At 49.1% G+C, this 54,347-nt stretch carries 50 protein-coding genes; 20 read left to right on the top strand and 30 right to left on the bottom strand.

Going from position 1 to position 54,347, the window contains the following annotated elements; all coding sequences use genetic code 11:
• Nucleotides 1-233: 233 nt before the first annotated feature.
• The 4 genes from ACTHMC_RS16665 to ACTHMC_RS16680 are packed head-to-tail and all read right to left on the bottom strand — an operon-like array spanning nt 234 to nt 3,107.
• Nucleotides 234-1,133: a glycerophosphodiester phosphodiesterase gene (locus ACTHMC_RS16665; RefSeq protein WP_440414725.1), complete on the bottom strand. Its 900-nt coding sequence runs from the start codon at nt 1,131-1,133 to the stop codon at nt 234-236.
• A gap of 26 nt (nt 1,134-1,159) precedes the next feature.
• On the bottom strand, nt 1,160-1,798 hold the full coding sequence (locus ACTHMC_RS16670; protein WP_440414726.1) for an FMN-binding negative transcriptional regulator: 639 nt from the start codon (nt 1,796-1,798) through the stop codon (nt 1,160-1,162).
• Between the two features lie 5 nt (nt 1,799-1,803).
• The gene (locus ACTHMC_RS16675) at nt 1,804-1,983 is read right to left on the bottom strand and encodes a hypothetical protein (RefSeq protein ID WP_440414727.1); all 180 of its coding nucleotides are present in this window, start codon (nt 1,981-1,983) and stop codon (nt 1,804-1,806) included.
• Nucleotides 1,984-2,006: 23 nt separating this feature from the next.
• Nucleotides 2,007-3,107 carry an Mrp/NBP35 family ATP-binding protein gene (locus ACTHMC_RS16680; RefSeq protein ID WP_440414729.1) on the bottom strand — a complete coding sequence of 367 codons (1,101 nt, stop codon included), beginning with the start codon at nt 3,105-3,107 and terminating at the stop codon, nt 2,007-2,009.
• A gap of 105 nt (nt 3,108-3,212) precedes the next feature.
• On the opposite strand from ACTHMC_RS16680, the gene ACTHMC_RS16685 reads away from it, so the two are divergent.
• From ACTHMC_RS16685 to ACTHMC_RS16700, 4 genes are all read left to right on the top strand, one after another.
• The gene (locus ACTHMC_RS16685) at nt 3,213-3,851 is read left to right on the top strand and encodes a carboxypeptidase-like regulatory domain-containing protein (RefSeq protein ID WP_440414730.1); all 639 of its coding nucleotides are present in this window, start codon (nt 3,213-3,215) and stop codon (nt 3,849-3,851) included.
• A gap of 61 nt (nt 3,852-3,912) precedes the next feature.
• Entirely contained in the window at nt 3,913-4,809 is an 897-nt protein-coding gene (locus ACTHMC_RS16690) for a 3-hydroxybutyryl-CoA dehydrogenase (protein WP_440414732.1), read from the top strand.
• A gap of 201 nt (nt 4,810-5,010) precedes the next feature.
• A complete protein-coding gene (locus ACTHMC_RS16695) occupies nt 5,011-5,388 on the top strand; it encodes a diacylglycerol kinase family protein (protein WP_440414733.1) in 378 nt (125 codons plus the stop codon).
• Nucleotides 5,385-6,068 carry a DUF1361 domain-containing protein gene (locus ACTHMC_RS16700; RefSeq protein WP_440414734.1) on the top strand — a complete coding sequence of 228 codons (684 nt, stop codon included), beginning with the start codon at nt 5,385-5,387 and terminating at the stop codon, nt 6,066-6,068. The genes ACTHMC_RS16695 and ACTHMC_RS16700 overlap by 4 nt, the downstream gene beginning before the upstream one ends.
• Here ACTHMC_RS16700 and ACTHMC_RS16705 read toward each other — a convergent pair whose 3' ends face one another.
• Both ACTHMC_RS16705 and ribD read right to left on the bottom strand, forming a co-directional pair.
• Nucleotides 6,069-6,677, bottom strand: coding sequence for an IMPACT family protein (locus ACTHMC_RS16705; RefSeq protein ID WP_440414735.1), 609 nt, complete (start codon nt 6,675-6,677; stop codon nt 6,069-6,071). It abuts the gene before it with no gap.
• A gap of 5 nt (nt 6,678-6,682) precedes the next feature.
• On the bottom strand, nt 6,683-7,759 hold the full coding sequence (gene ribD / locus ACTHMC_RS16710) for a bifunctional diaminohydroxyphosphoribosylaminopyrimidine deaminase/5-amino-6-(5-phosphoribosylamino)uracil reductase RibD (RefSeq protein ID WP_440414801.1): 1,077 nt from the start codon (nt 7,757-7,759) through the stop codon (nt 6,683-6,685).
• 163 nt (nt 7,760-7,922) lie between these two features.
• On the opposite strand from ribD, the gene prmC reads away from it, so the two are divergent.
• Nucleotides 7,923-8,786, top strand: coding sequence for a peptide chain release factor N(5)-glutamine methyltransferase (prmC, locus tag ACTHMC_RS16715; RefSeq protein ID WP_440414737.1), 864 nt, complete (start codon nt 7,923-7,925; stop codon nt 8,784-8,786).
• On the opposite strand, the gene ACTHMC_RS16720 is transcribed toward prmC, so the two are convergent.
• From ACTHMC_RS16720 to ACTHMC_RS16730, 3 genes are all read right to left on the bottom strand, one after another.
• Nucleotides 8,773-9,171: an ExbD/TolR family protein gene (locus ACTHMC_RS16720; RefSeq protein WP_440414738.1), complete on the bottom strand. Its 399-nt coding sequence runs from the start codon at nt 9,169-9,171 to the stop codon at nt 8,773-8,775. The genes prmC and ACTHMC_RS16720 overlap by 14 nt on opposite strands.
• A 24-nt stretch (nt 9,172-9,195) precedes the next feature.
• Nucleotides 9,196-9,894 carry a MotA/TolQ/ExbB proton channel family protein gene (locus ACTHMC_RS16725; protein ID WP_440414739.1) on the bottom strand — a complete coding sequence of 233 codons (699 nt, stop codon included), beginning with the start codon at nt 9,892-9,894 and terminating at the stop codon, nt 9,196-9,198.
• Nucleotides 9,895-9,981: 87 nt separating this feature from the next.
• Complete coding sequence (locus ACTHMC_RS16730) at nt 9,982-10,917, bottom strand: SPFH domain-containing protein (protein WP_440414741.1); 936 nt, start codon at nt 10,915-10,917, stop codon at nt 9,982-9,984.
• An 80-nt stretch (nt 10,918-10,997) separates the two neighbouring features.
• Between ACTHMC_RS16730 and ACTHMC_RS16735 the strand changes: the two genes are divergently transcribed.
• Complete coding sequence (locus ACTHMC_RS16735) at nt 10,998-11,978, top strand: YpdA family putative bacillithiol disulfide reductase (protein ID WP_440414743.1); 981 nt, start codon at nt 10,998-11,000, stop codon at nt 11,976-11,978.
• On the opposite strand, the gene pepT is transcribed toward ACTHMC_RS16735, so the two are convergent.
• The gene (gene pepT / locus ACTHMC_RS16740; protein WP_440414745.1) at nt 11,956-13,203 is read right to left on the bottom strand and encodes a peptidase T; all 1,248 of its coding nucleotides are present in this window, start codon (nt 13,201-13,203) and stop codon (nt 11,956-11,958) included. The genes ACTHMC_RS16735 and pepT overlap by 23 nt on opposite strands.
• 38 nt (nt 13,204-13,241) lie before the next feature.
• Between pepT and ACTHMC_RS16745 the strand changes: the two genes are divergently transcribed.
• Nucleotides 13,242-14,087 carry a lysostaphin resistance A-like protein gene (locus ACTHMC_RS16745; RefSeq protein ID WP_440414747.1) on the top strand — a complete coding sequence of 282 codons (846 nt, stop codon included), beginning with the start codon at nt 13,242-13,244 and terminating at the stop codon, nt 14,085-14,087.
• A gap of 9 nt (nt 14,088-14,096) precedes the next feature.
• On the opposite strand, the gene ACTHMC_RS16750 is transcribed toward ACTHMC_RS16745, so the two are convergent.
• Together ACTHMC_RS16750 and ACTHMC_RS16755 are read right to left on the bottom strand one after the other, a co-directional pair.
• Nucleotides 14,097-14,717: a hypothetical protein gene (locus ACTHMC_RS16750; protein ID WP_440414749.1), complete on the bottom strand. Its 621-nt coding sequence runs from the start codon at nt 14,715-14,717 to the stop codon at nt 14,097-14,099.
• 95 nt (nt 14,718-14,812) lie between these two features.
• Complete coding sequence (locus tag ACTHMC_RS16755; RefSeq protein WP_440414751.1) at nt 14,813-15,268, bottom strand: FKBP-type peptidyl-prolyl cis-trans isomerase; 456 nt, start codon at nt 15,266-15,268, stop codon at nt 14,813-14,815.
• Nucleotides 15,269-15,417: 149 nt separating this feature from the next.
• On the opposite strand from ACTHMC_RS16755, the gene ACTHMC_RS16760 reads away from it, so the two are divergent.
• Together ACTHMC_RS16760 and fmt are read left to right on the top strand one after the other, a co-directional pair.
• Nucleotides 15,418-16,734, top strand: coding sequence for an exo-beta-N-acetylmuramidase NamZ family protein (locus ACTHMC_RS16760; RefSeq protein ID WP_440414753.1), 1,317 nt, complete (start codon nt 15,418-15,420; stop codon nt 16,732-16,734).
• Nucleotides 16,735-16,749: 15 nt separating this feature from the next.
• On the top strand, nt 16,750-17,688 hold the full coding sequence (gene fmt, locus ACTHMC_RS16765; RefSeq protein WP_440414754.1) for a methionyl-tRNA formyltransferase: 939 nt from the start codon (nt 16,750-16,752) through the stop codon (nt 17,686-17,688).
• Here the strand turns inward: fmt and ACTHMC_RS16770 are convergent, their stop codons facing one another.
• The 8 genes from ACTHMC_RS16770 to ACTHMC_RS16805 all read right to left on the bottom strand — a co-directional run bounded on the left by ACTHMC_RS16770 (nt 17,689) and on the right by ACTHMC_RS16805 (nt 25,501).
• The gene (locus tag ACTHMC_RS16770; RefSeq protein WP_440414756.1) at nt 17,689-18,717 is read right to left on the bottom strand and encodes a LysM peptidoglycan-binding domain-containing protein; all 1,029 of its coding nucleotides are present in this window, start codon (nt 18,715-18,717) and stop codon (nt 17,689-17,691) included.
• A 38-nt stretch (nt 18,718-18,755) separates the two neighbouring features.
• On the bottom strand, nt 18,756-20,165 hold the full coding sequence (locus ACTHMC_RS16775) for a methyltransferase RsmF C-terminal domain-like protein (protein ID WP_440414758.1): 1,410 nt from the start codon (nt 20,163-20,165) through the stop codon (nt 18,756-18,758).
• A complete protein-coding gene (locus ACTHMC_RS16780; RefSeq protein WP_440414760.1) occupies nt 20,165-21,700 on the bottom strand; it encodes an NAD(P)(+) transhydrogenase (Re/Si-specific) subunit beta in 1,536 nt (511 codons plus the stop codon). Before ACTHMC_RS16780 ends, ACTHMC_RS16775 begins: the two co-directional genes overlap by 1 nt.
• 26 nt (nt 21,701-21,726) lie before the next feature.
• Nucleotides 21,727-22,044: an NAD(P) transhydrogenase subunit alpha gene (locus ACTHMC_RS16785; protein ID WP_440414761.1), complete on the bottom strand. Its 318-nt coding sequence runs from the start codon at nt 22,042-22,044 to the stop codon at nt 21,727-21,729.
• Between the two features lie 15 nt (nt 22,045-22,059).
• Nucleotides 22,060-23,166, bottom strand: a complete 1,107-nt coding sequence (locus tag ACTHMC_RS16790) for a Re/Si-specific NAD(P)(+) transhydrogenase subunit alpha (protein ID WP_440414763.1) — start codon at nt 23,164-23,166, stop codon at nt 22,060-22,062.
• Nucleotides 23,167-23,204: 38 nt separating this feature from the next.
• Entirely contained in the window at nt 23,205-24,002 is a 798-nt protein-coding gene (locus ACTHMC_RS16795) for an O-methyltransferase (RefSeq protein WP_440414764.1), read from the bottom strand.
• 164 nt (nt 24,003-24,166) lie between these two features.
• Nucleotides 24,167-24,667, bottom strand: a complete 501-nt coding sequence (locus tag ACTHMC_RS16800) for a dihydrofolate reductase (protein WP_440414766.1) — start codon at nt 24,665-24,667, stop codon at nt 24,167-24,169.
• A gap of 21 nt (nt 24,668-24,688) precedes the next feature.
• Nucleotides 24,689-25,501, bottom strand: coding sequence for a thymidylate synthase (locus tag ACTHMC_RS16805; RefSeq protein WP_440414768.1), 813 nt, complete (start codon nt 25,499-25,501; stop codon nt 24,689-24,691).
• A gap of 110 nt (nt 25,502-25,611) precedes the next feature.
• On the opposite strand from ACTHMC_RS16805, the gene ACTHMC_RS16810 reads away from it, so the two are divergent.
• The 3 genes from ACTHMC_RS16810 to ACTHMC_RS16820 are packed head-to-tail and all read left to right on the top strand — an operon-like array spanning nt 25,612 to nt 27,012.
• Entirely contained in the window at nt 25,612-26,139 is a 528-nt protein-coding gene (locus ACTHMC_RS16810; RefSeq protein WP_440414770.1) for an RNA polymerase sigma factor, read from the top strand.
• Entirely contained in the window at nt 26,120-26,377 is a 258-nt protein-coding gene (locus ACTHMC_RS16815; RefSeq protein ID WP_440414771.1) for a hypothetical protein, read from the top strand. The genes ACTHMC_RS16810 and ACTHMC_RS16815 overlap by 20 nt, the downstream gene beginning before the upstream one ends.
• A 2-nt stretch (nt 26,378-26,379) precedes the next feature.
• A complete protein-coding gene (locus ACTHMC_RS16820) occupies nt 26,380-27,012 on the top strand; it encodes an ATP-dependent Clp protease proteolytic subunit (RefSeq protein WP_440414772.1) in 633 nt (210 codons plus the stop codon).
• A gap of 70 nt (nt 27,013-27,082) precedes the next feature.
• Here ACTHMC_RS16820 and ACTHMC_RS16825 read toward each other — a convergent pair whose 3' ends face one another.
• The gene (locus ACTHMC_RS16825; RefSeq protein WP_440414773.1) at nt 27,083-27,478 is read right to left on the bottom strand and encodes a hypothetical protein; all 396 of its coding nucleotides are present in this window, start codon (nt 27,476-27,478) and stop codon (nt 27,083-27,085) included.
• 244 nt (nt 27,479-27,722) lie between these two features.
• On the opposite strand from ACTHMC_RS16825, the gene ACTHMC_RS16830 reads away from it, so the two are divergent.
• Nucleotides 27,723-27,890, top strand: a complete 168-nt coding sequence (locus ACTHMC_RS16830; RefSeq protein ID WP_440414774.1) for a hypothetical protein — start codon at nt 27,723-27,725, stop codon at nt 27,888-27,890.
• Between the two features lie 186 nt (nt 27,891-28,076).
• On the opposite strand, the gene ACTHMC_RS16835 is transcribed toward ACTHMC_RS16830, so the two are convergent.
• The 8 genes from ACTHMC_RS16835 to ACTHMC_RS16870 all read right to left on the bottom strand — a co-directional run bounded on the left by ACTHMC_RS16835 (nt 28,077) and on the right by ACTHMC_RS16870 (nt 37,345).
• Complete coding sequence (locus ACTHMC_RS16835) at nt 28,077-29,492, bottom strand: hypothetical protein (RefSeq protein WP_440414776.1); 1,416 nt, start codon at nt 29,490-29,492, stop codon at nt 28,077-28,079.
• A 187-nt stretch (nt 29,493-29,679) separates the two neighbouring features.
• Nucleotides 29,680-30,474 (bottom strand): SDR family NAD(P)-dependent oxidoreductase, encoded by a 795-nt coding sequence (locus ACTHMC_RS16840; RefSeq protein ID WP_440414777.1) that lies wholly within the window; start codon nt 30,472-30,474, stop codon nt 29,680-29,682.
• 55 nt (nt 30,475-30,529) lie between these two features.
• Entirely contained in the window at nt 30,530-31,168 is a 639-nt protein-coding gene (locus ACTHMC_RS16845) for a hypothetical protein (RefSeq protein WP_440414779.1), read from the bottom strand.
• A 167-nt stretch (nt 31,169-31,335) separates the two neighbouring features.
• Nucleotides 31,336-31,839, bottom strand: a complete 504-nt coding sequence (locus tag ACTHMC_RS16850; RefSeq protein ID WP_440414781.1) for a DUF1440 domain-containing protein — start codon at nt 31,837-31,839, stop codon at nt 31,336-31,338.
• A 90-nt stretch (nt 31,840-31,929) separates the two neighbouring features.
• Nucleotides 31,930-32,643, bottom strand: coding sequence for a LytR/AlgR family response regulator transcription factor (locus ACTHMC_RS16855; RefSeq protein ID WP_440414783.1), 714 nt, complete (start codon nt 32,641-32,643; stop codon nt 31,930-31,932).
• The gene (locus ACTHMC_RS16860) at nt 32,609-33,691 is read right to left on the bottom strand and encodes a sensor histidine kinase (protein WP_440414784.1); all 1,083 of its coding nucleotides are present in this window, start codon (nt 33,689-33,691) and stop codon (nt 32,609-32,611) included. The genes ACTHMC_RS16855 and ACTHMC_RS16860 overlap by 35 nt, the downstream gene beginning before the upstream one ends.
• Before the next feature lie 90 nt (nt 33,692-33,781).
• Nucleotides 33,782-34,774, bottom strand: coding sequence for an outer membrane beta-barrel protein (locus tag ACTHMC_RS16865; protein WP_440414785.1), 993 nt, complete (start codon nt 34,772-34,774; stop codon nt 33,782-33,784).
• 156 nt (nt 34,775-34,930) lie between these two features.
• Nucleotides 34,931-37,345: a mechanosensitive ion channel domain-containing protein gene (locus tag ACTHMC_RS16870; RefSeq protein ID WP_440414787.1), complete on the bottom strand. Its 2,415-nt coding sequence runs from the start codon at nt 37,343-37,345 to the stop codon at nt 34,931-34,933.
• A gap of 199 nt (nt 37,346-37,544) precedes the next feature.
• Here ACTHMC_RS16870 and ACTHMC_RS16875 point away from each other — a divergent pair, with 199 nt between their 5' ends.
• The 7 genes from ACTHMC_RS16875 (at nt 37,545) to ACTHMC_RS16905 (ending at nt 53,708) form a co-directional block, all read left to right on the top strand.
• On the top strand, nt 37,545-41,636 hold the full coding sequence (locus tag ACTHMC_RS16875) for a hybrid sensor histidine kinase/response regulator transcription factor (RefSeq protein ID WP_440414788.1): 4,092 nt from the start codon (nt 37,545-37,547) through the stop codon (nt 41,634-41,636).
• 137 nt (nt 41,637-41,773) lie between these two features.
• Nucleotides 41,774-44,635, top strand: coding sequence for a TIM-barrel domain-containing protein (locus tag ACTHMC_RS16880; RefSeq protein ID WP_440414789.1), 2,862 nt, complete (start codon nt 41,774-41,776; stop codon nt 44,633-44,635).
• Between the two features lie 44 nt (nt 44,636-44,679).
• Complete coding sequence (locus ACTHMC_RS16885) at nt 44,680-47,772, top strand: SusC/RagA family TonB-linked outer membrane protein (RefSeq protein WP_440414791.1); 3,093 nt, start codon at nt 44,680-44,682, stop codon at nt 47,770-47,772.
• Between the two features lie 17 nt (nt 47,773-47,789).
• A complete protein-coding gene (locus ACTHMC_RS16890; RefSeq protein ID WP_440414793.1) occupies nt 47,790-49,382 on the top strand; it encodes a RagB/SusD family nutrient uptake outer membrane protein in 1,593 nt (530 codons plus the stop codon).
• A gap of 33 nt (nt 49,383-49,415) precedes the next feature.
• Complete coding sequence (locus ACTHMC_RS16895) at nt 49,416-50,840, top strand: hypothetical protein (RefSeq protein ID WP_440414795.1); 1,425 nt, start codon at nt 49,416-49,418, stop codon at nt 50,838-50,840.
• Nucleotides 50,841-51,038: 198 nt separating this feature from the next.
• The gene (locus tag ACTHMC_RS16900; RefSeq protein WP_440414797.1) at nt 51,039-51,194 is read left to right on the top strand and encodes a hypothetical protein; all 156 of its coding nucleotides are present in this window, start codon (nt 51,039-51,041) and stop codon (nt 51,192-51,194) included.
• Nucleotides 51,195-51,290: 96 nt separating this feature from the next.
• On the top strand, nt 51,291-53,708 hold the full coding sequence (locus tag ACTHMC_RS16905; protein WP_440414798.1) for a glycoside hydrolase family 2 TIM barrel-domain containing protein: 2,418 nt from the start codon (nt 51,291-51,293) through the stop codon (nt 53,706-53,708).
• 63 nt (nt 53,709-53,771) lie between these two features.
• Here ACTHMC_RS16905 and ACTHMC_RS16910 read toward each other — a convergent pair.
• A partial coding sequence (locus ACTHMC_RS16910; RefSeq protein WP_440414800.1) for a zinc finger domain-containing protein occupies nt 53,772-54,347 on the bottom strand: 576 nt, incomplete at its 5' end.

Here is a 54,347-nt window from a genome sequence, read left to right on the forward strand (position 1 = left end):
GTTCAAAAACCCCCCCAAAGATTGGTTTTTAAAAAAATTGGTGTGGGGGTTTTATTTTTTTTTCCCCCCCCCCCCACTTTACTTTCGCAGTGCCCAGTCGCTCGCGTCCCCGCGAGTGACTTATATTCCGTCCCCTCCGGCCATACGGCGTTCGCCGGAGGCGAACAAATAGACGTCATTCGCCAGAGGCGAGCGACTGGGCACACTCCTTTCTGCGGGCACTGCGTAAGTAATCAGAATAAGTCGGGGTAATCGGAGATGATACCATCCACGCCCAGCGCTTTCAGCTTTTCAATTCCTTCCTTATCATTCACCGTCCAGGGAACGATCTTCATATTGCGCTGATGCGCTTCGTTCACCATTGCCTTGTTCACACTTCGGAAATGAGGGCTGTAGATAGTGGGAGTGAAGCCCAGCTCATCCAGTTGTTGCTGCATGCTGCGTTCGCTCTCGCCTTCCACCAGTGCAGCTGTCATCACTTTGGGATATCTGGCATGCATTACTTTCAGGGTACGGAAATCAAAGCTCTGGATGATCACGCGGTCCGCAATACCGGCCTTGTTGATCACGGCCATCAGCAGGTCAACAAATGCTTCGGGAGCGGGATGATAGATATTATCAGATGCTGGCTGGCATTTGGTTTCGATATTATAGAAAACCGCTTTACGGCCTTTTTGTTTTACGGCTGCTTCCACCTGTGCGATCACATCGCTGAGCAGGGGTTTGGTGGCGGCCAGTTTCTGTTGTTTGGGAAAACTCCGGTTGGGCTTGAGGCCTACATCAAAACGTTGCGTTTCAGCGTAGGTCATTTTGAAGATGTTCAGATCTTTCTCTTCTTCTTCGCTCACTGCATTTCCATCAGGTTTGGTAGTGATGGCGTGATTGAAAAATGGCTCGTGCGAGAGGATCACCTGGCTATCACTGGTGATCACTGCGTCCATTTCGAGGGTTGTAATATTTAGATCGAGGGCGTGCAGCATGGCGGGAATGGTATTCTCGGGCATGATGCCGCGGCAGCCACGATGGCCTTCAGCGTCGAATACAGGTAAATGCACGTTTGTTTTTTTCTGTGAAGCACAGCCTGCAGCCAGTACCAGGGCAACAGCGGCAAATATGTAAACGATCTTCTTCATATTCCAATGTTACAGGATAAAGCTGATCATCCATTTTTAAATAATTGTGAAGCGCGTTTCTCCATTTCTTCCGCAATGTATCGCGCACCGGCATGCCCCTGTTTCAGTTGCGCCACAATATTATGGTAGCTGGCTTCATCCCGGTTCTGGCTCAGTTTGAAGGTTCCATCCAGTTTAGTGACCTTTATTTCAAAACCGGCAATGGCTTTGGCCAGGGGTTTCACGTATTCTTCCTGTGAAAGGTTCTCGAATACGGAAGGCGAAGCAGGATCGTTCTCAAAAAGATTCTGCGTATCGCGGAGAATTTCTATGAGTGTGTCTGCGTCTGTGAATTCCATGATGCCATGGGCCTGTACCGAAATATAGTTCCAGGTGCCGCCGGAGCGTTGGTTGCTGTACCAGCTTGGGCTCACGTAGGTATGTGGGCTGGTGAAAAGCGCCAGTACACGTGGGTTCTGTTCGAATGCTTTGTGGTGATCGGTCTTGCGCATGATATGACCGAGAAGGGAAATGACATCCCCGTGCTGCCTGATCAGTAACGGTACCTGGGTTGCTACGGGCGTACCACCGGCATCGTTGCCGATCAGGGTTGCAAAGGCATGTTGTTCCATGAAGGTCCGCAGTATGGCGGGATCCTTTTCTGCATATTCGGATAGGTTGTACATCAGTTCTAATGCTTCTTACGTTGTCCGGGCGCATAGGGCTTTGCCGATTGCGAGCCGGTGATCTTCTTTGCCTGACCTGGCGGAAGAGGTTTTGATTGAACCACTACCGTTCTATGCGTTGTACAGGAAGGAGCTGCCAGCACTACGATGAACAGGCATAATAAAGAAAGAATCCATAGTTTCATAGCAGGATATTTAAGTGAGTAATCTATTCGATCACTTCCACAACCCTGGTAGCGGCGAGGTTGGCATTGCGCATCGCGATACTGCGGATGGCATTTGCTGCAAACTCCATGAAGGCCCTCTTGGTGATCTCATCATTGCTGACCATGATAGGCACTCCATTGTCGCCACCCTCGCGGATGCTTTGCACCAGCGGGATCTGGCCGAGGAAGGGAATATCATACTCCTCTGCAAGCTTCTTGCCACCCTCCTTGCCGAAGATGTAATATTTATTATCAGGCAGTTCTGCCGGGGTGAAATAGCTCATATTCTCCACCAGTCCGATGATGGGCACTTTGATCTGTGCCTGTCCGAACATGGCGATCCCTTTCTTGGCATCTGCCAGGGCCACTTCCTGCGGCGTGGTAACCACCACTACGCCGGTAACGGGCACGGTCTGCATGAGGGTGAGGTGGATATCACCGGTTCCGGGGGGCATATCGATCACCAGGTAGTCCAGTTCATCCCATTCAACATCGGTTGCAAACTGACGGATGGCGCTGCTGGCCATGGGGCCGCGCCAAACCACGGCATTCTTTTCGTCTACCAGCAGTCCGATGCTCATGAGGCGGATACCGTGTTTTTCCAGGGGAACGATCATTCCGTTTTCTCTGCCCGGTACGCTGCGCATCATGGGGCGTTGTCCTCGCACACCAAACATGATGGGAACGCTTGGGCCGTAAATATCGGCGTCCATCAGACCAACGGAGGCTCCGCTGCTGGCGATAGCAAGCGCCAGGTTGGCAGCAACAGTGCTCTTACCCACACCACCTTTTCCACTCACTACTGCGATGATATTTTTCACTTTCGGAAGTACTGCATTTGTGTCTTTGCGCGTACTGCTGGTATTGGCAGTAAAATTGACGGTAACCACTGCTTCCTTGTTCACCAGCAGTTTCACAGCATTTATGCAGGCATTACGGATGAGGTCTTTCATGGGGCAGGCCGGAGTTGTGAGCACTACGGTAAAGGAAACTTTATTCCCGTCGATTGAAATATCCTTTACCATGTTAAGTGTCACAATGTCTTTACCAAGATCAGGCTCCTGTACGTTGCTCAATGCCTGCAATATTTTCTCCGGGGTCATTACGTCTAGTTATTTTGTTAAAAGAATCAATTGGCTGCAAAATTAACCATTAACATGGGTATTTTGTTGACTCTATTTTACTCATTGTCTGTATATTTGAACCGCATGAAAAGACATTTACTAATCCTGTTGGTAGTCAGCATTATCGCTCCTTTTGCGGCAAAGGCCCAATTTGAGAAACTGAAAGATTCCGTAGTTCAGTTATATGGAATTGTGATGACGGCCGACAGTCTGAAAGGTATCCCTTCCGTGAGTATTGTAGTAAAAGGTCAGAACCGTGGTACCGTGAGTAACGACCAGGGTGTGTTTTCGATTGTGGTGATGAAAGGCGACCAGATCGAGTTTTCATCCATCGGCTATAAGGCCAAACTGGTGGATATTCCCCGTAATATCGAAGGCAACCAGTACAGCATGATCCAGTTGCTGGTGATCGATGCCGATTATCTTCCTGTAACTATTATCAAGCCCCGTCCTACCAAAGAGCAGTTTGAAAGGGACTTTGTGAATATCGATATTCCGGCAGATGCCTACGAGATAGCTCGTCAGAACAATGATGAAACAAAGCGCCGGATCCTGGCCAAGGCCCTCCCTTCGGATGGCCGTGAAGCCACTAATATGACACTCCGCAACAATGCCAGCCGTTATTATTATTACGGTCAGGCCCCACCCCAGAATATCTTCAATCCCTTTGCCTGGTCTGAATTTGTGAATGCCTGGAAAAGAGGAGATTTCAAAAACAAATAACTGTTAGTTTTTCGGTTATATTTGCCCCGCTTGTACTTAACAGCATATTAAAAAAACAGTTATGTCTCTACAACAGGTAGCCGTCATAGGCGCGGGCACTATGGGCAATGGCATTGCGCACGTATTTGCGCAAGGTGGTTTTAAAGTGAACCTCATTGATGTAAATCAGGCCCAGCTTGAAAAAGCATTACAGACAATCGGAAAGAACTTCGACCGTCAGATAGCCAAAGGCAGCGCTACTGAGGAGCAGAAGAGCGAAGCCCTGGGCAGGATCGTTACTTTCAATGACCTCTCAGCAGGTGTTGTCAAAGCCGAACTGGTAGTGGAAGCCGCTACCGAGAACGTGGATCTAAAACTTAAGATCTTCAAACAGCTGGATGAATGCGCCCACCCGGACGCGATCCTGGCCACCAATACTTCTTCCATTTCCATCACTAAGATCGCTGCGGTTACAAAAAGGCCGAAGAAAGTGATCGGCATGCACTTCATGAATCCCGTGCCGGTGATGAAGCTGGTGGAGATCATCAATGGATATGCCACTGAAGCATCCGTTACAGAGCTGATCGTAGCCCTGAGCAAGCAACTGGGCAAGGTTCCCTGCGTGGTGAACGATTATCCCGGTTTTATTGCCAACCGCATTCTGATGCCGATGATCAACGAAGCCATCTACAGCCTGTATGAAGGTGTAGCCGGTGTGGAAGAGATCGATACGGTGATGAAGCTCGGTATGGCGCATCCTATGGGACCATTGCAACTGGCGGATTTCATTGGACTGGACGTATGTTACTCCATTCTCAATGTACTGCACGATGGCTTCGGCAACCCCAAGTATGCCCCCTGCCCCCTACTCACCAATATGGTCACAGCCGGATACCTCGGCGCCAAGACAGGTGAAGGTTTCTACAAATACACGGCAGGCAGTAAAGACCTGGTGGTGAGCGACCGGTTCAAAAAATAAAAGCAATTCATACCATTAGGAACGGGCGCCCAAATGTTAAATCTGGAGCGCCCGTTTCGTTTTATGATGGAATTCCGGAAAAAGATCTTTTCTTTGTTCTGCTGAATTGATCAGCCAGGATCCGCAAGGGATCTATTTTTTAGCGCCTATACTTTGTATTACAAAGCGCTTTTCAACAAAGAAAGCATTAAAAGAAAGAATATGACCAACGAAAAGTTCTCACTCCGTGCGCGGACAGACAGTTTTGGTTATGCCTTCAAAGGGTTGCGCAATCTCCTGCGGTATGAGCACAATGCGCGGGTGCACCTGGTAGCTACGGTAGTGGTGGCCATAGCTGGTTTCCTGTTGGAGATACAGTCCTGGGAATGGGTGGTGATTTGTTTTGCCATGGGTTTTGTATGGGTGACCGAGATCCTGAATACCTGCATAGAGCGGATCATGGATTATTTATCTACGGAACAGGATCCCCGGATAGGGGTGATCAAAGACCTGGCGGCCGGGGCTGTACTGGTATCGGCTGTAACGGCGGTAGTAGCCGGCGCAATTGTTTTCATTCCTAAAATCATTGAATTATTATGAGCACCAATATAACGGCCATCAATATCCGGCCTGCAGTAAGCAACCGGGAAATTGATAAAACGCTCGTCCTGTCTGTACTGTTCAGTGTGGCGCTGATCATGGCCAGGATGGTTTATACGGGAACACTCACTTATGTATTCCTGATCTGGAATATTTTCCTGGGCGCACTCCCTTATTTTATTACACGCACCATCAGTAAGAACCCGGCGTTGACGGCCAGCCGGTTCAGGTTCATTCTTGTGTTCCTGCTCTGGTTGTTCTGGATGCCTAACTCGTTTTATATTATCACCGACCTTTTCCATCTGGGCAGTACCCCCAATATGCCACGCTGGTATGATCTGGCGCTGATCCTGAGCTGTGCCTGGAATGGATTGCTGCTGGGTGTGCTGAGTGTAAGACAGATGGAGAAGATCCTTCAGGAGCGTGCACCAAAGATCAGTGGTTGGTGGTTTATCGTGCCTGTGATGTTCCTCAATGCCTGGGGCGTATATATCGGAAGATTTCTCCGTTTCAATACCTGGGACATTGTGAGCAATCCCTTTGTATTGATGGCTGATATACTGGATATGCTGGTGCATCCTGTGGAAAACAGGTATGCCTGGGGAATGGTATTGTGTTATTCAGTGATGATGGGAATCATGTATTTGACCTTGAAGCAACTGAGCAGGGCGATCAGGTAACTAACTATTCTTCTTCACTTCCACGCCCCTGATATCCCCGAACCGGTACAATGCCTCTTCGAGCCTGGCTTTCGGCACACCGATCACCAGTTTGCAGAACAGCATGGCCTCCTGTTCTATCACGGTGCAGTTGAGTTGTTTTACGATCATCATCACGTCATTCATCATCGTATAATCAAACGTGAGCGTGTAATTGGCTTCGATGGCTTTCTGAATGAAGGGTGTTACCTGCAGCACCATGGAAGCCGCGCTTTTGTAAGCATTGATCAGGCCGGGTACGCCCAGCAAGGTTCCACCGAAGTACCGCACTACAATGATGAGCGTATCTGTGATCTGTTTGCTGTCGATCTGCCCGAGGATCGGCTTACCGGCCGTGCCGGAGGGTTCGCCGTCATCGCTGACGCGATAGGTATTTTTATCAGTGCCAAGCCGGTAGGCAAAACAATGGTGAGTGGCTTTGGGATGATCTTTCTTTACATCTTCAAGCCTTTTTTTGAAGTCATCTACCGAGGCTATCGGGAATGCATAAGCGACGAATTTACTTCCGCGGTCTTTGAATTCCGCGATGCCTGATTTCTCGATGGTGCTATAAAAATCTTGCTCAGTCATTGTTGTCATAATGAAGCCAGCGGTCTTGAAAAGACCTGAATTAAATCTGTTTGAATTTGTTCTGTTACCACTTCATCCGCCATCAGCAGCCTGGGCGCGGGTAACCCGGTACCTGCTGTGAGCGCGGTGTTGGTGATGATCCGGGCCTCGTCCCAGTACCCTGCATCGATAAAGGATTGCAGCAGTACAGCTCCACCTTCCACCAGTACGCTATTGATGCGCAGCTGGTAAAGTGATTGCAGGATCTGAGGCACCAGGTCTTGTTTCCTGTTGATCTGCACATACCTGATACCGTGTTCTTCGGCATTTTTACTGGCATTGAACACGATGGTCTTTGCCCCACCGTTGAACAGTTGCAGGGTGTCCGGCAATCGCAGGTCAAGGTCAAGTACCAGCCTGATGGGATCGGGCCCGGTCCAGAGGCGGGCATTGAGTTGAGGGTCATCCTGCAGTGCAGTATTGGTGCCAACCAGGATACCGGCTTCTTCCGAGCGCCAGCGATGTACAGAACGGTTGGTGAGCTCCGAGCTGATCAACAGTCTTTCTCCGGGAATGCCTGAAATGAAACCATCGGCTGTCTGCGCCCACTTGAGGGTCACATAAGGCCTGAAGGCGGTATGGTAAGTAAAGAATCTCTTGTTGAGGGCGCGGGCATCTTCTTCACAAACACCTACGATCACATCGATGCCGGCGGCGCGCATTTTTTCGATGCCTTTTCCATCCACTTCGGGAAAGGGATCGCGGCAGCCCACCACTACCCGCTGTATTTGGTGTTTGATGAGCAGATCGGCGCAGGGTGGGGTTTTCCCGAAATGCGCACAGGGTTCCAGGCTCACGTATATCACCGACTGGCTGATGAATGTCCTGTCTTCTTCCTTTACGGAATTGATGCAGTTCACCTCCGCATGTGGCTGCCCATATTGTTGGTGGTAACCTTCCCCGATGATGCGTCCCTGGTGCACCAGCACAGCGCCAACCATGGGATTGGGCGCAACATGCCCTGCACCCAGAACGGCCAGTTCGAGGCAGCGCCGCATGAATGGTTCATGCACCAGTATGGATGGATCGCCAAGGTTCAACATCAAAAATTAAGGGGGATGATTGGATGATGCGTGCAAATATAACGGTTTCCGCTCATGCGGGGTGCAGCGGTTCGCCTCCGGCGAACACTGTGTCGCCGGGAGGCGACGAAATAAAAGTCACTCGCCGGGAGGCGAGCGGCTGCGCACACCCTAACTTTGTTCCATGACCATACAGGAGGCCAGGCAATCACTGCAAACAAAACTCAGCACCATCTACGATCCCCGCGAAGCGGCCAATATCACTGACTGGGTACTGGAATCGCTGACCGGTCTGGGCAGGAGCGCCAGGCTGGTGAAGGCCCATGAACCTTTGAACGCAGAGCAGGAGGGCCGTTTAATGGACTATATTCCCGATCTGCTGCGCCACCGGCCTGTTCAGTATGTACTGGAGGAAGCCTGGTTCCATGGCTTACGCTTCTATGTAAACGAAAATGTGCTGATCCCCCGCCCTGAAACGGAGGAACTGGTGGAGTGGATCATTGAAGAGCACAAAGATACTGAGGCCCTCACTATCCTGGATATCGGCACGGGCAGCGGCTGTATTCCCATCTCACTGAAAAAAGCATTGCCGCAGGCCACAGTATATAGTTGTGATGTGAGCGAAGGCGCACTGGAAGTGGCGCGCAGAAACGCGAAAGACCTGGATGCGGCTATCCATTTTCTGCAGCAGGATATCCTGTACCAGGAGCTTTGGTCAACACTTCCAGGCGTTGATATCATCGTTTCCAACCCACCTTATATCCCGGAAAAAGATAAATCCACCATGCACGCCAACGTGCTGGAACATGAGCCCCATCTTGCCCTCTTTGTGAGCAACAACGATCCACTGACTTTCTACGAAGCGATCGCCAACCTGGCTTTACAGAAACTGAATGATAACGGTGCCGTATATGCGGAGATCCATGAAGACCTGGGATCCGCCACCCTGGCGCTCTTTCAGGAAAAAGGTTTCGGCAGGGCGGCGGTCAGGAAAGATATGCAGAATAAAGAGCGGATGATAAAAGCAGCAGAGCTTACTTCACGTTAGCCACTGTTTTGGCGCCTGACTTCGAGGCAAGGCGCATGATCCGGAAAACCTCCCCGAAATACGCAGAAGTATCGGCATTGATCACCACTACGGGTGTATCCACATGCGTTTTGAACTTCATGATCTCGGCCTTCACCACGGTATCGATCAGCAGGGGGTCGATCATCTTCGTGCCCAGGAAATACTGCTGGTTCTTATCGATGCTGACGGTGATATGCTGTTTTGCCTTGGTGTCTTTGGTGCCTTTGGGATTGTTTACCTTAACGATATTCGGATTGGCGATAGTAGATACGATCAGGAAGAAGAACAGCAGGATGAACAGGATATCGTTCAACGCTCCCGCATGTAATTCCTGGTGTTGTCGTAATCTTCTTCTAACATTCATGAGCTGTTGTTTTTTCAGTCAGCATTAGCGCGTAGGCTCCTGCAAAATATCGATGAACTCCGCACTGGAGGATTCCATCCTGTTCACATTTTTGTCTATCTGCGCATTCAGGAAATTGTATCCCACATACGCGAGCAGACCAATGATCAGACCGGAAGCCGAAGTGATCATCTTGGTGTAGATCCCCCCTGCGATCTGGGCAGGAGTGAAATCACCGGATGCATTGATATTGTAGAACAACTGCAACATACCGAAGATGGTTCCAAGGAACCCGAACATCGGTGCGATACCGTATACGAGTGATAAAACAGACAGGTTCTTCTCCATTTTGTACACTTCCAGTTTACCCACGTTCTCCATGCTTTTTTCGATGGCGTCGATGGGTTTACCGATGCGCTGCAATCCTTTGTCGATCATCCTGGCCACAGGGTTGGGTGTATTCTTCGCGAGTGAACGCGCAGCCTGCACGTTACCACTGAGGATATTGTCGCGGATGATGTTCATGAAATTGGGATCGATATTGCTGGCTTTGCGAATGGAAATCAGACGCTCAAAAAAGAAGAAGATGGCCAGTACGAACAATAAAGCGAGCGGGAGCATCAGCGGCCCACCCTTGGTGAGCATGTCCATCACATTCATTGATTGAGAGGCTTCGGTAACTGCGCCCACAGCCTTATTCACCGTGTCAGCAGCAGGCCCGATCTGTAAGAAGAACCAGTTCATCCAGTTTTAATTTAGCTGTAAATGTAAACAAATGCGTGCCTAAAACGATTGCACCCGTTTATATATTTCTTAAAAGATTGTTATGATCTACTGATTGGATCCGCCTTTCATCTGCAGCATGCCCATGATCTGTCCCATGGTTTTCTGCATGCCTTCGCTGCTGCCATCGAGGAAGATGATATTGCCTTTGCCTACTTCAGCAAAGTTCTTGATGGCTTCCGTCCACATACTGAAGAGGATCACATTGGTATCCAGGTTGGCCTGCTTCATCTGTTCGGCAGCCTGGCTCATACCCTTGGCCACTTCTTCACGGAACAGTGCCACACCCTGGCCACGCAGCTGTGCAGCCTGTCTTTCAGCTTCAGCAGCGATCTTGATGGCGTTACCCTCAGCCTCAGCCGATTTTGTTTTAGTGATCAGCAATGCCTGTCCTTCATTCTCAGCGGCTGCTTTCAGGTTATTACTGGCTACCACCTTGCTCATGGAATCAAGGATCACTTTATCGAATGTGATATCGTTGATCTGCAGGTCGAGCAGGTGATAACCCCATTCTTCCAGCAGGTGATCGATCTGTTCTTTTACGTATTCAACGATCTCCTTGCGCAGTCCCAGGATCTCCGCCTGGCGCTTGGTTGCAACAAAAGAACGGATAGTCCCTTCGATGGTGCGCGTGAGGGCCTGCATCAGATCGCGCTCACTGAGGAATTTGAATGCCACTTTCTTGATGGTTTCCTCATCGTCATTCTGCACGGCATACAACAGCATGCTCTTGAAATATACGTTGGCCTGATCGGCAGTCACGGCCTGGAATTCCATTTCAACGGAACGGTTCTGAACACTCACCTTACGGGTGATCTGCTCAAGGAAAGGAATCAGGAGGTTAAGACCGGGCCTGATCACGCGGCGGTATTTACCGAACATGGTGATCACACCTACATAACCCTGGTTAATGGTTTTCAGCCCGGTGAAAACGAGCAGTATAAGCAGAATTACCCACCAGTACTGCACAAGGAATAGTTGCATAAGGGAAAATTTGTGCCAAAATACAGTTTTTTGATCACAGAAAGGAGTGGGTGGGTATCTTTGGAATAACTCAAGCGGCTATGGAGAATCAGCTAGACCTCATCATTATCGGCGGAGGCCCTATCGGGCTTGCCTGTGCGTTGGAAGCGGCTAAGGCAGGGCTGGATTACTGCATTCTCGAAAAGGGATGCCTGGTGAATTCACTGTACAATTATCCCAGTAATATGACCTTCTTCTCCACTTCCGAGAAGATCGAGATCGGAGGCATTCCCTTTGTTTCCAATAATGTGAAGCCTACCAGGCCCGAAGCACTGGAGTATTACCGCCGTGTGGCCACTTCCAACCAGCTGAAGATCCGCCTCCAGGAAAAAGTAACGGCCATCACCCGGGGAGAGAACGGTTATTCCGTTACCAGCTCAAAGGGCATTTATCATTGCCGCTTCATCATCCTCGCCACCGGATTTTACGATATCCCCGTGCTGATGCATGTTCCCGGCGAATCCCTGCCCAAGGTGACACACTATTACAAGGACCCGCATTTCTACGCCATGCAGCAGGTGGCCGTGGTTGGCGCCAACAATTCTGCCGTGGATGCTGCCCTGGAAACCTATCGCAAAGGCGCAACGGTAACCATGATCATACGGGAAGATATGATCGGCAAACGCGTGAAATACTGGGTGAAACCGGATATCGAGAACCGGATCAAAGAGGGAACCATCAAAGCTTATTTCAATTCCACCCTGAAAGAAGTCAGGGAAACGGAGATCGATATACAAACCCCGGATGGAGTTGTGACCATCCCCAATGATTATGTGATCGCCATGACCGGCTACCAGCCCGACTTTCAGCTGCTGAAGCAAAGCGGCGTAACACTCTCGGAAGATGCCATGCTGCAACCGGCTTATAATGCGGATACTATGGAATCGAATATGCCGGGCCTTTACCTGGCAGGCGTTGTATGCGGCGGCATGAACACGCATGTATGGTTCATTGAAAATTCGCGTGTGCATGCCAGTAAGATCATAGCCGATATCGAAACTAAGCGTTCTCTTCCCAGATAGCAGCCAGGTGAACGGTCATTTCAACCGCCTTCTGCATGTCCTGTACACTCACATACTCGTGCTTGCCGTGAAAAGCCATTTCACCGGTGAAAAGGTTCGGACAGGGAAGCCCCATAAAGCTCAGTCTTGACCCATCTGTTCCTCCCCTTGCACTGCTGGCAATCACTTCCATGCCGGCGCGCACTACTGCCTGTTTTGCATATTCAGCCACTTCAGGATGCTGATCCAGTACTTCTTTCATATTACGGTACTGCTCACGTACCTGTACATCCACCTTTGAGCCGGGAAAACGTTGTAAGGCAGACTCAGCTTTGTCGCGCAGATAATCCGCATAAGCGGCCAGTTTATTGGTGTAGAAATCGCGCAGGATGAATTCCACCGTTACCTTTTCACCTATCCCTTCGATATGCACAGGGTGCACGAAGCCGTAACGGCCATCAGTTGTTTCGGGGCTCAGTTCATCTTTGGGGAGGCTGTCAATGAATGCTGAAGCCACTTTGATGGCATTCACCAGTTTATCTTTTCCATATCCCGGATGGGCGCTGATACCATGAAATGTAAAAGTGATGGCATCCGCGGAAAAGGTTTCATCTTCCACCACACCACGTTCACCTGCATCCAATGTATAACCGAACTTTGCGCCGAGTTTCTGAATATCCACATTATCCACTCCCCTGCCGATCTCCTCATCTGTGGTGAACAGGATGCGGATGGCACCATGCTTTACCTCAGGATGTGTTACCAGGTAATTGGCCATATCCATGATGATGGCCACACCGGCTTTATCGTCGGCTCCCAGCAGGGTGGTCCCGGAGGCGGTGATGATATCCTCTCCGATCTTTTCAGCAAGATAGGGATGCTCTGCAGTGGTGATCACCTGTGTGGGATCATCGGGCAGCACGATGTCTGCGCCGGTATAATTCTCATGAACGATGGGCTTTACATTGGCCCCTGTGCAGTCCGGTGCTGTATCCACATGGGAACAGAAACAGATCACAGGAACGTCTTTCTCCGTGTTGGAAGGAATGGTAGCGTATACATAACCGTAGGGGTCCACTGCTGCATCGGTAATGCCCATGGCCTGCAGTTCCTTTGCCAGCAGGCGGCTCAGCGTGAATTGCTTTTCCGTGCTGGGAGAAGTTTTTGAATGCGGGTCGCTCTGGGTATCGATGGTTACATAGTGCAGGAATTTTTCCCGAACGGTAAATGAATACTTATCGAACATGGAATTGTATTTTTGGCAAGATATATAATTACTGACAGATGAAGGAACGATTACCCGCTATTGGCGGTGCCTGGACCAGGGTGCTGCTTTTCCTGATCGCTTATATTGTTTGTGTGGTGGCCATGAGCATTGCCGCGGTAACGCTGATCCTTCCGGGCGTGCTGAAAATGACGCTCAATGTCAATACCATGCTGGTGCTGATCAGTTTCAGTTCATTGATCAGTGTTGCGCTGGTAGCGGTTTTCAGGCGGTATGCAGACAGGCGTTCGATCCTCAGCCTGGGCTTGCTTCCTTTTTCGAAAGACGGTTATATCGGACTGCTGCTCTCCATGGCCCTGCTCGGTTGCGGCACCCTGTTATTGTATTTTAATGGAAACCTCCACTGGCTCGATTATTCATTCGATGCCGGTCCTTTCTTTATAGCACTCCCTGTACTGATCCTGGCTGTTTTTGCAGAAGAGCTGGTATTCCGTGGTTATATACTGGGTAACCTGCTGGAAGCCGGCAACAAGTGGTATGCCTTGCTGGTATCGGCAATATTATTTGCGCTGGCGCATATCAGTAATACCGGCATCAATGGAGTATCCATGCTGAACCTGGTGCTGGCGGGCGTATTGCTTGGCTTGAATTATATCTACACAAGAAACCTGTGGTTTGGGATCTTATTCCATTTCGGATGGAATTTCTTTCAGGGACCAGTATTAGGGTATGAAGTGAGCGGACTGCGGCTGCCGCAGATCCTGGAGCTTGAAATGAGTGGCAATCCTTTGCTGACCGGTGCTGCGTTTGGGTTTGAAGGATCGCTGATAGCAACCATGTTATTACTTACAGCGATCCTCCTGATGTATCTGGCCTTCGAAAAAAGGAAGGCGGCGGCAGTGTAAATTTCTTTTTTATTTCTTCTTTTTGGTGACTGCTTTTTTAGGAGCATTGGCTTTGGCCCTGGCTTCCGCTTCAGCGCGTTCTTTGCTGGCCAGTTCTGCGGCTTCCACATCTTCATACACCACCCTGTATTCAGGAATGGCCAGGGTGCCGAAGATATCCGGGAAGATGTAAATGATATTCTTTTCTGAATTCTGACCGGCATCCACAAACTTCCAGGTTTCGCCTTCGTCTTTGGATTGTCCTACCAGGTAGGAATAAATGCGGCATTTTCTTTCTTCCATCTTTGTATACCGGACTTTTTCCAGTACGCACTGCCATTCATCGGTGCCCTTGTTCATGAGGGTTACCATGGTCACCTGCTCGGGCCTGTCTGTTTCCTTGTTGGGCTCATTGTGATAGTACAGTGTTTTGAAATGCTCCTTGTACTGGTCTTTCCCCCCGTAATACTTGATGGCTGAATAATTGGTCAGTTGAATGAAAGGTTCCCAGTTCTCGTAGAAGTAAGAACGCACCATGCTGTCTGCATAGAATTTTGCGTTGCGGGCAATAGTGACTGTGTCCTGGGAAAATGCGGCGGACGTGGTGAAGCATATGCACAAAGCGATGCTCAGCTTTTTAAGGGCTTTCATAGGGATTAATTCTTTGGTGCCAAAGTATAAAAAAACCCGGTATTTGTCAATACCGGGTTTTTACTATGATTTATTGCAGCATTCCACAAAGATGCTTAGGGCATAATGATGCGGGAAGCGCCACCACCGATCTCTACGAGTTCGATATCGAAGATGAGGTCCTGACCAGCCAGCGGATGGTTGGCATCCAGGGTAACCACGTCAGCAGCAACACCTGTAATTACAACAGGGATCACTTGTCCGGCACCGTTAGTCATATTCAGGTGCATGCCTACTTCTGGTTTCATATCAGGCGGAAAATTAGCGATCGGAAACTCAACGATCATTCCCGGATCTTTTGGACCATAAGCCTGTTCAACCGGAATATTGATAGTTTTCTTTTCACCGATGCTCATCCCTTCAACTCCCTGGTCGAACCCGGCAATCACTGATCCGGTACCTACCTCGAACTCCAATGGCTCCCTTCCTTCTGAAGAGTCGAAAGTGGTTCCATCGGTCAAACGTCCATGGTAATGCACTTTTACAGTATCGCCGCTTTTAGCTTGTTGCATAACAGTATTTTTTTAAAGGTATAGCTACAAAGTAACAGGAAATCCCGGGCCTTGCCAAATCAGAATTAGCCGGCATTTCAGGCTGTATAATGGCAGCTGCACCGGCGGTTTGGCCTATATTTGAGGCCGGAATCTGAAATCAGAATTATATGAAAAGATTAGTCTGGGCCCTGCTGGCCGGAGTTATCGCCACCAGCGGTTATGCCTGTGCCAACAGGAAAGCAGCAGGAAAATATGGTTATACCAGCTATCCTCCGCTTTCAGCCCTGAGTGAGGATACACCACAAACGGGGGCCGACAGGCTGGAGGAATTCCTGCCATTGCTGAAAGGTAAACGCATCGCTGTTTTCGCCAATCATACTTCCATGGTCGGTGGGCAGAACCTGGTGGACACCCTGCACAAACGCGGCATTACCATCTCTGTAGTGTTCGGGCCGGAACATGGCTTCCGGGGTACTGCCGATGCGGGGGAGAAAGTGAGCAATTACACAGACAGGGCCACCGGCATTCCCGTGGTATCGTTATATGGTTCCAAAAGAAGACCTTCGGCAGAAGACCTTAAGAACGTAGACCTGATGATCTTCGATATTCAGGACGTGGGTACAAGGTTCTACACTTATATCTCTTCCCTGGAAGAATATATGATCGCGGCATTTGAGAATCAAAAGCCCCTGTTGATACTTGACAGGCCCAATCCCAATGCCTTTTATGTAGATGGTCCCGTACTGGATACTGCCTTCCGTTCTTTTGTGGGCATGCAGCCTGTACCGATCGTGTACGGAATGACCATCGGAGAATATGCACTGATGCTGATTGGAGAAAAATGGCTGAAAGGGAATTTCACACTGAAAAACCTGCTTGTTTACCAACTGCTTGGTCAGGATAATATCAGACTTTTTGAGCACAATAAGAATCCGAAGAAAATGATGATCGTTCCCTGCTCCGGGTACAATCATTCCGTGAAATATGAGCTGCCGGTAAAACCCTCTCCCAACCTGCCTGATATTAATAGCATCTACTGCTATCCCAGTACCTGCTTTTTTGAAGGCACCGTACTGAGCGAGGGCCGGGGAACGGAAATGCCATTCCGTACATTCGGCCATCCTTCACTGCCCAAAACACTTTTCAGCTTTACACCACGCAGTATGCCAGGTGCCACCAGCCCCAAGTTGAAAGATCAGCTTTGTTATGGATGGAAGCTCGATGGCACAAATGAAGAGATATTGGAGAAAGTCGATAACAGGATCCAACTGCAATGGTTACTCGAAGCATACAGGCAGTTTCCGCAGAAGGATTCCTTCTTTCTGACCAATGGAAATTTCTTCAACAAACTGGCGGGCAATGCCGACCTGCAACGCCAGTTGAAAGAAGGCAAATCCGAAGCTGAGATCCGCGCCAGCTGGGAACCGGCACTTACAACATTCAAAGCCATCCGTAAAAAATACCTGTTGTACCAGGATTTCTGATCTTAAAATATTTTCATGAGCAAATCATTCAAAGACCTCCGCATCGTATTCATGGGCACCCCGGAATTTGCCGTAGCCTCACTGGATGCGCTGGTGCAGGCAGGAGGCAATATTGTGGGAGTAGTTACTGCGCCTGATAAACCAGCAGGCCGCGGTATGAAACTCACTGAAAGCGCTGTTAAAAAATATGCAGCTGAAAGAGGGCTCAATATCCTCCAGCCGGAAAAGCTCCGCGATCCGCAGTTCATAGAGGCGCTTCGGGCGTTGCAGGCAGACATACAGATCGTAGTGGCATTCCGTATGCTGCCGGAGATGGTCTGGGATATGCCGCCGATGGGCACGCTCAACCTGCACGGATCATTGCTGCCTCAGTACCGTGGGGCAGCCCCTATCAACTGGGCCGTGATCAACGGAGAAAAATATACCGGTGTTACCACTTTCCAGTTACAGCATGCTATCGATACTGGTAATATCCTGCTGCAGGAGAAATTCGCGATCAGTGAAACAGATACTGCAGGGGATGTGCATGATACCATGAAAAATATCGGAGCGGAAGTATTGGTCCGCACAGTGCAGCAACTTGCGGAAGGCAGTATCCGCCCTGTTCCACAGGCAGAAGCGGCGGGAGACGTGGAACTGAAACATGCTCCTAAAATATTTACGGAAACGCAGAAAATCGAGTGGACGTTACCGGTAGACCAGGTGTATAACCTGATCCGTGGATTAGCTCCCTACCCTGCTGCTTTTACGTACCTGCAGGATAAAACGCTGAAAATCTTCCAGGCAAAGAAAGAGCATGAAGCGCCTTCGATTGAGCCGGGATCAGTACTGACAGATCACAAGACCTTTTTGAAATTCGCGGCAAAGGATGGTTATATCCATGTGCTGGAATTGCAGCTGGAGGGGAAAAAGAGGATGATGGTGGAGGATTTCCTGAGAGGGTTCAGGTTTTGATCAATACTCCACATTCACGTAGAACTTTCCGATAGTGGCGCCCAGCTCAGATGCTGCGGCGTCGCTGATACGGATGTTCAGCCCGATATTCTCTTTCATTTCTGGCATTTGTCCCAGTACTTTGGCGTATACGGATTTATTGGTGCTGGAGAAAGTTACTTTGATGATTGTTCCTACCGGCACATTGTTCATCAGCGCATAGTATTTACCATCTTTCCATCCGCTATTGCTGCGGAAGATAGCGGCATTACCGGCAGTTCCTTTATCTGATCCTTTGAAATCCCTTTTGAAATAACCGCCTTTGAAACTGGCGGGTGAACTGGTATTGGGAGCGGGCTCGGTGGCCACGGGAGTAACAGGTTTGGGCTCTTCCTTCACTTCTGCTGGTTTGGGAGCAGGCTGTACCACAGGCTCAACAGGTTTGCTGGCCGGAGGATTGGTGACAGCCACATCTTTTGCAGGTGTTGTAGCTGGCTGGTTTGCCGGTGGAGTTGTTGTTTGAGCTACAGGAGCAGGCGCTGCGCCGGTCACCGGTTTATTGGTAGCGATGGCTGTCAGCGGGCTTTGTCCTGTTTTCACTTTCAGGTATCCCACAATCAGTTTCATACCGGCTTTGAGCTGATCATTGGTTACATTGTTCCATTTCTCCAGGTTGGGGATAGGAACTTTATTATGACCGATGGAAATACGGTACATCCATTCTTTGTCCTGCACCACATAATGCACGGGCACCAGCACTTCATCAGCAGCTTTGGACCCATCCAGGCTATAGTTCATATCAGTCAAAGGCACTTTCAGGGTCTGACCGATAGCCAGCGGTTTCTCCAGTTGCAACCCGTTGAAAGGCGCCATTTCTTTAGGGCTCTGGTTATAGATCCTGCCTACACTGTACCAGTTCTCTTTGGCAGCCACCTTATGGGTAAGGTACAGCTGCGGCGTAGCGCCCTGCACTATCAGCGGGCTCTGAGCAGACACGAATTGAACCAATAAAAGACCACAGATCAAAAGAATTCGGCTGATGCTTGTCATAGCTTGCTTGTTTCGTAACCGTGCAAATGTAGAATATTTTAATTGCTTCCGCTTTTCAGGATTCTCCAGTTGGATGGATAATAATTGTTTACCCTGTTCGGCAGGACTTTCACCCAGCCTAACGGCAGATTTTCATATTTTACCAATGCCCATCCGGTGGGAGCGTCCTGTAAAATAACTTGTTCCTTTCTCAAATATTGCAGGGCATCTTCCTTTTTTAACGATACCGCAACAGTTGAAGTCTTCAGCAGCGTGCTCAATGCCAGTGCATGGTCCGGCACCAGTTGCTGCCCCGCCAGTTTACCGATGGTAACACCAGCATGGCGGATATATAAATGATCAGCAACCACCAGCAATTCCTGTTCCAATAATGCCGGGAATGCGAGTAACTGTTCCTGCTGTTTCCAGATGCTAACGTCTGCACCGGGCTTCAGCCAGGGCATCACGGCCGCGGTCTCTGCTTTGGATGCTTTCTGTAATTTGGGTTTCTTCGACGGGCGGTAATGGAAATCGCCCCCATCCTTTTTCCGGAAAGCGGCCAGGAAAAATCCTTCGCCCTTTACCTGATCAGGAAAGAAGCGGTAACCATATCCCCTGCGTTCCGGCGATTGCACTTCAACGATCCCCCATTCTTTCTGTAACTGCAGCGGCAGGGAATCCAGTTCAAAGTTCTGCAGGAGCCAGTCGAGGATCTGCTCGTCTTCTTCTTTGGAATAAGAACAGGTTGAATAGATCAGGGTGCCTCCGTCGGCAAGAGCCGGGTAATAATCGGCCAGGATCCGCTGCTGGCGCTGGCTGCAGAGCTGCACGGAATGCGGGCTCCACTCCCCGATGGCTTCGGGTTCTCTTCTGAAGAGGCCACTTCCACTGCAGGGCGCATCTATTACCATCACATCAAAGAAATTTTCAAGCTTGCTGAAATCAGCAGGATCATTATTGGTGACCATCACATTCATTCCCCCCCATTTCACCAGGTTCTCTTCCAGAATGGATGCGCGTGTTTTGATCACTTCATTGCTCACCAGCAGGCTTTCTGCCGAAATGAGTGATTGCAGGTGGGTACTCTTACCCCCAGGAGCGGCACAGCCATCCAGCACTCGCAGCTTTACGGAAAGATCGAGCGTTTGACGCATGGCCTGTTCAACAAACATGCTGCTTGCTTCCTGCACATAATATGCGCCGGCGTGGAGCAATGGATCGAAGGTGAAGAAGGGACGCTCCGTAAGGTAGTATCCCTGCTGCGTCCATGGAATGGCCGAGCTGAACGGTAATGTTGTTTTGAAACTTTCGATCCCCCGGGCTGCTTCAGCAGCCTTGGCAGGATTGATCCTTACAGAAGTCACCTGTTCACCTGAGCGGTGAATGGCTTCAAATGCTTGCCGGTGAAAGCCGGGCACTCCTTCCAGCGATTGCAGTAACGCAACCGGTAATTCCTTTTCACTCCCCATTATAAATTTTTGATCTCACCGATCAGATCCTGCAACACTTTTTTGGCATCGCCAAACAACATGGATGTTTTAGGTTGGAAGAAAAGATCATTCTCAATTCCGGCATAGCCAGGTTTCATACTGCGCTTATTCACGATCACATTTTTGGCCAGCTCCACATCCAGGATGGGCATTCCGTAGATCGGCGAAGAAGGATCTGTTTTGGCCGCCGGGTTCACCACATCATTGGCACCGAGGATCAGCACCACATCGGTTGTGGGGAATTCTTCATTGGCCTGTTCCATTTCCTCCAGTTTATCATAACTCACATCCGCTTCTGCCAGGAGCACGTTCATATGCCCGGGCATGCGGCCGGCAACGGGGTGGATCGCGTATTTAACTGTCACTCCCTTGCTTTCGAGTAATTTTTCCAGTTCATGACAGGCATGTTGCGCCTGCGCCACGGCCAGGCCATAGCCTGGAACGATCATCACTTTATTGGCATAACTCATCAGTACTGCCGCATCACTGAGTGTAACTTCCTTGTAAGTGCCCTGGTCTTTATTGGAACCGCCGCCACCGGGTTTTGCACCGCCACCAAAGGAACCGATGAGCACGTTCTTGAGAGAACGGTTCATGGCTTTACACATGAGGATGGTCAGCAGGGTACCTGCAGCGCCTACCAGGATACCACCGGTGAGCATTACATTGTTATTGTAAAGGAAGCCGCCGCAGGCAGCTGCCACACCGGTAAATGAGTTGAGCAATGAGATCACCACGGGCATATCCGCACCGCCGATCGGCATCACGAAGAAGATACCATACACAAGTGCCAGTCCGAATGTTGCATAGAAGAGTAACAGTGGCGTAGAACCGAGCTCTTTCACGATCTGTACATCAGATTCGGGATCGGGCCTGTCTACCGCTGTAGCCACCACCACTATCAGGTAAGCGGAAAGCGCCAGTGTGAGGGTGAGCAGTAACAGGTTTACGATATGCTGTCCTTTAAAGGAAAAGTCTTTGATCTTACCATTCAGCTTGCCCCAGGCGATCATGCTTCCTGCAAAGGAAACGGTGCCGATCACCAGGCCGGCAAAGATGGTGAGCAGGGTTTCGATGGGCACGCCTCGACTCAGAACTGCTTCTTCCACTACCGCTCCTGCCTCATAGGACTGGGCGATGGTTGCTTCCACATAATTGTGATTGGCAAAATGCTGGAACTCTATCATGGAGATCAGGGCCGCACAGGCGCCGCCCATTCCATTGAAGAGGCTCACCATTTCGGGCATGGCCGTCATCTTGATCTTTTTGGCGGAGAGCGTACCAATGATACCTCCTACCAGGAGACCGCCGAAGATCCACGCGTAGTTATGAAGTTTGTTGCCTTCATCGTCGCGATATAAAAAGATAGTTCCCACGATGGCGAGTCCCATACCGAAAGCCGCTACCAGGTTGCCTTTGCGGGCAGAGGCAGGGTGACTCAGCATTTTGAGGCCCACGATGAATGTAACGGAAGCTATCAGGTAAATAAGACTGAGTATGTTTATATCCAGCATGTATTTCCAATTCGGTGTTAACTAATCTACTTCTGCGCTTTTTTATTCTTGAACATTTCCAGCATCCTGTCTGTGACCACAAACCCTCCCACTACGTTGAGTGTACCGAGTACCACGGCCAGGAAGCCGAGGATCAGTGCTATGTAGTTATCGGTTTCCGCCTTGCCCATCACAATGATGGCGCCGATGATCACCACACCATGGATGGCATTGGCGCCACTCATCAGCGGTGTATGCAATACGCTGGGAACACGGCCGATCACTTCGATGCCCACAAACACCATCAGGATCACTATGTAGATGATCTGCTGATTGATGGCGATCCAGTTAAAGACTGATTCCATATCTCGATTCGTTTATTAGTTTGAAACTTTTACTCTTTCGTGAACCACCTGTCCGCCATGCGTGATGCAGGCTCCCTTCACCAGGTCATCTTCCCAGTTGAGGTTGAGCGCCCCTTCTTTGGAGATAATCAGTTGCAGGAAGTTGAGTATATTTTTCCCGTACAGTTTGCTGGCATCGGATGGCATGGTAGCCTGGAGGTTACTGTTGCCGATGATGCTCACGCCCTTGTACTGAACGGTCTCGTTGTTTTTGGTAACGGGAGTATTACCCCCGGTGGCAGCTGCCAGGTCAATCACCACAGAACCATTGCGCATGGAGGAAAGCATTTCGGCTGTAATGAGGATGGGGGCTTTCTTTCCGGGGATCTGTGCGGTAGTGATCACGATATCTGTTTTGGCAATGCTCTGCGCAATGCGTTCGGTTTGTTTCTTTTTGTAATCATCCGACTGTTCAACGGCATATCCGCCTGCCTTGCTGGCGTCGGCTGCTCCATCCACCTCAATGAATTTGGCGCCAAGGCTCATCACTTCTTCTTTCACGGCGGGGCGGGTATCGAAAACTTCCACTACTGCCCCGAGTCTTCTGGCCGTGGCGATGGCCTGCAGGCCTGCCACACCGGCACCGAGGATCAGGATCTTTGCAGGAGCGATGCTTCCTGCAGCGGTCATGAACATAGGGAAGTAACGGCCATAGCTATTCGCAGCCAGCAGTACTGCTTTGTAGCCGGCGATATTGGCCTGGGAGCTGAGCACGTCCATGCTTTGCGCGCGGGTGGTGCGGGGCAGCATATCCAGACTGAAAGTGGTTACGCCTGCAGTTGCCCATTGCTGCATGGCGGCCTGGGTAAAGAGCGGCTGGTAAACACCGATGATCACTTTGGAGGGGATACTGTCTTGCAGGGGGTGGATGGCGAGGAGCAGATCCGAGTCGCGGATCACATCCTGGCGGGATTTCACCTGGGCGCCCGCCTGTACATAATCTTCATCCTGGCTGTATGCCTTTTCTCCGGCGCCCTGTTCTGTGAGTACCGTGATGCCCTTTTTTGTGAGTGTGGCTACCGCTTCTGGCAGCAGGGAAACACGGGTTTCAGCGGCCGGTTCTTTTAAAATTCCGATCGTCATATTCCTCAGTTATGGGTTCAAGATAGTGAAAAATCCGCCTAAAAACGTATGGTAAAATGTTGTTTCACTTTGAATTCTTCCCGGAAGAAAACGATCCCCACGAAAAACAGGTCGATGCTCATTCGCACCTGCGGATGCTGTTTGATGGTTTCCCAGGCAGCTTCCATTTCTTCGCTCCAGTGGATATCGTCCAACACAATCATGGAAAAATTATGTGTATGTGGCAGTATCTGATCAAAATAGCGGAGGGTGGGTTCCTTCCGGTGATTGCCATCGATGAATGCCATGTCAACCACGGGCATACTGTTCAGCATCTCCTTCAGCGTGGTATCAAAGTTCCCTTCCACCAGTTCTATGAATGGCAGGTTGAGCTCGTTGAAATTGAGGATGGCCTCGGCGGCAATGGCATTACTGCCCTCTCCGGTTATCACGTAGGCATGGGGGTTGGCCAGGGCCATATAGGCGGTGGAGATACCCAGTGAAGTTCCCAGCTCCATGATGGTTTCGGGCTGATAATAGTTCACCAGCCTGTACAGCAACTGGGCATACCTGGGCGGCTTGGCCGCATGCCTGGCGATGGAGGCGATACTGCGCGAGTGGGTTTTGGAAACCACGGAGCCTGCGCCCAGGTCTTCCACTTCAATCACGGCCTTTTCTGCCAGTAATTCCTGTCGCCGCGCTTCCACTTTATCGTAAGCCGGATAATGTCTGGAATCATTGAGCACATGGGTGATGAACTCGAATACGAATGGGGAATGCACACCATGCCCTTTTCCGTTCATGGCGGTGAGATAATAACGGATATATTTCTGTGCTAATTTCCAGCGGGAATACATGCAAAACTTACTAATAATTGATACAATATTGTATTAGTGGATTCTCTTAATAACCGGTAGAGCAGGCGGGGTTATTGTACAGGTGATGGATTGGCTGGTAATGGAAAGGTAAGGTTTTGCATTTTGTTCTCATAAGTAAGGTACGTAGTGGTGGTTGAAATTTTTTATCGGCCTGGCCGTCTTCGCCAGATCTGGAAACTATACGCGTATGCATGTTTTTCGTCGGCCTCGTGATCCTGGTGCCATTCCATTTCCCAGGTACCTGGATCAAGTTCGGGAAAAAAAGCATCTCCTTCAATTACGGTATGCACCCGGGTGAGCACAATTTTGGTAGTAAGCGGCAATGCCTGCCTGAAGATCTCTCCTCCCCCGATCACAAAGGCCTCATTGGCATCGGTATCTGCGGCTGCTTTGATGGCTTCTTCAAGACTGGATGTAACTATGACGTCATCTGCGGTCCAGTCATGTTGCCGGGTGATCACGATATTGGTCCTGCCTTTGAGCGGTTTGCCCAGGGAATCATAGGTTTTTCGTCCCATGATCACCGGCATGCCCCAGGTGGTGTTCTTGAAGAACTTCATATCGTTGGGCAGGCTCCAGAGCAGCTGGTTATCCTTCCCGATCACATTATTTTCTGAAGCCGCAACGGCAAATGAAATGGTCATATCCTTTCTTTAGACATTGAACTACACGGCAACGGGGGCCTTGATGCCCGGGTGGCTCTGGTAGTTTTCCAGGGTAAAGTCTTCAAATGTAAATGCATACAGGTCCTTCACCGCAGGGTTCAGCTTCATCACCGGTAATGGATAGGGTGTTCTGCTCAGTTGAAGCAGGGCCTGTTCCCGGTGGTTATTATACAGATGCACATCCCCGAAGGTATGCACAAAAATGCCTGGTTCCATATCGCAAACCTGGGCCACCATCATGGTGAGCAGGGCATAAGAGGCTGTATTGAAAGGTACTCCCAGGAATACATCGGCTGAGCGCTGGTACAGCTGGCAGCTGAGCTTCGGCTTTCCGCCTTCAGTTGCCGGCTCCACGTAAAACTGGAAGAGGGCATGGCAGGGCATGAGCGCCATTTCAGGCAGTTCCGCAACATTCCACGCGCTAACGATGATCCTTCTGCTGTCAGGATTGTTCTTCAGCTGTTTCAGTACATCCTGGATCTGGTCGAACTTCTTGCCATCGGCCCCGGCCCAGCTTCTCCACTGTTTGCCGTACACAGGTCCAAGGTCTCCGTTCTCATCAGCCCATTCGTCCCAGATGCTGACGCCATGATCTTTGAGGTATTTAATATTGGTATCTCCCTGGAGGAACCAGAGGAGCTCATAGATGATACTCTTGAGGTGCAGTTTCTTGGTGGTCACCATGGGAAAGCCCTCACTGAGGTCAAACCGCATCTGGTAACCAAAATAACTGGTAGTGCCGGTTCCCGTCCGGTCAGATTTGGACACGCCCTTATCGAGGATGAGGCGAAGTAAGTCCAGGTATTGTTGCATAGGCGCAAGTTAATAAAAAATGGTTTTGCGGGCCGGATGAAACTATTTTTTTACCTTTTGGGTGATCCTGTCTCCAATTCCGGCACAAACAGGTAAAACCCCGTTCTTTTATGGCAACAATTTCAGAACAGGAAATGTTGAGGATCTACCGGGAATCCTTTCCCCGCGTGGCTTTAGTGGTGCGCAACCTGGGGGGCGACCTGGACCTTGCCCGGGACCTTTTTCACGATGCACTGATCATCTATTTTGAGAAACGCCGTTCGGGCACGCTGGAAATTAACAGTTCTGAAACGGCGTACCTGACCGGGATCGTCCGCAATCTCTGGTACCGGCAGTTCAGAAATCAGCTCCCTGTACATTCGCTGGATGCATCCAGCGAAGAAATAATGTATTATGAAGAGGACCGGCAGTTGGAATACCTGGTCACCAACCACCTCAACGAGTTCCTGAAAACGGCCGGCAAGAAATGCATGGAACTGTTACAGGCGTTTTATTATGATCAGCAGTCCATGCAGGAGATCGCATCACAATTTCATTTTTCTTCCGCCCGGTCGGCCACCGTGCAGAAGTTCAAATGCCTGGAAAAACTCCGTGAACAACTAAAATCCTCTCCCCTGTATGCGGAAGCCTTTGCTTGATATGGAGACTACGGAGCGTTATCTGTTCAACAGGATGACGGAGACTGAGAAAGCCGGTTTCACGGTGAGGCTGCTTACGGAACCGGAGCTCTATGAACAAATGGTTTTGCAGCAATGTACCTACCGGCTGATCCGCTACCAGGCCAGACAGCAACAGAAACAGCAACTTCAACACATACATACTCACCTGATGCAGGATCCTGAATTCAGTAAGCTCCTGCATCAAATATTCCAATAGTTATGCCGCTCATACCAACGGTCATAGACACCACCACGCGTGGCGCCTATGATATCTACAGCCTTTTGCTGAAGGAAAGAATCATTTTCCTCGGCACTGCCATCGACGACTCGGTAGCCAACCTGATAGTGGCGCAGCTGCTGTATCTCGACAGTGAAAGTCATCAGCCCATCAGTTTGTACATCCACTCTCCGGGTGGTGTGATCTATGCGGGTTTTGCCATCTATGACACCATGAAGATCCTGAAGTCGCCCGTAAGCACTATTGCTGTGGGTTTCAGTGGCAGCATGGGAACGGTATTGCTGACAGCGGGCGCAAAAGGACAGCGTTATGCCCTTCCCCATGCCACAGTACACATGCATCCTGCGGGCGGCGGCGCCAAAGGATATACGGAAGATGTTCGCATTGCGTACCAGGAACAGGAAAGATTACAGGACCAGTTATTTTATGTAATAGCGAAAAATACAGGGCATGCTTATGAAGAAATTGAAGCGATGTACCGCCGTGATAAATTCATGAATGCAGAAGAAGCAAAAGAATACGGACTGGTGGATGAGATTCTGGGAGATGCTGATGATCTGGCAGCTATCAGGAATTTACAGAAGACGATAACGCCGGTTGGTTTCAGAAAATAACCGAAATAAAAAACCTGCGCCGGCCGGACCGTTTCGCAGGTGTGAACTATAGCAAAAAGAAAATCCGGAACTATTTTATACGAATATATTTCTGACCACATCCTTCTATACATCTTCCGTATAAACGCAATGTATCTTTATCAACCGTGTACATCAGATTCATTTTATCCGCCAGTCCTGGTTTTAGCAGGTAAAGCTCTTTATCATTTTCAAGATGGTACATTGTGTATTCCGCATATCCAGGATAGGTTTCAGCATTGGAAGAGAACTCACCGCCTGTGCCGAATTCTACGATCAGGTTATCAGATGGAGCAGGTGCGTACACAAGCGGGCCGGCAGGACTGTACCAGTATTCAGTCATTTTCCATTTGCCCGCGAGCCTCTCAGCTTCCGCGTCCCCATTGCGTTTATTACATTGAAATGCCATGAGCGTAAAGGCAAGGCATACATACAGCAGTTTGGTCATAAAAAATCATTTGCTCATCTGACACCCCCGCTTCTGTTTCCGTTGCTTGCAACTGCAACAATTATTATGTGTTTCAGAAGCAGGATTTATCATTCATCTTCGATGTATATGCGTTGATATATTGATACAAATCAAAGTAACTGCAGGTTGATCATCGATGTTGGTAATTCAAAAAAATCAGCCTTATTTTTAGGGTATCCCAACAACCAGAATTTCAGTTAACCCCTGAGATACTCTAAGCCGTATGTTGAAATTTTCGCTTGTAATGAGTGCCATTGTACTATTGGCCAACTGCTGTAAAAACGCAGAGCAAAGGCTCAGGCAGGAGTGTGATGATTGCGGACAGGAGTTTGTGCAGGCAGTGAAGGAAGAAGTTGTTGTTCCCGAGGAGCTGTATGAAGAAAACCAGTAAAAGAAAAACCTGCACCCTGACATAAATGACCAGGGCACAGGTTGGGCTACTATCAGGAATTTTACAAGCCTTGCTCAGGAAAAGGATAAGGTGTGAGCGGTTCCAGGATAAGCGTTTACAGTAGTCCTTCAACACCGGCGCAGCATTGAAACAGGACGAGTACAGCGGTCAAGAATATGGAAATGATCAGGCCGTTTCTTTTGAAGCTTCTGCAGAAACAGGCTCCACTTCCGCCAGTTCAAGGGGCGCCTGCCCTTGCTGCCATTGCATCCAACCGGCATTGAGCGATCTGGCCAGCTCACTGTAGATCCGCACCAGCAGGTTACTGCTGAGCTCCAGTTTGCTCTCCAGTTCTTTTGCCTTCTGCTGTTCTTTCTGCAGATCAGCTTTCAATGTTTCCATCGTCTGCTGACGGGCATCTATATCTGTGCGGAGTGTTGCATGTTCTTCCTGCATATCGCGGAGGCTGCTTTCCAGCTGATTCACCTGCAGGGTCTTCTCCTCTATCTTTTGCTGCTGTAATTGTTGTTCCTGCTGGCTGATCAGTGCAGTGGCCTGCCATTCGGTGGCCTCTTCATGGATCTTAGCCGCTTCCTGTTTCTTTTCTGCCAGCTCTTCTGAGAGGACCTGTATGCGGTATTCGAATTTTTCGCTTTTATCTTTCATCTCACGGAGATGTGTAGCTGCTTCATCAGCCTTCCTTTCCAGCTGGTGGAAAGTTTTGATCCGCTGATCAAGTTGCTGTTGCAGGAATTCCACCTGCAACTTCTTTTCTGAAGCCAGGTCCTGCAGGTATTCACCTTCATTTACCCTGTTCTTCAACTGGTTGTTTTCTTCTTCTGCCTTTGCCAGCAACTCTTCTAAAACTGCAATGCGTTGCAGATCGATGCCATTGCTTTCTGCAGCAGCTATCACGGGTTTTTCATTGTTCTTATCAGGGTTTGCAGAAGATTGCTCCAGTGCAGCAAAATGCTGCTGCAACTGTTCATGCGCTGCGCGAAGGGCTGCCAGCTCGTTCACCAGTTGCTCCTTCTCTTCCCGGTGTTGTGAGCCCATTTCTTCCACCTGTTGCGAGAAGCAGGTCTGCAATTTTTCAATCTCCGCTTTGGCATGTACTACAGCCTGTTCTGCATCACGGACCTGCTGTTGCAGTTTATCACGTTCCGCCTCAGTGAGCGGCTTCTCATTCTCAGACTGGTGCTGTTTTCCGTTGTACGCCTTGTTGCGGAGGTCTTCGTATTTGTATTCCAGATCTTTATAATCTTCTTTGAGGATGGCATAATCTTCCCGGTACTTCCTTACTTCAGCTTCATACTTTTTAAGCAGGGTGGTATTCTCCGGGTTGGAACTGGCAAGCCAGTCGGGCAGCACCTGCGGTGCAGCAGGAACGGGATCTGAAGGATCAGAACTGCCTGCCATGGCAAGCTTCCAGCCAGAGGTATCCAATGGATGGGAAACATCATTATCAGGCAACTTTTTACGGCGGCGATAATGCAGATAGATTGTCATTCCTACGGCTATAACAGTTAATGGCACAGCAATCCATAATACAATTTGCAAAAACTGTTTGAACTCGTAGAGCGATACGAGCAGTAATATCATCAGTTGAAAATTTTACGTAGAATTATTCCATCAATAGAAGTCTGCGCCGTGTCCAGCTAATTCTTTTTTTATTCAGTGTACGGTGAGGGAGTAAGAAATCTGTCGCTGAAATTTTTGCAAGAATGATACCAAAAATGAATAAAAGCCCTGTTTGGACAAGGCTTTTATTCACATTTATCGAAAAAGATCAGAAGATGGTTTTGAGCACACCGCCGTCGGCGCGCAGTGATGCGCCATTAGTGGCGGATGCTAAAGGGCTGGAAACATACACGATCATACTGGCTATTTCATCTACTGCGGTAAATCTTTGCAGCAGAGAGCTGGGACGTGCATCTTTGAAGAAGTTCTTTTCAATTTCCTGAACACTGGTCTGCTGTGCGTCAGCGAGATCCTGCATAAAACCACCCACACCTTCCGACATGGTTGGACCGGGCAGTACTGAATTCACCGTCACATTGGTGCCTTTGGTATATTCGGCCAAACCACGGCTGACAGCCAGCTGCGCCGTTTTGGTCATACCATAATGCACCATTTCTTCAGGGATATTGATGGCCGATTCACTGGAAATGAAAATGATCCTTCCCCAGTTCTTCGCCAGCATCGGTTTCACATAATGACGGCTCAGCCTCACTCCGCTCATCACATTGATCTCATAGAAGCGGAGCCAGTCTTCATCAGGGATCTCCATAAAAGGCTTAGGCTCGAAAATGGAAACATTATTGATGAGGATATCCACTTCCGGCAATTGCTTCAGCAACGCGTCTACCTCATTCACTTTTGAGAAATCCGCAGCAATGCCGCTGATCTTACCACCGGGCACCAACTCCTTCAACTGTTCTACTGCTTTGTCTACCCGCTCTTTGCTTCTTCCATTGATCACCACATCTGCACCTTCCTGCAACATCAGTTTAGCTGTGGCAAATCCGATCCCGGCTGTTGAGCCGGTGATCAGCGCCTTTTTGTTTGTCAATTTCAGGTCCATATCATTTCATTTGTACAGACAGATAACAACAGTTGCAGCTAAATAGTTTGAGCTATTATTTGCCGGGGATCACCCCCTTCTTCACCATATCACTCACTACGGTTTTGGTAAAGCCGGCAGCCAGCGTGGATGCGTTGGAGGGATCGAACGATCGGGTCTGCGCTGAATACTCCAGCCTGTCCTGCCCTACATTATAGAGGTTTGCTTCCAGTGTGTAATTGGTGGTATTGGTGTAATAGCCTGGCTCATACACGCGGTTATACATGGTTCTCCAGGAGCGCCAGTAACGGCTGTAATATGTATAATATGGCGTGTAATTGACGCGGCCCGGCGTATAGTATTTTTCTTTCTCCTTATCCAGCAGCGCCAGGATAACGATGCCATCATAACCGTCGCTCTTCACTTTGCTCACCACTTCATCGTCACTCAGCTTCTCGAAGGCCTTGGGGCCATAGGTTTCCGAGCCTGCCACGGCGTTGATATTATTAGTTTTTAGTGAATTCACCATTGCCATTTCAATATTGTCGCGGATGGACCGGTCCTTCGAGCCCGTAAGCCCTACCACCAGCACTTTATTGTAGGTATTGAGGTTGGCATTCTCTGCCTTCCAGGAACTGAGCAGTTCTGTACTGCTGCAGGACGCTGCCGTGAATATCACCAGCAGGGCAACCATCCCCGATATGAGCTGTTTCATGGATTATCATTTAGTTGAATAATGATATCCGTTACAATTGTATTGCCAAACACTCAGTTCAGTTTTTGCATTTAGTGGGTAGTTGTATACACGCCTTATTCCAGTGCTGAAAACACCGGAATAAATTTTTTAATGGATTGAATGTCAGTCTTTGGGATATACGCAGGCTATAACTTATTACTGTAATATTTGCGGGCGAGGAAAGCAATTGGCAGTCCGATCATGAACATGAGTATCACTATATTGATGAGCGCTTTGGAAAAATCGAATGGTGGTGGTGTGAGCTTCGACAGCGGGATCACAAGCCCGTTCATGATTGCCCAGGCAACAAGGCCATAGGCCAGCCCCCAGAGTATTGGAAACTTTTGAAGGAATGGAAGATATGGATACAGGAGGAAGTAAACGGTAGCAAACATCAACGCAAAGCAATAGTGGAATACCAGCCCCACAACCGCCATCCCTATTCCGCCCTCAAAGGCAGTTCTGCCGATGGCTCCGCTGGCAATACCCTGTAAGATCCGGATGGGTTTGAAAGTACCGGAAACAAGTCCATTAACCGTAATGGCTGCAATGATATCCAGTGTACCTGCCAACAGTGTTGCCATCAAGATGGCTTTCAGCAGGGATCCGCTGGCTGAGTGTACAGGCGAAGGTGTTGCGATGGTTGACATACTTTTGGGTTTCTTTAAAGTTATCCCATAACGCAAACCCTGATCCTGCAAATCGACCAACTACCTTTCATGGTATATGGATAACAGGTTTCATCCCTGTTCCAGTTCCCGCAACACCAGTTCCTTGTAGCTCCTGCCGATCGGAATGAGCTTTCCGCTCACTTCCACATCAGTGGCCGTGAATGCATCGATCTTATCCTTGGCTACGATGAAGGACCGGTGTACGCGCAGGAAATTATTCCTGGCCAGCAGTTCTTCGATCTGGCCTAATTGAAATTTAGTGAGGATAGTCTTCCCTTTAGTGGTGATTCGGATATATTCTTTGAGGCTTTCTATATAGAGCATTTCATCGAGATACACTTTCACTCTCTTCTTGCTCACATTGAAGAAGAAGTATGTTCTTGCGGGGGCTGCAACCGTTGCTTCCACACCGGCCTGCCTGGGTTCCTGCTGAACTTTGAGTTTATTCACAGCCATGAGAAAACGGCTGAACTCTATAGGTTTCAGCAGGTAGTCAACCACATTGTGCTCATACCCCTGCAATGCATATTCCTGGTAAGCGCTCGTAATGATCACTGCTGGCGGGTGTTTCAACGATTTCAGAAAATCCAGTCCCTTCAGTTTCGGCAAATGAATATCCAGGAAGATGAGATCGATGGATTCATTCTGCAATAATTCCAATGCAAATATGGCGTCGTTACAAATGCCTTTGAGTTGCAGAAAGGGGATCTGCTCCACATAATCCCGCAGCACTTCAGCAGCCAGCGGCTCATCTTCCACTATGATACAACGATAGGTTTGCATGACTGTTCAGGTTAATGGTGAGCTGTACTTTGAAAGTATCGGGTTGGTTGTAAACTTCCAGTGTATGATGCGCATACATCAGTTCCAGCTGGCGGCGCACATTGCTGAGACCGATGCTGTCTGTGACCTTGTCCCTGCCATTGTCTTCTTTGGTATTCTCGATGGTAAAACTCAGCTGGCCATTCTTCAGCGTCAGCGCAATATCCACATAGGAATCGAACCGGGTTTCGCTGACTCCATGTTTGAAGGCGTTCTCCACGAAAGGCAGTAGCAACAGCGGCGCTACCTGTTGTGTTTCACTGTCTGTTTCTTTGTAAAAGGTGATGGTGAGCCGGTCACTGTACCGGATCTTCTCCAGTTCCAGGTAATCATCCAGCATACGCAGTTCTTCCGTAAGCGGAATGAAATCCTTATTGCTTTCATAAAGCATGAAGCGAAGCAGCTTGGAAAGCTTCATCACCACTTCGGCGGTGTCTTCGGATTTTTTTCGCGCCAGCGCATAGATATTATTGAGCGTATTGAAAAGGAAATGTGGGTTGGTCTGGTTGCGCAGGTACTTGAGCTCGGTAGTATGTTTTTCGCGCAGGAGTATTTTCTCCCGCTCTTTCGCTGCCAGTTGGATGCGGCCCAAACGCAGGGCCACGGCAGCTCCTGCAGCAAATCCAATATCGATCACAGCAAAAAGCGTCCGGCTGATATCGAATAGCGGGCGTTGCGGAGCCAGGTTGTAAATGGCATAGGGAATCACATAGTAATTGAAAATAACACGGTATAACACAACGGAAACCAGTGATGCTACAGCTGCAACAGCGATATTGTTCCAGAACTTTCCTTTTTCCTGTATTACACGGTTGACCGTTACATACATCACAAAATAAGCCAGGAGCAGCTTGGGAATGTTCAGTGCCATCATGATATGCACAGAGATCCACCACTGCTGCCATTGAGAGAATTCATGCAGCATAGGTTCCATCCATACCATTTCCAGCAGGGTTGCCTGCAGTGTATATACAAACCAGAAAATAAAATGGAGCAGGAATCTTTTCATGTATCCTTAAAAATCGGAAAAAATATCCTGCCGCCGGAAAAAAACCTACGGGTGAGGTTTTCCTGCATACAAACAACCTCTTGCGGGGCCTTACAGTCTGATCCTCAATCCCAGGTTTGCTCCCAGCCCACCGATATTGATATATGACTTAAGGTCATTGGCAGGTGCGTTGTTGTTCTTATAGTTGGTGGTAGTGCCACTGGTACCGGTTGGAGTATTGGAATTCTGATCCAGTGTGGTCACATAATCCGTATTGCGTTCCGCCACACTGAGATCATCCAGACCGCGGTTGATATCTGTCCCTACCTGCTGCCCGGTATTGGTATTGATGATCTTCGTATTCTCGCGGTAGCTGGTCACTACTTTGCTTTTGCTCTTCACGGGAACATTGCGGTACTCGGCTTCCAGGAAGATGCCCAGCCGGTTATTGATAGCATAGGTGACACCTAAAGCACCCTGAAATCCGATGGTAGGGCTCGGCTCGATCTCTTCCTTACGACTGATCATTGTTTTAGCCTGCACAAATGAAGGCTGTCCGGCTACCGCGCTGGTGCGACTGGCATCCGTTTCAATATACAGCCTGCCCCATACCGGCACCACAAATCCGAAACGCACGTAGGGATTGAATTTATCATAACCCGGACTGATCACAATACTGGGCGCCACATCAACGGCCTGCACGTACCCTTTCGACTCGATCTTTCCCACCTCCGTTTCTGTATTCTGAATAGTGGTGAGGCTCCTGGTCATCAGGTTCTTTTTACTGCTGTAATAGTTGGCAGTAAGCTCAACAGAGATATACTGGTTGATCACATACCCAAGACTGGCACCACCGCGGATGCCTTCTCCATAGGATCCGGTGAGCACTTTCTCACGAAGTACAGTTGTATTTCCATTATTCGGGTTCACAGCTACATGCTCATCACGCGGAGGATATGGCCCCACATCCGGAAATTGCCCGGGCGACACACTGAAGAAATAACCACCGGCCACTTTAAAATAAAATCCTTTCCTGTTCAATTGTGCATTGGCTGAAAAAACAATGGCACTGGCTGCAATTACTGTCAGAAGAATACGGCGCATAAGTATACTGTTTGGTGAATACTTGATTGTTTCATGCAAATACGCTGCCGCGCATAAGTATCCTACAGTAAAGGAAAAGGGAGGAATTACAAATCTAACTAAAAAGGCCGGTATCCCTGATAAAGAGAAATACCGGCCTTCATTATTAAGGTGAATTTAATCGATGCTGAGATTCTTCTGGTTCAATTGCTGATGCAGCAAGATCAGCACATCGCTCTTCGCTTCTTCTGATTTGAAAACATCGGCGCACCAGAAATATGCTTTTACATCATACCCATTCTCATTCACTTTTGTGAAGAGGATCTGCGGCTCCCTGTTTTCAAAAATGAATCTGGAAGAACGGATAGCATCCCTGATCGCTGAGGATACCACTTCCATATCCTTACTGCCACTCACACTCAGTTCCATCTCCAGCCGGATCTGGTTATTGCTGAGTGTATAGTTCACGATCTGCTGCCCCAGGATATCACCATTCGGGATGATCACTTCCGCACCATCAGGTGTCATCAGGGTACTGGAACGAAGACCGATCTCACGCACACGCCCTGTCTTATCCCCCACTTCCACCGAATCGCCGATCTGCAGCGGCCTGTCGAAAATGAGGATGATACCTGATACGAAGTTGTTCACGATATTCTGTAAACCCAGACCGATACCAACACCCAGCGCACCAAGCACAATGGTGATCTTATCAACAGGCACTCCGGAAGCGGCTACCGCCAACAGGTAACCGAGACAAAGCAAGATCAGTCTTGCGATCAGCAGCCTGGAGCGCTGACTCTTGTTATGCACTTCATCATCGCCGCCCGTATCTCCGAAGAAATAACCCACATACTTCTGCAGCAGGTGCGCAATCCAGATGATCATGAAGAAGAGCAGCACACCGCCGATAGTGAAGCTGGCGTTCCCGATACTCCGGGAATGATCCAGGAATTCGGTCAGGCCGTTGAGCACTGAAGTATAAATATTCAGATTGGTAGTGAATACGATGACCCAGAGCACCACCACCAGGAAGAGCAATGGCTTACGGAACCCGCTGAGCACATGTTCATGCTCAAACTGTGAAGTGACGCCGCGCTTTACACGGCTGGTAACGATCTGCAGCAGGATGGCTTCCATAGCGATCCTGCTGAATACTGCCAGGCCGATAGCCTGCGTGAAGCTGAAGATAGCAGCCGTTCCCAGGATCTGCGCCAGCGAAAACCGGCCCCAGATATTGAAGAGGATGCTGAGCACATTCATCACGTTATGCAGGATGATCACAAATCGGAGGAAGCCTTTCAGTTGAAGGTTATCCTTCATCCGCAACAGGAACATCCAGCCGAATACAACACTGAGCACATTCAGCACAATCAGCCATAGACGGATACCGAACCCGGGATCCACTGCATGATGCATCAGGGAGAACAGGATATAGAGCACTACCATCACCATCCAGTTCCAGAACAATCGACGTGGCCATTTCTTCCAGCAGATAATGCTCAGGATGATGAGCAGCAGGAACTGCATGGATTCGATATAAGCCGACGGCGCATGCAGATCGAACAACGGCGCAATGGAGAACATGATGATGAAAGCGGAAACGATATAACCTGAAGGCAGGTAGCTGAAATCCAGATCCTGCAATACATGCAGGCTGTTCAGTTTTTTCAGTTTCCTGATATTCCTGTACATCCATAAAAAGAATACGAAGCCGATGAGCAGGAGGAAGAGGCGTTTATTGCCACTGTCCTTGAAGTAATAACGGATAGCTTTCCGCTCTCCGTCATACGCTTTGCTGAAGGAGGACCTTTCGCTGGCGTCCAGGTGAGAAGTATCCCGCTCCCATAGGTAATTGTATTCTTTTCCGAAGATGCGCGACGCGGAAGTGTCCAGCAACGTATTTACTTTTTCCAGCAGTTGCGATGCCGTGATGGAATGGGAAGAGTTTTTGGTTTGCAGGAGATTGATGGTGGCAATGCTTTCCCGCAGGTGTTTGGTGCTGCTGCGCCAGTTAACCCGCATATCTTTCAACTGCTGGCTGAACTGCAGGCGCAGCGCGGAATCCCGTTGTACCTGCCTTAATACAGAGTCTGCCCGGAGCTTTGAAAGATTATTGCGAAGGCCGTTGAGGCGGTTCTCAGTACTATCCAGCAATTCCCGGTGCTCCCTGGTCTCCCGCTGGATATTGAGCAGCAGGGTACGGAAGACCTGGAGATTACGCAGATTGAGGGCACCTGCATTATTCAACACATTATCTTTTAAAACGGCCAGCACGGAGTCATTATCTGTCTGATGCTCAATGATCAGTTTCACTCCCAGCCCCAGCTCACTCTTGCTGTCTATATTATCCAGCGCCACATAACTTCTTTCGATGGCCAGCTGATAATCACTGCTATTGAGTTTGGCGGAGTCTGAGAAGAGATCGGAGAAGCCGCGGTTCTTACGGGCAGTATCATTACGGAAACCGGTGGTATCCCTGAACTGGCGGGTTGAATCGGGGAGGTTTTGACGGATACGCACTGAATCCTGTGCTTCGGCAGCCAGACTCACCATGCTTAGGATACAAAACAGTATCAGAGGGTTTTTCATGTTGCAGATTTTGCTGGTGCTAATCTATAAAAAGAAAACCGATTATTGGAAAGGATCTGGTGAGCTGCCCCCATTTCATGTCGCAGTGCCCAGTTGCTCGCCTCCCGGCGAGTGACTGGGCACACCCAAAAAATCACATATATGTTTCCTCTTTTTTAGGTAAATTGACAGACCAAACTCTGAGCAGAAAAACACCAAAATGTTTTCGCTGAAATATACGTTGCTGTCATTCTCCCTTCTCCTCTGTGTAATCACCCATGCCCAGTATGAGCAATACACTTTTTCCCGGATCGACGTGAGCTCCGGCCTCTCAAATAACCAGGTGAACAGCATTTTTAAAGACAGGAACGGATTCCTCTGGTTCGGCACCATGAGCGGCCTCAACCGGTACGATGGCTATACCATCAAATGCTATCGCAAAACAGCTGACAGCAATTCGCTCGTGGACAATTATGTGAGCACCATCTGGGAATGCCCCGGCAATAAATTATGGATCACCTCCCGGCCGGACGTGAGCATCTTAGACCTCAATACGGAAAACATCAGCCGGAATACCCGGCAATACCTCAGCTCGCTGAAACTGCCCACCGGCACTATCTCCCTCATCAAAAAAGACAGCAGGAACAATTTCTGGTTCATCTACGCCAACAAAGGCGTGTACAGGGTGAGCCCCGGTAAACCACCCGTGCTTTATGCGCCGGGCAAAGGCCCAACGGCAATTTCTTCAGCCGATATAACCGGACTGGCAGAAAGTCCTGAGGGCCCTGTCTGGCTGGTGCATCGCAATGGCATGCTGGATAAGATAGATCCGGAAGCCGAGCGCGTGGTGGCGCATATAAGCATGTTAAAGGCAGCGAATCAAGGCAATTACAACTGGAGTATTTTCATTGACCGCGATAATGATCTATGGGCCTATACCGGAGAGCCCAGGGGACTCTTTTATTTCAACCAGCAGAAGATCGTTCAGTTCAATGAGAACAGTAAAAGCCACCGGCTCAATACCAACCTCATCATGGGCGTTGCCCAGGACAATAACGGCGTAATCTGGGTGGCTACAGATCATGGCGGCATCAACCTCATCAACAAAGGAAAAGATTTCTCTATTCAATACCTGCTCAGTGATCCGGATAACCATAAGAGCATCGGACAAAACAGTATCAACTCATTGTACAAAGACAATTCCGGCATCATCTGGATCGGCACTTACAAACAGGGCATCAGTTATTACAACGACAATATTCTCAAGTTCGCGCACTACAAACATCGCAGCAATGAGCCCCACAGCCTGCAATACGATGATGTGAACCGCTTTGTGGAAGACCGGAAAGGCAATATCTGGATCGGCACCAATGGCGGCGGGCTTATTCATTTCAACAGGCAGACCAACAAATTCACGCAGTACCTGCACAATCCTTCCGACCCCGGCAGCATCAGCAATAACGTGATCGTTAGCCTCTGTATCGATCGAGAACAAACACTCTGGATCGGCACCTACCTGGGCGGCCTCAATAAATTCGACGGAAAGAAATTCACACGATACCGCCACAATGATTCCATCCCGGAAAGCCTGGGAGATGACAGGGTCTGGGAGATCCTGGAAGACAGCAAAGGCCGGCTCTGGATCGGCACGCTTGGAAAAGGTCTTGATATCCTGGACCGCAAAACAGGCAGGTTCTCGCATTTCAGAAGCAAGGATACCGGTACTTCGGCTATCCATTCAGGTTATATCATGGCCCTCATGGAAGACAGCAAAGGACAACTCTGGATCGGCACTGCTGAAGGCATCGATGTTTACAACCCGCATACCAATAAACTCTCTCATTACGGCCAGGGCAATACCCCGCAAAACCTGAGCAATTACAATGTACTGTCGTTGCTGGAAGACAATAAAGGGAGGATCTGGATAGGTACGCGGGAAGGCCTTAACTGCTTCGATCCCAAAACCGGCCTCTTCAGCAAATTCAGCCAGAGTGATGGTCTCGCCGACAATACCATCCTCACCATTCTGCAGGACGATCATAACAGTCTGTGGGTAACCACCCCTAACGGCCTCAGCAATATCATGCTGGGTACGGACTCCCTGATTACCGGCGTCAGGAATTATGAAGAGGCCAGTAACCTGCAGGGAAAAGAATTCAACGAGAACGCCGCACTGAAAACAAGTTCTGGTGAACTGATCATTGGTGGCCCCAACGGCATCAATATCATCAACGCAGATTATAAAGACAAGCGGCAGCCCCCACCCCAACTGGTATTCACTAATTTCCAGGTATTCAATAAAAATGTGCAGGCAGGAGACACCATCGATAACCGTGTACTCCTCTCCCAATCTGTCAATGCCATCGACGAGATCCGGCTACGCTTTCGTGAAAATGTCTTCTCCATAGAATTTGCCGCGCTTGACTTTTCGCATGTGGGTGTTGACAAATACGCGTACATGCTCGAAGGGTTCAATAAGGACTGGCTGTTTACAGACGGACAGCAACGCAAGACCACTTATACCAACCTGGATCCCGGTAAATATACCTTCAGGGTGAAGGCCATGACAAACGAAGGAAGCTGGAGCGATGAAAAGACCTTGCATATCGTGATCCTCCCCCCTTTCTGGCGCACGCCCTGGGCCATCTTCCTGTATGTGCTGGCCACTGCCGGCCTGCTCTTCTTAGCCCGCAGGATAATTGTGGAAAGAACACGCATGAAGTATGAAGTGGAACAGCAGCGCAGGGAAGCAGACCGGATGCATGCTATCGATACCATGAAGACAAAGTTCTTCACCAATGTGAGCCATGAATTCAGAACACCACTCAGCCTGATCCTTTCACCGCTTGACAAGATACTGAAGCAGGCACATGACCCCGCCCAGAAAACACAATTGCAACTCATCCATCGCAATGCCAAAAGATTGCTGCAACTCATCAATCAATTGCTGGATTTCAGAAAGATGGAAGTGCAGCAGTTTGTGCTTCATCCCGGCTTTCATGATATCGTGGCCTTCAGCAAAGACATCAGCCATTCTTTCTCGGACATCGCAGAACAGAAAAATATCCGGTTTTCCGTACATACTGATATCGACTCACTGGATACCTGGTTTGATAAGGATAAACTGGAGAAGATCCTCTTCAATCTTCTTTCCAATGCCTTTAAATACACACCACAGAACGGTGCCATCGATATTCACTTCAGTTATGTACTCCAACAGTTTGTGATCAGGGTGCAGGACAGCGGTATCGGCATTCCACCCGACCAGCACGAAAAGATCTTCGAACGATTCTTTCAGCTGGATGTTCCGGAGAGCATGCTCAATCATGGCAGCGGCATCGGGCTGGCCATCACCAAAGAATTCGTACGCCTGCATGAAGGAACAGTGGAAGTGGAAAGTGCTCCCAACCAGGGCACCTGCTTTACCATCAAACTACCGGTGAAAACATTGCCCGAAGTGAATGGTATCCATCCCGAAGCCCGGCCTGCGGCTGTTACGCAGGAGATTGCGGAAACCACCATCACTCCAAAGCCAGTGGAGAAAGCGGGGCGTGTTACCATATTAGTAGTGGAAGACAATGAGGATTTCCGTTTCTATCTCAAAGACAACCTGAAATCAAAATACAATGTGCTGGAAGCCCCCGATGGCAGGGAAGGCTGGCAGAAAGTAAAACTGTTAATGCCGGACCTGGTGGTCAGTGATATCATGATGCCCAATATGAATGGCATCGATCTCAGCCGTCGTATCAAGGGTGATCCCCGTACCGCACAGATCCCTGTTATTCTGCTCACTGCCATGGATAATGAGGAGGCGCAGCTGGAAGGATACCGCTCAGGCATCAATGATTATATCTCCAAGCCCTTCACTTTCGAGATCCTGGAAACCAGGATCAGGAATGTACTGGGACAGAAGCAGGTGCTGGAAAAGAGTATCCTGGGGAAGATGGAAGTGAGCCCGCAACAGGTGACCATCAGTTCCGCAGATGAGCAGTTCATGAAAATGGCCAGGGAAGCTGTGGAAAAGAACCTTTCCAATGCAGACTATTCGGTGGAAGACCTGAGCCGGGATTGTTATATGAGCCGGGTGGGGATCTATAAAAAGATTCTGGCGCTGACCCGCAAAACGCCCATCGAGTTCATCCGCAGTATGCGGATCCAGCGGGGAGCACAGCTGCTGGCAAAGAGCCAGCTCACCGTTGCTGAAGTAGCCTATGAAGTAGGATTCAACAATCCGAAAAACTTTTCCCGCTATTTCAAGGAAGAATTTGATATTTTGCCATCCCAATACCAGAAAAACAGTATCAGTACCTGATACTATTTTATCCCGGCACTGCCCCTGCCGGCGCTCAGTTAACATTTGATACCCCAATCGTGAACGATTGACCCCCATTCTACAGTGCGCGAGCAATTAGATTTGTATTCGTTAACAACAAAATCAAACTGCTTGTCATGCTGAGAAAAAAGTTCCTCTTCAGTATTGCATTACTCACGCTCCTGACCCAGGCATGGGCTAACACTTCTTCTTTTGTGATCACTTCAGACGGTGTGATCGTTTACCCCGATCCCGAATATGCCCTCAATACACAGGCAGTAAAAGTGCAGGTGATTGCAGACAATATCATTCATGTTACGGCCAGTCCGGATAAAAACCCGGTCCCTTTCTCCAGCCTCAGTGTGATCACTGTGCCTGGCAAGCCCAACTGGAAGACCACCAGCACAAAAGACAAAGTGATCATTAAAACCAACCTGCTCACGGTGGAAGTGGTCCTGCAATCAGGTACCGTCAGTTTCTACGACCAGAACGGCAAAAAGCTTCTCGCAGAAAAAGCGGTCAGCGGCAGAAGCTTCCGGCCTGTAGCCTATGAAGGACAACGATCCTGGCAGGTCACGCAAAGCTTCCAGGGCAGCGAGCCCACCGCCTTCTACGGCCTCGGCCAGCACCAGGCAGGCCTTTTCAATTATAACGGACAACAGGTGACCCTCTTTCAGAACAATACCGAAGTGGCGGTACCCTTCCTGCTCACCAATAAGAACTATGGCATCCTCTGGGACAATTACAGCATCACCACCATCGGTGATATCAGGCCCTACCATGATCTCGGCGCCCTCAGACTCTATTCAAAGAACGGCGAACAAGGCTGGCTCACTGCCACTTATTACAAAGACAGGGAAGGCAAAACAGTGCTGTTGCAGCGCCCCGAAAACAGCATCGATATAGCGTTCCTGGACGATTATAAACAACTGCTGCCTCCCGGTTTCAACTCCATGAAAGGCATGGTGAGCTGGGAAGGAGAGATATCCTCCGGATTCAACGGCCTCCACAAGGTCCGTATGACCTATGGCGGATACATCAAAGTATGGATCGGTGGGAAACTGGTGCTCGATAAATGGAGGAGGTCCTGGAACCCCGCCCCTGCTGTGATGGACATTCCCATGGAAGCAGGAAAGAAATATCCTGTCCGCATAGAATGGATCCCGGAAGCCAATGAAGTGTATCTCACTTTCAAATGGATAGAACCAATGCCCGAGGCAGAAAAAAACGATTTCTCTTTCTCTTCCGAAGCAGGCAAACAACTCAATTACTATTTCGTGTATGGCGAAAATATGGACGCCATCATTGCTGGATACAGGACCATCACCGGCAAGGCCACGCTTGCGCCACGCTGGGCCATGGGCTTCTGGCAGAGCCGCGAGCGATACAAAACACAGGATGAAGTGCTCAATACCGTGAAAGAATTCAGGGAACGTAAAGTGCCGCTGGACAATATTGTGCTCGACTGGAATTACTGGCGCGAAAAAGAATGGGGCAGCCAGGACTTCGATGAAACCAGGTTCCCCAATCCAGACAGCATGATCAGCGTGCTGCACAACAAGTACAATACCCGCTTCATGATCTCCGTATGGCCCAAATTCTATGAAGGCATTGATGCCTACAAAAAGTTCGACGCCAACGGATGGCTGTACAGGAGGAATATAGCGGATGGTTATAAGGACTGGATCGGTACCGGGTACAAATCCACTTTTTATGATGCGTTCAATGAAGATGCGCGCAATGCATTCTGGGACCTGCTCAACAAAAAATTATACAACAAGGGCATCGATGCCTGGTGGATGGATGCCAGTGAGCCCGATATCCATTCCAATGTGACACCTGAAAAAAGAAAGGAGCAGATGATCGCTCCCAATGCCTCCTACATTGCAGCAGAGAACCTGCTTGCCTATCCTTTGCAGAATGCCAAAGGCATTTATGAAGGTCAACGCAATACTGATCCCAACAAGCGGGTGTTCATCCTCACCCGTTCTGCCTATGCAGGCAGTCAGCGTTATGCAGCGGCAGTATGGAGCGGGGATATAGGAGCAAGATGGGATGATATGAAAGCGCAGATAGCGGCAGGCATCAACTTCTCCATGTCCGGCCTCCCCTACTGGAGCATGGATATCGGAGGCTTCATGGTGGAAGACAGGTACCAGGGAGAAAAGATGACTGAAAAAGACCAGGAAGAATGGCGCGAGATGCTCACACGCTGGTACCAGTTCGGTGCGTTCACGCCGCTTTTCAGATCACACGGACAATATCCATACCGCGAGATCTGGAACATTGCACCCGATGATCATGCTGCTTACAAAAGCATTCTTTACTACCAGAAACTCAGGTATAAATTACTTCCATATATCTATTCCGTTGCGGGAAAGACCTACCACGATGATTACACCATCATGCGTGGACTGCCGATGGACTTTCCATCAGATCCAGCAGTAGCATCTATCGGAGATCAATATATGTTCGGGCCATCCCTGTTGATCAATCCTGTATATGGTTATAAAGAAACAAGCAGGAAGATCTATCTTCCTCAGCATCCCTTCTGGTATGATCTCTACACCGGCAAACATTATAACGGCGGCCAGACGATCACAGCCGATGCCCCTTACGGCAGAATGCCCGTTATGGTGAAAGGCGGTTCCATCCTGCCTTTCGGGCCAGAGCTGCAATACACGGATGAAAAGCCGGCAGACACCATCACCCTGTTTGTGTACAGCGGCCTGAATGCACAATTCGATCTCTATGAAGATGAGAATGTGAACTACAACTATGAAAAAGGAAATTTCTCCAATATTCCCATCAGCTGGGACGAATCCACCAAAGCACTCACCATCGGCGCACGCAAAGGACAGTTCAACGGCATGAGGGAAAAGAAGACGTTCAGGGTGGTATTCATTTCTCCTGACAAACCCACCGGAATCGATCAGGCAAGGCTGCGATTCAAAGAAGTAAAGTACAACGGAAAAACGATCACCATTAAACCATCATAACCAAACGCTTTCGCTATCATTTAAAAACTGCCAACCGCTTCTATATGAAAAATTGTAATCAACTGCTGAGAGCAGCACTCTCAGCCTGGGCGCTTATTGCCGGTATATTACTGCTCAGTATCAGCGCACAGGCTCAAACTTCTCCCCTGAGAGGAAGGGTGTTATCCAAATCAGATGCCTCTCCCCTTCCCGGAGTAACAGTCAATATCAGGGGCTCCAACATCACTGTCATTACTGATGAACAGGGCCGGTTCTCCATCAATGCCAAAGCAGGAGATCTGCTTGACGTCAGCTTTGTGGGCTATCGCCCGGTAGAAGTGAAGATCACTACCATCGCAGACATTGAAGTGCAACTGGAAGTTACCATCAACCAGCTGGATGATATTGTAGTGATCGGTTACGGTACCCAGAAGAAAAAACTGGTCACCGGCGCCAACCTGCAGGTAAAAGGAGAAGACCTTCTCAAACAGAGCACCACCAATGCCCTGCAAGCCTTGCAGGGACAAGCGCCCGGCGTACAGATCACCAGTACATCCGGACAACCCGGCGCAGGCATCAATGTAATCATCCGCGGAAAAGGGACCATCGGAAACTTCGGTCCGCTCTATGTAGTGGACGGAGTGAACACCAATGATATCTCCTACCTCAACCCCGCAGATATTGAATCCATCGATGTACTGAAAGATGCCGCATCCGCCGCCATCTACGGTTCACAGGCCGCCAACGGCGTGGTGCTGGTCACCACCAAAACAGGAAGGAGCAATCAACGCGCTTCGGTTACCTATGATGGTTATTATGGCATTCAGAACCCGGAGCGGAAAGCCAGGCTCCTGGATGCAAAGCAATATGCCACCATCATGAACGAAGCAGCGGTGAACTCCAATAAACAGCCTTACTTCACCCCCGACCAGATCAATTCACTTCCCGTGAACACCAACTGGATGGATGAAATGTTTGTGAAAGATGCACCTACACAAAGCCACTCTATCGGTGTAACCGGCGGCAATACAGGCTCTGTGTATTCACTGGGCATTTCCTACACCGCACAGGAAGGTATTGTAGGAGGCAAAGGATTATCAGACTACGAGCGATACAACCTGCGCCTCAACTCAGAACACAGCCTCTATCAGAAGATCCTGAAGATAGGTCAGCACCTGACCTTTACATATGAAAAGAACCAGGGTATCGGTGTGGGAAATATCTACAACAACACCCTGCGCAACGCATTTGGTGTAAGCCCCTTTGTACCGATGTACGACGACCAGGGCAATTTCTTCAATAATACCAATTCCACCTGGAACAACGGCGAAGCCAATCCCTACGCGCTGATGTACTATACCAACCAGCGCAAGAACAATAACCAGCGCCTCTTCGGTGACATCTATATGATAGTTGAGCCACTCAAAGGCCTCCGTTACAGAACCGCACTGGGTCTCAATTACAGCGCCTATGAAAGCCGTTCTTTCAGCCCGGTTTACAAGCTGAGTATTTATAACTTCAATGATTTTACCAGAGCCTCACAGAATATGTCGAGGAACCGCAGCATTCAGTTCGATAACCAGCTGAGTTATGATTTCAATCTGTTCAAAGAACATAACTTCCAGGCGATGGTAGGAACCTCTTCCATCAAAGGCGAAGGCAGTGGCATGTACGGGCAGAACAGGGACCTGATCTTTGCGGACCTGCGTCATGCCTGGTTGTCCAATGCCACCAATACGGATGGCACCAATATCTCGCTCAACGGTTCGCCCTGGGAGGATGCACTGCTCTCCTACTACGGACGATTACAATACAATTTCAAAGAAACATATCTCTTCAATGCCACTATCCGTGCAGATGGCAGCAGCAAATTTGCTGACGGTCACCGCTGGGGTTATTTCCCTTCCGTTTCTGCCGGATGGGTGGCCAGCAACGAAAGCTTCCTGCAATCTGTCAACTGGCTTGATTTCTTAAAGCTGCGTGCCAGTTGGGGACAGGTGGGCAATCAGAATGTGGCAGCTTACCAGTTCCTTACTCCGATCACCTTCGCTTTCACCAATTATAATTTCGGGAATGTGGAAGGCATCAATACTCCTGGCGCATATCCAAGCAGGTTAGGAAACCCGGATGTAAGCTGGGAAACTTCCGAACAGACCAATATCGGTTTTGATGCCATCGTAGCGAAGAACCTCAATATTAACTTCGATTTCTACGTAAAAAATACCAGGGATTGGCTCATTGTAGCGCCTGTGCTGGCAACAGCCGGAGCCGATGCACCGCTCATCAATGGTGGCGATGTACGCAATACAGGAGTGGAACTTGGTCTCTCCTGGCGTGGCAATGTGGGCAAGCTGCGTTATACCATCAGCGCCAACGGGGCTTACAACAAAAACAGGATCGGTCATATCCCCACACTCGACAATATCATTCACGGCAATACCAATACCCTGTATAACAACTCGCTTGAGTTCTACCGGGCACAGAACGGTATGCCCGTTGGTTATTTCTGGGGATTAAAAACGAATGGATTGTTTCAGTCGGAAGCAGAACTGGCAGCCTACAGCAAAGGAGGAAAAAAGATCCAGCCAGATGCTGGTCCTGGCGATGTACGATACGTTGACCTCAACAACGACGGTGTGATCAACGACCTGGACCGTACACAGATCGGTGATCCCAACCCCGACTTCACTTTCGGCTTCGGCGTCACTGCAGAATACCAGGGCTTTGACCTGGCCATCCAGGCCAATGGCGTGGCCGGCAATCAACTGGTGCAATCATGGCGTAATCAGTCCGATGCAAAGGCCAACTACTCTACCGCTATCCTGGACAGATGGCATGGTCCGGGTTCCTCCAACAGGATCCCACGTGTAACTGAAGACAACAGGAACTGGACACAGTTCTCCGATCTCTATATTCACAATGGTGACTTCCTCCGCATCAGCAATATCACTATCGGATATGATTTTTCCCGCATCGCAAAAAAATCCTTCCTCAGCAAACTTCGCCTGTATGCGGCCGCACTCAATGTGATCACCTTCACCAGATATGAAGGCATGGATCCGGAGATCGGTTACGGAGAAGGGTTTTCTTCGGGTGTGGATGTGGGTTATTATCCAAGGCCCAGAACAATCATGATCGGCGCAAACTTCAAGTTCTAAGCTTAACTGTCACAATTATGAAAAAGATCAGACTCTATATACCGCTCACCCTCCTGCTGATGTCGGGAGCCTGCAGCAAATCATTCCTGGATACGGAAGACGTTACCACTGCCACTGAACAGAACTTTTACAAAACACCGGGGGACGCCTTCAAAGCACTGGTGGGTTGTTACGACGGCCTGCAACAGGTATGGAAAGATGGCATCGCCTTACCGGTAGCGGCTGAAGTAATGTCCGACAATACCTTTGGCGGCACAGGCAATTCTGATGGATTCGGTTACCAGATGATGGATGAGTTCGACAAGAGCCGCTCTCCATCAGATCAGAATTTTTTCAATTCCAACTGGATCAACTACTACAAAGCGCTCTATCGCTGTAATATGCTGCTGAGCAAAATGGAACAGATCAATTGGAAGGGACAGGAATCAATGCGCCCCATCTATGAATCTGAAACCAGGTTCCTGCGTGCTTATCTCTATTTCGATATGGTGAGAATGTGGGGAAGTATTCCATTGCTCACGCAACCCGGCAATGAGAATGTACCACAGGCTAGCCCTGATGAAGTGTACAAACTCATTGCAGAGGATCTTGAATTTGCAGCACAAAACCTGCCCAATACAAAATATACATCGCAGGCTCCCGCCACTTACGGAAGGGTCACCAAATGGGCCGCTGCATCCTTGTTAGGAAGAGTGTACCTCTACTACACCGGTTATTACAGCAAGCCTGATCTGGCTGGCGTAACCACCAAAGCAGAAGCACTGAATGGACTGGTGGATGTGATCACCAACGGCGGATACGGCCTGGTGGAAGACTATAAAAATCTCTGGCCTGCAGCTTCCGTTCTTACTTATGCCGGAGAAGACAATAAAGAAACAGTCTTCGCTATCAAATACACCTTCACCAGCGATTACGATGGCAATACAGATGGCAATCACTGGCTGGTGATGTTCGGTCTGCGTGATCAGTTCTCTTTTCCTTACGGACAGGGATGGGGCGGCGGCACAGTAAACCCTAAGCTCTGGAACGCTTACCTGGCAACAGATACAAGAAGAGGCGCCACCATCACTTCCATCATAGATGAAGGCATCAACTTCACCATGAAAGGCAACCAGCGCGAATACACCGGTTACTATGTCAAGAAATATACGCCTACCTGCGACGAGAATGGCAACAGCATAGCTGTGAACAAAGGCGGCGTGAACTTCATGATCGGACAGTTCCAGGATTATGTGAGCATCCGCTACGCCGATGTGTTGCTGATGGCTGCTGAACTGGGTGCGCCCAATGCACAGACCTATTTTGATGATGTAAGGAAGAGGGCCTACAAAGCCAACTTCACACCACTGGCCATCAGCCAGGAAAATATCATGAAGGAAAGGAGACTTGAATTTGCACTGGAAGGTCACAGGCTCTACGATCTGCTCAGGCAGGGCGTGAATGTGGCCGCAACAACCATTGCCGAATCAACCAATGTGGAGAACGGAGGCGTGAGCACCAACAAAACCATCAGTGCGGCAAAGATCGCGGAAACAAAAGGACTGGTGCAGATCCCATATACACAGATCACCTTATCCAATAACGTGCTCAAACAGAATGCAGGATGGTAATCATCTTCCCGATTCAACTTAAAACCGAATTGTATGCAACGCTATAAATTTTTTGTATGGATCATGCTGGCAGGAATGCTCCTGGCAGATGCCTGTAAAAAACCCGGTCATGATCTGGGTGCTCTTCCTGATTCAACTGAGCTGAAGTTTGATGTGGTGCAGGACTATCAGAAAGATGCTGGCGGCAACACTGTATATCTTATCAATCAAACGCCAGGCACTGTGCCCATGTGGGATTTCGGTACCGGTAAATCAACCAGGCAGGTGGATACGGTACGTTTCGCTTTCAAAGGCGACTATGTGATCAAATACTCCGCAGTTACTGCCGGAGGTATCGTTACAAAAGAGCCTGTAACCATCAAGGTTACCAAGGACAACCTGGATTATGTGAACGATGCCCTCTGGATCCTGCTGGCAGGTGGCCCGGGTAATGAAAAGACCTGGGTGCTGGATGGAAATGCCAATGGCGATAAAAAACATTATACCAGTCCTGTTTACTTTGCGGGAATGGACAATGCCTATGGCACCAAAAGCGCCGATGGCAAAACCGTGGCATGGGGTAAGGTTTGCACCAATCCCAGCGGCCCCAATTGCTGGACCTACGATCCTGTTTACACCAGTGATACCTGGGCGGCAGAGAAAAGAGATTACGGGTATATGACCTTCAGCCTCAAAGGCGGTCCCTTTCTCGCCACCGATCACAAAGGGGTAGGCGGTTACAATACAGAATCGGGCACCTACTTCCTGGATGTAAATACACTCGTTCTTACCACTTCCGGGGCAACCCCGCTCTTTGTAAGTTCTTCTCCCAATGATCTGGCAAGCCTTACCAGCTGGCGAATACTTTCATTGACAGAAAATTTCCTTCAGCTGGCTGGAAAAAACAAGAGCAAGGACGAATACCAGGTGCTCAATTTCATGTCGAAATCATTCAGCGATAGCTGGACACCTCCTCCCACTGAAGAACCAGAACCGGACGAAGGCACCAATCCTGTGTTTGGACCCGGCGAGCTCATGACCATGCTCACCGGTGGTGCCAACTCCGGCCGCTTCTGGCAGCTGGATGCAGCCGGTAACCCAGTGGACTGGATCGCCAAGGGAAGAGGCTGGACAACCGGTGCAAGCTCCAGTGCAGACTGGGGCTGGAATGCAGGCTGGGCAGAAGCTGTGAACAATGCCTGGATCCGCTTCGATAATATCGGGGGCAATAATTACACCCGCTTTCAGAAGGGCGTTACCACTACCGGAACTTTCAGCATCAATGAAGCCACCAATGAGATCACACTCACCGGTAATACTTTATTGCTGAATGCAGTCAGCTGGTTGAACCCCACCAATAACAAGCTGAAAGTAGTGAAAGCCTTTCCGGATAGTTTCCGGACTAAAGGGATCTGGTTTGGCACTGTGTACGATGCAGCAAAAGACGAGTGGTTATCCTTCCACTACGTTATACCATAGCAGGCAGGTTAGAGGCAGTCCTGCTCACCAGCAGAACGGGATTGCCATTTTTTATGCACTGTAAAAAAATCCTGATGCGTATTTCCTGGATGAAACGCGTGGAGGAAATGGTGAACTGTGCATTGAGCGCCGATCTGTATGTATTGATAAATATTCACGGCCGCCAATGAAGACCATGCAAAATACCGGTTATGCTATATGAGATATATTTCCACTTCAATCAAATCGCACGGGTTGGTGCCCATGTACCGGGATGCCGGTTTTACGGGCGACAAAGGCAGCGGCCTCTTCAACCGGAACAATGGCGATAAAGTTTTTCCCGATATCATTTCAGCACTCACCACAAATAATTAATTTACGGGTAATGTCTCAGGTTGATCCAGCAGTCTACGGCAGTTTGGCCTGCTAATCAAAATGAGGCATTATCCGTAAAACAATAAAACAACATGCATGAGAAAGATTGCATTGTACTTTTTCGTATTCCTGTATTTTTATTTCCCTGCACATTCGCAACACGGCGCGCGGAAAAATTTTGATGAAGGCTGGAAGTTCAGACTTGACAGTGTCAACAATTATTCCGCTACAACTGTTTCCGATGGCGACTGGCGATCATTGGATCTGCCGCACGACTGGAGCATTGAAGGCAGGTTCAGCAAAGACCATCCTGCAACATACAATGGAGGCGCCTTGCCCGGAGGAATTGGCTGGTACCGTAAAACATTTACCCTGCCTGCAGCGGATGCAGACAAGCAGGTATATATTTCATTCGATGGCATTTACTGCAACAGCGAGGTATGGATCAACGGGAATTATCTCGGTAAACGCGCGCATGGATATGTTTCGTTTCAATATGATCTAACACCCTGGCTACATGCCGATGGAAAGCCCAATACCATTGCTGTGAAAGTGAGCAATAACCTGCAACCCAATAGCCGCTGGTATTCCGGCTCCGGTATTTACCGTCATGTATGGCTCACCACCCTGAATAAATCATCCATCAAGCATTGGGGAACATTTGCGATCAGCAGGAATATCACTAAGAACAATTCAGACCTGCAGATTGAAACCAAAGTGCAAAATGCAGGCAGTGCCAGACAAAAACTGGTGCTGCTCACTACAGTATATGATCAGCAGCACAACAAAGTAGCGTCAGAGAATAAAGAGATCACTGCATTGCCGGGCGTTGCCATGCCGGTTGTTCAAACGATGAAGATCACCAACCCTCATCTCTGGTCTGTCAATGATCCCTATCTCTACACAGTGGAATCCGTGTTGCAATCTTCTGAAGGCCGGGAGCTCGATAAATACCAGACCACGCATGGCATCCGCTATTTCAACATGGATAAGGATAAAGGGTTTTCACTCAACGGTGAACATCTCAAAATCCGTGGCGTTTGTAATCACCACGATCTGGGGGCGCTGGGCACAGCAGTGAATACGCGCGCCATTGAACGTCAACTGGAATTATTAAAAGCGATGGGATGCAATGCCATCCGCACTTCGCACAATCCTCCTGCACCGGAGCTGCTGGACCTCTGCGACAAAATGGGATTTATTGTGATGAATGAAACCTTCGATATGTGGAGGCACAGCAAAACAAACTACGACTATTCCCTCTACTGGGATGAAGAACACCAGCGAGATATCCGCGATCATATCCTGCGCGACAGGAACCACCCTTCTGTGATCTTCTGGAGTATCGGCAATGAGATCATAGAACAATGGGGCGATAGCACCGGCATGAATATGGCGCTGGAACTCAGTGGTATTGTGCGTGCACTCGATAGCACCCGTATTGTTGTGTCCGGCAATAACGAAGCAGGCCCATACAATAACCTGATCCGTTCCGGCATGTCGGATGTAGTAGGATACAATTACAATACAGCACGCTGGCTTTCATTCCATCAGGACTGGCCCGGCAAAAAACTGATCATCACAGAAAGTACTTCGGCACTCGAAACCCGTGGTCACTACGATAAAATCCCATTCGATACCGTTCGCAGGTGGCCGCTGCGTTGGGATCTGCCTTTAGTTGACGGTAATGCAGATAATACGGTTTCTGCTTATGATCATGTTTCTGCACCCTGGGGCTCAACACATGAAGAATCACTGAAGCTGATGGAAAACAATGAACATGTATCCGGTATGTTCGTATGGACAGGCTTCGATTATTTGGGAGAACCTACTCCTTACACCTGGCCTTCGCGCAGTTCCTACTTCGGGATCATTGACCTGGCGGGCTTTCCGAAGGATGTTTATTACCTCTATCAAAGTGTCTGGACAGATAAACCCGTACTGCATGTCTATCCGCATTGGAACTGGAAGCGCGGGGATACCCTGGATGTAGTGGCTTATTACAACCAGGCTGATGAAGTGGAATTATTTCTCAATGGAAAGTCATTGGGAAAGCAACGTAAAGAGAAAGATAATATGCATGTGAAATGGCGCGTGCCTTATACCTCTGGGACAGTCAAAGCGATCTCCCGCAAAGCCGGAAAAGTAGTGTTGACGAAGGAGATCAAAACCGCTGGTGCACCAGCTGCCCTTCAACTGCTGGCAGACAGAAATACTATTGCAGCTGATGGAAAAGACCTGAGTTATATCACTGTGAAATTAGTGGATAAGAAAGGAGTGCTCATTCCAGATGCCAACCAGCTGGTGAAATTCTCGGTTACTGGTCCGGGTTTTATTGCAGGTGTTGATAATGGAGATCCGGTGAGCCATGAACCTTTCAAAGCTGATCAGCATAAACTGATGGCAGGGATGGGATTGGTGATCCTGCAATCCACCGGAAAACCTGGTTTGATCAGACTTTCTGCCAGCATTCCGGGATTGCCGGAGACCAGCATTGAAATTGAAGTCAGGTAATGAAACTATTACCATTGCGTTTATCTATTGGATTGATACTTTCATTACAGCTGAACGTACACTTCAATACTTCACCTGGCAATTATCACAGAAATACGTTCTCCTTTTTCCTTTTCCCATATACACTTTCTTCAACGGAATGCCACATCGCGGGCATTCCGTTTTTGTGTGCACTTTCCAGTTTTTCTTCAACACTCCAGCTTTCTTCCATTTCAGAAAATCAAATGCATAGTTCACCATTTCCTTTACCAGGGCTTTCAATTTTGCCGGTGGCAGATTGCCTACTTTACTGGCAGGATGTACTTTTATCCGGAAGGGCACTTCATTCTTGAATATATTACCGGCTCCCGCAAATATTTCCTGATCAAGGATGGCATCGCAGAGCTGGGTATCAGGAATGGCTTTGAGCTTTTCTATTGCCTTTTTACTATCCCATGATTTGTTCATGATATCTGCACTCCAGTCGTATACTTCATCCAGCGGCTCATCGATTCTTTTCACGGCTCCCGCGTAAAAGCTCACTTCTCCTTTCGCAAATTGCAGAAACAGCCTCGGCTTGGCCGCCTTTCTCTCATTGATAAGATAGCTTCCGAAAAGCAGGAAATGTACCCGCACTGTGAATTTGGGGAAACAAATGAG

It is taken from the genome of Pseudobacter sp. (assembly GCF_051955275.1).
Classification (GTDB): domain Bacteria; phylum Bacteroidota; class Bacteroidia; order Chitinophagales; family Chitinophagaceae; genus Pseudobacter.

Bases quoted from the DNA above. Each gene is read 5' to 3' on its own strand.
- ACTHMC_RS16665 (WP_440414725.1), bottom strand. From the start codon at position 1,133: ATGAAGAAGATCGTTTACATATTTGCCGCTGTTGCCCTGGTACTGGCT.
- ACTHMC_RS16670 (WP_440414726.1), bottom strand. From the start codon at position 1,798: ATGTACAACCTATCCGAATATGCAGAAAAGGATCCCGCCATACTGCGG.
- ACTHMC_RS16675 (WP_440414727.1), bottom strand. From the start codon at position 1,983: ATGAAACTATGGATTCTTTCTTTATTATGCCTGTTCATCGTAGTGCTG.
- ACTHMC_RS16680 (WP_440414729.1), bottom strand. From the start codon at position 3,107: ATGACCCCGGAGAAAATATTGCAGGCATTGAGCAACGTACAGGAGCCT.
- ACTHMC_RS16685 (WP_440414730.1), top strand. From the start codon at position 3,213: ATGAAAAGACATTTACTAATCCTGTTGGTAGTCAGCATTATCGCTCCT.
- ACTHMC_RS16690 (WP_440414732.1), top strand. From the start codon at position 3,913: ATGTCTCTACAACAGGTAGCCGTCATAGGCGCGGGCACTATGGGCAAT.
- ACTHMC_RS16695 (WP_440414733.1), top strand. From the start codon at position 5,011: ATGACCAACGAAAAGTTCTCACTCCGTGCGCGGACAGACAGTTTTGGT.
- ACTHMC_RS16700 (WP_440414734.1), top strand. From the start codon at position 5,385: ATGAGCACCAATATAACGGCCATCAATATCCGGCCTGCAGTAAGCAAC.
- ACTHMC_RS16705 (WP_440414735.1), bottom strand. From the start codon at position 6,677: ATGACTGAGCAAGATTTTTATAGCACCATCGAGAAATCAGGCATCGCG.
- ribD (WP_440414801.1), bottom strand. From the start codon at position 7,759: ATGTTGAACCTTGGCGATCCATCCATACTGGTGCATGAACCATTCATG.
- prmC (WP_440414737.1), top strand. From the start codon at position 7,923: ATGACCATACAGGAGGCCAGGCAATCACTGCAAACAAAACTCAGCACC.
- ACTHMC_RS16720 (WP_440414738.1), bottom strand. From the start codon at position 9,171: ATGAATGTTAGAAGAAGATTACGACAACACCAGGAATTACATGCGGGA.
- ACTHMC_RS16725 (WP_440414739.1), bottom strand. From the start codon at position 9,894: ATGAACTGGTTCTTCTTACAGATCGGGCCTGCTGCTGACACGGTGAAT.
- ACTHMC_RS16730 (WP_440414741.1), bottom strand. From the start codon at position 10,917: ATGCAACTATTCCTTGTGCAGTACTGGTGGGTAATTCTGCTTATACTG.
- ACTHMC_RS16735 (WP_440414743.1), top strand. From the start codon at position 10,998: ATGGAGAATCAGCTAGACCTCATCATTATCGGCGGAGGCCCTATCGGG.
- pepT (WP_440414745.1), bottom strand. From the start codon at position 13,203: ATGTTCGATAAGTATTCATTTACCGTTCGGGAAAAATTCCTGCACTAT.
- ACTHMC_RS16745 (WP_440414747.1), top strand. From the start codon at position 13,242: ATGAAGGAACGATTACCCGCTATTGGCGGTGCCTGGACCAGGGTGCTG.
- ACTHMC_RS16750 (WP_440414749.1), bottom strand. From the start codon at position 14,717: ATGAAAGCCCTTAAAAAGCTGAGCATCGCTTTGTGCATATGCTTCACC.
- ACTHMC_RS16755 (WP_440414751.1), bottom strand. From the start codon at position 15,268: ATGCAACAAGCTAAAAGCGGCGATACTGTAAAAGTGCATTACCATGGA.
- ACTHMC_RS16760 (WP_440414753.1), top strand. From the start codon at position 15,418: ATGAAAAGATTAGTCTGGGCCCTGCTGGCCGGAGTTATCGCCACCAGC.
- fmt (WP_440414754.1), top strand. From the start codon at position 16,750: ATGAGCAAATCATTCAAAGACCTCCGCATCGTATTCATGGGCACCCCG.
- ACTHMC_RS16770 (WP_440414756.1), bottom strand. From the start codon at position 18,717: ATGACAAGCATCAGCCGAATTCTTTTGATCTGTGGTCTTTTATTGGTT.
- ACTHMC_RS16775 (WP_440414758.1), bottom strand. From the start codon at position 20,165: ATGGGGAGTGAAAAGGAATTACCGGTTGCGTTACTGCAATCGCTGGAA.
- ACTHMC_RS16780 (WP_440414760.1), bottom strand. From the start codon at position 21,700: ATGCTGGATATAAACATACTCAGTCTTATTTACCTGATAGCTTCCGTT.
- ACTHMC_RS16785 (WP_440414761.1), bottom strand. From the start codon at position 22,044: ATGGAATCAGTCTTTAACTGGATCGCCATCAATCAGCAGATCATCTAC.
- ACTHMC_RS16790 (WP_440414763.1), bottom strand. From the start codon at position 23,166: ATGACGATCGGAATTTTAAAAGAACCGGCCGCTGAAACCCGTGTTTCC.
- ACTHMC_RS16795 (WP_440414764.1), bottom strand. From the start codon at position 24,002: ATGTATTCCCGCTGGAAATTAGCACAGAAATATATCCGTTATTATCTC.
- ACTHMC_RS16800 (WP_440414766.1), bottom strand. From the start codon at position 24,667: ATGACCATTTCATTTGCCGTTGCGGCTTCAGAAAATAATGTGATCGGG.
- ACTHMC_RS16805 (WP_440414768.1), bottom strand. From the start codon at position 25,501: ATGCAACAATACCTGGACTTACTTCGCCTCATCCTCGATAAGGGCGTG.
- ACTHMC_RS16810 (WP_440414770.1), top strand. From the start codon at position 25,612: ATGGCAACAATTTCAGAACAGGAAATGTTGAGGATCTACCGGGAATCC.
- ACTHMC_RS16815 (WP_440414771.1), top strand. From the start codon at position 26,120: ATGCGGAAGCCTTTGCTTGATATGGAGACTACGGAGCGTTATCTGTTC.
- ACTHMC_RS16820 (WP_440414772.1), top strand. From the start codon at position 26,380: ATGCCGCTCATACCAACGGTCATAGACACCACCACGCGTGGCGCCTAT.
- ACTHMC_RS16825 (WP_440414773.1), bottom strand. From the start codon at position 27,478: ATGACCAAACTGCTGTATGTATGCCTTGCCTTTACGCTCATGGCATTT.
- ACTHMC_RS16830 (WP_440414774.1), top strand. From the start codon at position 27,723: ATGTTGAAATTTTCGCTTGTAATGAGTGCCATTGTACTATTGGCCAAC.
- ACTHMC_RS16835 (WP_440414776.1), bottom strand. From the start codon at position 29,492: ATGATATTACTGCTCGTATCGCTCTACGAGTTCAAACAGTTTTTGCAA.
- ACTHMC_RS16840 (WP_440414777.1), bottom strand. From the start codon at position 30,474: ATGGACCTGAAATTGACAAACAAAAAGGCGCTGATCACCGGCTCAACA.
- ACTHMC_RS16845 (WP_440414779.1), bottom strand. From the start codon at position 31,168: ATGAAACAGCTCATATCGGGGATGGTTGCCCTGCTGGTGATATTCACG.
- ACTHMC_RS16850 (WP_440414781.1), bottom strand. From the start codon at position 31,839: ATGTCAACCATCGCAACACCTTCGCCTGTACACTCAGCCAGCGGATCC.
- ACTHMC_RS16855 (WP_440414783.1), bottom strand. From the start codon at position 32,643: ATGCAAACCTATCGTTGTATCATAGTGGAAGATGAGCCGCTGGCTGCT.
- ACTHMC_RS16860 (WP_440414784.1), bottom strand. From the start codon at position 33,691: ATGAAAAGATTCCTGCTCCATTTTATTTTCTGGTTTGTATATACACTG.
- ACTHMC_RS16865 (WP_440414785.1), bottom strand. From the start codon at position 34,774: ATGCGCCGTATTCTTCTGACAGTAATTGCAGCCAGTGCCATTGTTTTT.
- ACTHMC_RS16870 (WP_440414787.1), bottom strand. From the start codon at position 37,345: ATGAAAAACCCTCTGATACTGTTTTGTATCCTAAGCATGGTGAGTCTG.
- ACTHMC_RS16875 (WP_440414788.1), top strand. From the start codon at position 37,545: ATGTTTTCGCTGAAATATACGTTGCTGTCATTCTCCCTTCTCCTCTGT.
- ACTHMC_RS16880 (WP_440414789.1), top strand. From the start codon at position 41,774: ATGCTGAGAAAAAAGTTCCTCTTCAGTATTGCATTACTCACGCTCCTG.
- ACTHMC_RS16885 (WP_440414791.1), top strand. From the start codon at position 44,680: ATGAAAAATTGTAATCAACTGCTGAGAGCAGCACTCTCAGCCTGGGCG.
- ACTHMC_RS16890 (WP_440414793.1), top strand. From the start codon at position 47,790: ATGAAAAAGATCAGACTCTATATACCGCTCACCCTCCTGCTGATGTCG.
- ACTHMC_RS16895 (WP_440414795.1), top strand. From the start codon at position 49,416: ATGCAACGCTATAAATTTTTTGTATGGATCATGCTGGCAGGAATGCTC.
- ACTHMC_RS16900 (WP_440414797.1), top strand. From the start codon at position 51,039: ATGAGATATATTTCCACTTCAATCAAATCGCACGGGTTGGTGCCCATG.
- ACTHMC_RS16905 (WP_440414798.1), top strand. From the start codon at position 51,291: ATGAGAAAGATTGCATTGTACTTTTTCGTATTCCTGTATTTTTATTTC.